This is a genomic window from Stenotrophomonas sp. TWI169 (assembly GCF_039674705.1).
Classification (GTDB): Bacteria; Pseudomonadota; Gammaproteobacteria; order Xanthomonadales; family Xanthomonadaceae; genus Stenotrophomonas; species Stenotrophomonas maltophilia_P.
This window is the reverse complement of record NZ_JBDJOB010000031.1, coordinates 1-40634: the sequence shown is the minus strand read 5'-3', so window position 1 is coordinate 40634 and position 40634 is coordinate 1. Positions and strand designations below refer to the sequence as shown.

General features: G+C 67.7%; 36 protein-coding genes. 11 read left to right on the top strand and 25 right to left on the bottom strand.

Features of this window, described 5'->3' with window-relative positions; all coding sequences use genetic code 11:
- Positions 1-110: 110 nt before the first annotated feature.
- From pcaC to ABE543_RS17465, 15 genes are all read right to left on the bottom strand, one after another.
- Positions 111-497, bottom strand: coding sequence for a 4-carboxymuconolactone decarboxylase (gene pcaC, locus ABE543_RS17535; protein WP_065181323.1), 387 nt, complete (start codon positions 495-497; stop codon positions 111-113).
- Between the two features lie 24 nt (positions 498-521).
- Positions 522-1307 carry a 3-oxoadipate enol-lactonase gene (gene pcaD / locus ABE543_RS17530; RefSeq protein ID WP_262218405.1) on the bottom strand — a complete coding sequence of 262 codons (786 nt, stop codon included), beginning with the start codon at positions 1305-1307 and terminating at the stop codon, positions 522-524.
- 25 nt (positions 1308-1332) lie between these two features.
- The gene (locus tag ABE543_RS17525) at positions 1333-2676 is read right to left on the bottom strand and encodes a 3-carboxy-cis,cis-muconate cycloisomerase (RefSeq protein WP_346475950.1); all 1344 of its coding nucleotides are present in this window, start codon (positions 2674-2676) and stop codon (positions 1333-1335) included.
- 90 nt (positions 2677-2766) lie between these two features.
- Complete coding sequence (gene pcaG / locus ABE543_RS17520) at positions 2767-3330, bottom strand: protocatechuate 3,4-dioxygenase subunit alpha (RefSeq protein WP_053517766.1); 564 nt, start codon at positions 3328-3330, stop codon at positions 2767-2769.
- Positions 3331-3334: 4 nt separating this feature from the next.
- Positions 3335-4045 carry a protocatechuate 3,4-dioxygenase subunit beta gene (gene pcaH / locus ABE543_RS17515; RefSeq protein ID WP_164152933.1) on the bottom strand — a complete coding sequence of 237 codons (711 nt, stop codon included), beginning with the start codon at positions 4043-4045 and terminating at the stop codon, positions 3335-3337.
- Between the two features lie 67 nt (positions 4046-4112).
- Complete coding sequence (gene pcaF, locus ABE543_RS17510) at positions 4113-5321, bottom strand: 3-oxoadipyl-CoA thiolase (protein WP_253118853.1); 1209 nt, start codon at positions 5319-5321, stop codon at positions 4113-4115.
- A gap of 7 nt (positions 5322-5328) precedes the next feature.
- Positions 5329-5976 (bottom strand): 3-oxoacid CoA-transferase subunit B, encoded by a 648-nt coding sequence (locus ABE543_RS17505; protein ID WP_053517768.1) that lies wholly within the window; start codon positions 5974-5976, stop codon positions 5329-5331.
- Positions 5973-6653: a 3-oxoacid CoA-transferase subunit A gene (locus tag ABE543_RS17500; protein WP_053517770.1), complete on the bottom strand. Its 681-nt coding sequence runs from the start codon at positions 6651-6653 to the stop codon at positions 5973-5975. Before ABE543_RS17500 ends, ABE543_RS17505 begins: the two co-directional genes overlap by 4 nt.
- A gap of 169 nt (positions 6654-6822) precedes the next feature.
- Positions 6823-8139 (bottom strand): MFS transporter, encoded by a 1317-nt coding sequence (locus ABE543_RS17495; RefSeq protein ID WP_181452086.1) that lies wholly within the window; start codon positions 8137-8139, stop codon positions 6823-6825.
- 53 nt (positions 8140-8192) lie between these two features.
- Positions 8193-9080, bottom strand: a complete 888-nt coding sequence (gene aroD / locus ABE543_RS17490; protein WP_111185626.1) for a type I 3-dehydroquinate dehydratase — start codon at positions 9078-9080, stop codon at positions 8193-8195.
- Positions 9080-10369 carry a carbohydrate porin gene (locus ABE543_RS17485; protein ID WP_111185624.1) on the bottom strand — a complete coding sequence of 430 codons (1290 nt, stop codon included), beginning with the start codon at positions 10367-10369 and terminating at the stop codon, positions 9080-9082. Before ABE543_RS17485 ends, aroD begins: the two co-directional genes overlap by 1 nt.
- A 22-nt stretch (positions 10370-10391) precedes the next feature.
- Positions 10392-11903 carry a NosD domain-containing protein gene (locus ABE543_RS17480; protein WP_111185622.1) on the bottom strand — a complete coding sequence of 504 codons (1512 nt, stop codon included), beginning with the start codon at positions 11901-11903 and terminating at the stop codon, positions 10392-10394.
- Between the two features lie 273 nt (positions 11904-12176).
- Positions 12177-13742, bottom strand: a complete 1566-nt coding sequence (locus tag ABE543_RS17475; RefSeq protein WP_180876329.1) for a protein adenylyltransferase SelO — start codon at positions 13740-13742, stop codon at positions 12177-12179.
- 31 nt (positions 13743-13773) lie between these two features.
- On the bottom strand, positions 13774-14463 hold the full coding sequence (locus ABE543_RS17470) for a glutathione S-transferase (RefSeq protein WP_065181317.1): 690 nt from the start codon (positions 14461-14463) through the stop codon (positions 13774-13776).
- 147 nt (positions 14464-14610) lie between these two features.
- The gene (locus ABE543_RS17465; RefSeq protein WP_005416210.1) at positions 14611-14820 is read right to left on the bottom strand and encodes a cold-shock protein; all 210 of its coding nucleotides are present in this window, start codon (positions 14818-14820) and stop codon (positions 14611-14613) included.
- A 303-nt stretch (positions 14821-15123) separates the two neighbouring features.
- Between ABE543_RS17465 and ABE543_RS17460 the strand changes: the two genes are divergently transcribed.
- On the top strand, positions 15124-15615 hold the full coding sequence (locus tag ABE543_RS17460; RefSeq protein ID WP_346475949.1) for a YaiI/YqxD family protein: 492 nt from the start codon (positions 15124-15126) through the stop codon (positions 15613-15615).
- A 13-nt stretch (positions 15616-15628) separates the two neighbouring features.
- Here the strand turns inward: ABE543_RS17460 and ABE543_RS17455 are convergent, their stop codons facing one another.
- Positions 15629-16510, bottom strand: a complete 882-nt coding sequence (locus ABE543_RS17455; protein WP_346475948.1) for a pseudouridine synthase — start codon at positions 16508-16510, stop codon at positions 15629-15631.
- 124 nt (positions 16511-16634) lie between these two features.
- On the opposite strand from ABE543_RS17455, the gene ABE543_RS17450 reads away from it, so the two are divergent.
- The 3 genes from ABE543_RS17450 (at position 16635) to ABE543_RS17440 (ending at position 20525) form a co-directional block, all read left to right on the top strand.
- Positions 16635-17183: a YaeQ family protein gene (locus tag ABE543_RS17450; protein WP_053517781.1), complete on the top strand. Its 549-nt coding sequence runs from the start codon at positions 16635-16637 to the stop codon at positions 17181-17183.
- A complete protein-coding gene (locus tag ABE543_RS17445) occupies positions 17180-18364 on the top strand; it encodes an NAD(P)/FAD-dependent oxidoreductase (RefSeq protein ID WP_111185616.1) in 1185 nt (394 codons plus the stop codon). The genes ABE543_RS17450 and ABE543_RS17445 overlap by 4 nt, the downstream gene beginning before the upstream one ends.
- Positions 18365-18455: 91 nt before the next feature.
- Positions 18456-20525 (top strand): EAL domain-containing protein, encoded by a 2070-nt coding sequence (locus ABE543_RS17440; RefSeq protein WP_128988965.1) that lies wholly within the window; start codon positions 18456-18458, stop codon positions 20523-20525.
- 149 nt (positions 20526-20674) lie between these two features.
- Here ABE543_RS17440 and fabV read toward each other — a convergent pair whose 3' ends face one another.
- The 6 genes from fabV to queA form a co-directional block, all read right to left on the bottom strand.
- The gene (fabV, locus tag ABE543_RS17435) at positions 20675-21934 is read right to left on the bottom strand and encodes an enoyl-ACP reductase FabV (RefSeq protein WP_346475947.1); all 1260 of its coding nucleotides are present in this window, start codon (positions 21932-21934) and stop codon (positions 20675-20677) included.
- A 688-nt stretch (positions 21935-22622) separates the two neighbouring features.
- Positions 22623-23603 carry a protein translocase subunit SecF gene (secF, locus tag ABE543_RS17430; protein ID WP_053519778.1) on the bottom strand — a complete coding sequence of 327 codons (981 nt, stop codon included), beginning with the start codon at positions 23601-23603 and terminating at the stop codon, positions 22623-22625.
- A gap of 15 nt (positions 23604-23618) precedes the next feature.
- On the bottom strand, positions 23619-25475 hold the full coding sequence (gene secD, locus ABE543_RS17425) for a protein translocase subunit SecD (RefSeq protein ID WP_053519779.1): 1857 nt from the start codon (positions 25473-25475) through the stop codon (positions 23619-23621).
- Positions 25476-25536: 61 nt separating this feature from the next.
- The gene (gene yajC, locus ABE543_RS17420) at positions 25537-25881 is read right to left on the bottom strand and encodes a preprotein translocase subunit YajC (RefSeq protein WP_053519780.1); all 345 of its coding nucleotides are present in this window, start codon (positions 25879-25881) and stop codon (positions 25537-25539) included.
- A 134-nt stretch (positions 25882-26015) separates the two neighbouring features.
- Complete coding sequence (gene tgt / locus ABE543_RS17415; protein WP_065181313.1) at positions 26016-27146, bottom strand: tRNA guanosine(34) transglycosylase Tgt; 1131 nt, start codon at positions 27144-27146, stop codon at positions 26016-26018.
- A 97-nt stretch (positions 27147-27243) separates the two neighbouring features.
- Positions 27244-28311 (bottom strand): tRNA preQ1(34) S-adenosylmethionine ribosyltransferase-isomerase QueA, encoded by a 1068-nt coding sequence (gene queA, locus ABE543_RS17410; RefSeq protein WP_197572039.1) that lies wholly within the window; start codon positions 28309-28311, stop codon positions 27244-27246.
- 209 nt (positions 28312-28520) lie between these two features.
- Between queA and ABE543_RS17405 the strand changes: the two genes are divergently transcribed.
- Entirely contained in the window at positions 28521-30017 is a 1497-nt protein-coding gene (locus ABE543_RS17405; RefSeq protein ID WP_197600352.1) for an aminotransferase class III-fold pyridoxal phosphate-dependent enzyme, read from the top strand.
- A 264-nt stretch (positions 30018-30281) separates the two neighbouring features.
- Entirely contained in the window at positions 30282-30875 is a 594-nt protein-coding gene (locus tag ABE543_RS17400) for a TIGR00730 family Rossman fold protein (protein WP_346475946.1), read from the top strand.
- Between the two features lie 19 nt (positions 30876-30894).
- On the opposite strand, the gene ABE543_RS17395 is transcribed toward ABE543_RS17400, so the two are convergent.
- Complete coding sequence (locus ABE543_RS17395) at positions 30895-33735, bottom strand: EAL domain-containing protein (protein ID WP_263177930.1); 2841 nt, start codon at positions 33733-33735, stop codon at positions 30895-30897.
- Positions 33736-33982: 247 nt separating this feature from the next.
- Between ABE543_RS17395 and ABE543_RS17390 the strand changes: the two genes are divergently transcribed.
- The 5 genes from ABE543_RS17390 to ABE543_RS17370 all read left to right on the top strand — a co-directional run bounded on the left by ABE543_RS17390 (position 33983) and on the right by ABE543_RS17370 (position 38121).
- Positions 33983-34501, top strand: a complete 519-nt coding sequence (locus ABE543_RS17390) for an RNA polymerase sigma factor (RefSeq protein WP_229765872.1) — start codon at positions 33983-33985, stop codon at positions 34499-34501.
- The gene (locus ABE543_RS17385; protein WP_346475945.1) at positions 34498-35460 is read left to right on the top strand and encodes a hypothetical protein; all 963 of its coding nucleotides are present in this window, start codon (positions 34498-34500) and stop codon (positions 35458-35460) included. Before ABE543_RS17390 ends, ABE543_RS17385 begins: the two co-directional genes overlap by 4 nt.
- Before the next feature lie 34 nt (positions 35461-35494).
- Positions 35495-36091, top strand: coding sequence for a YigZ family protein (locus ABE543_RS17380; RefSeq protein ID WP_053519787.1), 597 nt, complete (start codon positions 35495-35497; stop codon positions 36089-36091).
- A complete protein-coding gene (locus tag ABE543_RS17375) occupies positions 36084-37856 on the top strand; it encodes an ABC transporter transmembrane domain-containing protein (RefSeq protein WP_279942824.1) in 1773 nt (590 codons plus the stop codon). The genes ABE543_RS17380 and ABE543_RS17375 overlap by 8 nt, the downstream gene beginning before the upstream one ends.
- Before the next feature lie 70 nt (positions 37857-37926).
- Complete coding sequence (locus ABE543_RS17370; protein WP_053519789.1) at positions 37927-38121, top strand: hypothetical protein; 195 nt, start codon at positions 37927-37929, stop codon at positions 38119-38121.
- A 176-nt stretch (positions 38122-38297) separates the two neighbouring features.
- Here ABE543_RS17370 and ABE543_RS17365 read toward each other — a convergent pair whose 3' ends face one another.
- Positions 38298-39422, bottom strand: a complete 1125-nt coding sequence (locus ABE543_RS17365) for a prephenate dehydrogenase (RefSeq protein WP_180876314.1) — start codon at positions 39420-39422, stop codon at positions 38298-38300.
- Complete coding sequence (pdxY, locus tag ABE543_RS17360; protein WP_053519791.1) at positions 39419-40327, bottom strand: pyridoxal kinase; 909 nt, start codon at positions 40325-40327, stop codon at positions 39419-39421. The genes ABE543_RS17365 and pdxY overlap by 4 nt, the downstream gene beginning before the upstream one ends.
- Positions 40328-40634 lie beyond the last annotated feature (307 nt).

Genomic DNA, 40634 nt, shown 5'->3' with positions numbered 1-40634 from the left:
GGGGGCGCTGGGTTGGGCCTGGTTGGTCATTGGTGGCCGCCCGGGGGGTCGGGCCGGGCGCTCCCACACCGGGCCCGGGTCGCCGCGGCCCACGCCCGGCGCTACCGGCATCAGCCCTCGGCGGCCTGCTCTTCCAGAATCGGCTTAGCCAGCGCGAAGGCGTGGTTGGCCGCAGGCACGCCACAGTAGATCGCAGCCTGCAGCAGCACTTCCTTGATCTGCTCCGGCGTGACGCCGTTGTTGCGGGCGGCACGGATGTGCAGCTTGAACTCCTCGTCGTGGCCCAGCGCCACCATCATCACGATGGTCAGCAGCGAGCGCGTATGCCGCGGCAGCCCCTCACGCGTCCACACCGTGCCCCACGCTGTGCGGGTGATGAAGTCCTGGAATTCGGTGGTGAAATCGGTGCGCGCCTGCAGCGAGCGTTCCACGTGTGCCTCGCCCAGCACCTGGCGGCGCACCGCAAGGCCAGCTTCGTAGCGTTCCTGTTCGTCCATCGTGGTCTACCTGTTATGCGGGGGTCAGTGCTGCGCGGAAAGATGCGCAGCCAGTGCGGAAGTGAATGCCTGCGGCGACTCCAGGTTGCAGATGTGGCGGCCCGGGACAGCGGCGTAGTGGCCATGGGCCACGCCCTCGGCGATTGCCTGCAGATCGGTCGGCACGCACACCGGATCATCATCACCGGCAATGGCCAGCAGCGGCACGCCGATGCGGCCCAGCACATCGCGGAAGTCGGCCGTTGCCACCGCGTTGCAGCAGCCGACGTAACCGTCGACGCGGGTCGCCAGGAATACCTGCAGGATCTCTTCCACATGGCTGGCATGGGTCTGTGCGAAGGCAGCGGTGAACCAGCGTTCGCGGGTGCCATCCACGAGGGGCAACAAGCCATCGTGCTGGACCTGGGCCATACGCGCCTGCCAGCTCTCCAGCGTGCCGATCTTCGCCGCGGTGGCGGCCACGGTGAGCGTGCGCAGCCGGTTGCCCGCATGCACGCCCAGCCACTGCCCGGTCAGACCACCGATCGAAAGACCGCAGAAATGGCTGCGCTCGACGCCCACGTGATCCCACAGGGCCAGCACGTCGGCGCCCAGTTCGGCCACGGTGTACAAGCCGGGCGGAGCGCTGGACTGGCCGTGGCCCCGACGGTCATAACGCAGGATTCGATACTGCGAGGCCAGCGCATCCACCTGCGGCTGCCACATGCCCAGGTCGGTACCGAGCGAATTGCAGAACGTCAGCCATGGCGCGTCGGCACGGCCCTCGGTCTGGTAATGCAGGCGGTGCTGCGGAAGGTCGAGGAAGGGCATGCGTGCTCCAGCGGTGAACGTGGGATCAGCCGCGCGCGAGCACGCGGTCGATCCAGGTATCGGCCATGCCGCGCCAGCTGTCGGCAGCGAACAGGGCATCCAGTTGTGCAGCGGAAAGCTGCGAGGTGACCTCCGGCGTCTGCGCCAGCACGTCGCGCAGATGCTGCGATTGCGCCAGCGCCTGCTTCGCGGCCAGCTCCACCAGGGCGTGCGCGGCCGACTTGCCGATACGCTCGCCCAGGGTGACCGCCACGGCCTCGGCGTAGAGCAGGCCGCCATGGCTGTCCAGATGCTGGCGCATGCGTGCGCGGTCCAGTTGCAGGCCCTGCACCACCATGTCCACCTGGGCCAGGCTGCCCGCACACAGGCGGACGATCTCCGGCACGGTCTCCCACTCGGCATGCCACTGCCCGGCCGCGCGCTCGTGCGGCTGCGGCATGGCGCTGAACAACGTGGACAGCAGGCCCGGCACGCGCGTGGCGGCGGCGATGGCCGCCACGCAGCCCACCGGATTGCGCTTGTGCGGCATCGCCGAGGAGCCCCCCTTGCCCTCCCCGGCCGGCTCGAAGGCCTCCGCCACCTCGGATTGCATCAGCAGCACGATATCGCTGGCGATCTTGCCGAGGCTGCCGGTCAGCAGCGCGAACACGCTGCCCAGTTCGGCGATACGATCACGTGCGGTGTGCCAGGGCAGCGCCGGCAGCGGCAGCTGCAACTCGGCAGCCAGGGCTTCGGCCACGTCCAACCCGCGCGTCTGCAGCGAGGCCAGCGTGCCCGCGGCGCCACCGAACTGCAGCACCAGGGTGTCTTCGGCCAGTGCATCCAGGCGCCGCTGGCTGCGCTGCAGGGCATCAAGCCAACCGGCGGCCTTCAACCCGAAGGTTACCGGCACGGCCTGCTGCAGCAGCGTGCGTCCCGGCAGACCGGTGCCGCGCTCGGCCTCGGCCAGCCGCGCCAACGCCGTGCACAGCACCTGCAGTCGCGCCTGCACGTGACCGACCGCCGTGCGCAGCTGCAATACGGCGCCGGTGTCGATGATGTCCTGGCTGGTGGCACCCCAGTGCACCCAGCGCGCGGCTTCGGCATCATTCGCCTTGACCTGCGCAGTGAGCGCCTTGACCAATGGAATGGCCGGGTTGCCAGCCATCGCGGTGGCGGCCGACAGCGCCGGCAGCGCATACAGATCGGCGCGGCAGGCCGCTTCGATCGGGGCCAGTGCAGTGGCGGGAATCACCCCGCACCGCACCTGCGCGCGTGCCAGCGCGCGCTCGACGTCCAGCATCGCCTGCAGGCGCGCTTGATCACTGAACACGGCGTCGACGGCAGAATCGCCGAACAGACCGCCCAGCAGCGTTGGGGAGAGGCTCATCGGTGCAGTCCATCCTGGGTGGCCACAGCTTACCCGCGCCCGCTGCGTGCGGGCGTGGAGTGGCCGGAAGGCGCGTCGCGCGCGCCGCGATCAGTAGGCGAAGAAGACCGTCTCATCCGGGCCCTGCATGCGCACGTCCCACCGGTACAGACCCTTGCCCTGCGCCTGCGCAACCAGCGTGTGACGGCGCTCGGGCGGTACCAGCGCGAGGATGCCGTCCTCGCCATTGCTGGCCTCGTCGCTGAAGTAGATGCGGCCCCGCACGGCCTGCAGCAGGCCACGCATGAACACCAGCACGATCAGGTGCGGTGCCTGCGGCTCGCCACGCAGGCCCGGCACGCGGCCCGGCTTGACGGTGCTGAAGGCAAACCGCCCCTGCTCATCGGTCGGCACGCGGCCCCAGCCATCGAAGGCCGGGTCGTGGTCGTCGCGGCGCGGGTCTTCGCCGTGGGCATAGATGCCCTGTGCGTCGGCCTGCCAGATTTCCAGCACGGCATCGGACACCGGCACGCCATTGCCATCGAACACCTGGCCCTGCACGTGCACGCGTTCGCCCTGCGCGGTGGCCGGGGCGATGTCGGTGCGGTACAGCGGTTCCAGGCCCAGGCGGTAGTACGGGCCGACGGTCTGCCACGGAGTGGATTGGAAACTCATGGTCTTACTCCCAGACGGTCATCTTGCGACCGCGCAGCACGATGTCGAAGCGGTAACCCAGCGCGAATTCGTTGGCAGTGGTTTCCCAATCGAACGAGGACACCATGCGCTCGCGCGCGTTGGCATCGTCCACGCAGTTGTAGATGGGATCGAACGCCAGCAGTGGGTCGTTGGGGAAGTACATCTGCGTGACCAGCCGCTGGCCGATGCCATCGCCATGCAGGGAGAAATGGATGTGCGCCGGGCGCCAGGCGTTGTAGTGGTTACGCCACGGGTAGGCGCCGGGCTTGATGGTGGTGAAGCGGTAACGGCCTTCGCTGTCGGTCAGCACCTGGCCCGTACCCTTGAAGTTGGGATCCAGCGGTGCATCGTGCTGGTCACCCTTGTGCAGGTAACGGCCAGCAGCGTTGCACTGCCATACCTCGACCACGGTGTTGCGCACCGGGCGGCCATTCTCGTCCAGCACGCGGCCGCTGACGATGATGCGCTCGCCCTGCGGCTGGCCGGGGAAACCTGCGGTCAGGTCCGCGGCGTGCTCACCCAGGGTGATGCGGTTGATGCTCGGGCCGGTCACTTCCGAGAGCGTCACCGGGATGGCGATCGGATCGGTACCCGGGCCACGCAGCGCGGTGGAGGCATACGGCAGGTGGATGCGCGGCGGCTGGCTGCCGGGATACGGCGTGCGGTAGCCGCGCAGTTGAGTGGGATCGCTCATGGCGTACTCCTGTTGGCGAGCGGCCCGCAGGCCGCGGCTGTCGTGCAGATCATGGGTTCGTTGGGGCTCACACGCGCTCAATGGCCAGGGCTACACCCTGCCCCACGCCGATGCACATCGTGGCCAGGCCACGCCGGCCCCCGGTGGCTTCCAGCTGGCGCAGCAGGGTCAGGGCCAGGCGCGCACCGCTCATGCCCAGCGGGTGCCCCAGTGCGATGGCGCCGCCGTTGGGGTTCACGTGCGCGGCATCATCGGCCAGGCCCAGCTGGCGCATGCAGGCCAGGCTCTGCGAGGCGAACGCTTCGTTCAGCTCAATGGCATCGAAATCGGCGATGGACAAGCCCAGGCGCGTCATCAGCTTCTGGCTGGCCGGCACCGGGCCCATGCCCATGATTGCCGGCTCCACGCCGGCGCTGGCAAAGCCGAGAATGCGTGCGCGCGGGGTGAGGCCCTGCGCCTTGACCTGCGCACCGGACGCCAGCAGCAACGCCGCGGCACCATCATTGATGCCCGAGGCATTGCCTGCGGTCACCGTTCCGGGTTGCCGGAACAGTGGCTTCAGTCCGGCCAGAGCGTCTGCGGTGGTATCGCCGCGCGGGTGTTCATCGCGGTCGACAGTCACGGTCTCGCCGCGCCTGCGGCCCGGCACCTCCACCGCCTCGATTTCGCCATCGAAGAATCCACCCGCCTGCGCGGCGGCGGTGCGTTGCTGGCTGCGCAGCGCGAACGCATCCTGGTCCTCGCGGCTGATGGCGTAGCGCTCGGCCACGTTCTCGGCGGTCTGGCCCATGGTCTCCACGCCATGCAGCTCGCGCAGGCGGGAGTTGATGAAGCGCCAGCCCATGGTGGTGTCTTCAATCTGCTGGTCGCGGGCGAACGGCGAGGTCGCCTTGCCCATCACGAATGGCGCGCGTGACATCGACTCGACACCACCGGCAATGGCCAGACCCAGCTCGCCCGTGGCGATCCCACGGGCCACCGTGCCGATCGCATCCAGGCCCGACCCGCACAGGCGGTTGATCGTGCTGCCCGGCACCGTCACCGGCAGGCCGGCCAGCAGCAGGCTCATGCGCGCAACGTTCCGGTTGTCTTCGCCGGCCTGGTTGGCACAGCCGAGGTAGACGTCCTCGACCAGCGCCGGATCCAGCTGCGGGTGGCGCGCCAGCAGTGCCTTCAGCGGAATCGCGCCGAGGTCGTCGGCGCGCACGCCGGACAGCGCACCACCATAGCGACCGATCGGGGTACGGATGCCATCGACGATGTAGGTCTCGTGCAGGCTCATCTCAGGCTCCCTCGGCCAGTGCCAGCGGCAGGCCGGTCAGTTCACGCAGTTGTCCGATATCCATCCCTTCCACCATCTCCAGCACGGTCGCGCCATCAGCCCCCAGATCGAACACCGCCACATCGGTGTACACGCGCGACACGCAGCGCAGCCCGGTCAACGGGTAGCTGCACTCGGTCACCAGCTTGCTCTCGCCCTTCTTGGTGAACAGGTCCATCATCACGAACACCTGCTTGGCACCGATGGCCAGGTCCATCGCGCCGCCCACGGCCGGAATCGCATCGGGGGCCCCGGTGCTCCAGTTGGCGAGGTCGCCCTGCACCGAGACCTGGAAGGCACCCAGCACGCAGATATCGAGGTGGCCGCCACGCATCATCGCGAACGAATCGGCATGGTGGAAATAGCAGCCCCCGGTCAGCAGGGTGACCGGCTGCTTGCCGGCATTGATCAGATCCGGATCCTCCCGGCCAGGCGCCGGCGCCGGTCCCATGCCCAGCAGGCCATTCTCCGACTGCAGGAAGATCTCCTTGTCGGCCGGCAGGAAATTGGCCACCGTGGTCGGCAGGCCAATGCCCAGGTTGACGTAGGCACCTTCGGGAATGTCACGCGCCACGCGCGCGGCCATCTGTTCGCGGCTGAGCTTGTTCATGCCTGCACCCCCGCTGCGGCCACCGGCACCACGCGCTGCACGAAGATGCCCGGGGTCACCACGGCCTCCGGGTCCAGTTCACCCAGCGGCACCACCTCACGCACCTGCACGATGGCGCAGCGCGCGGCCATCGCCATCAGCGGGCCGAAGTTGCGTGCGGTCTTGCGGTACACCAGGTTGCCCCAACGGTCGCCGCGGTCGGCCTTGATCAGCGCGAAATCAGCGTGCAGCGGGTACTCAAGCACGAAGTGACGCCCGTCGATCTCACGCGTCTCCTTGCCCTGCGCCAGCTCGGTGCCGTAGCCGGTCGGGGTGAAGATCGCGCCCAGGCCGGAACCCGCCGCGTGGATGCGCGCGGCCAGATTGCCCTGCGGCACCAGCTCCAGTTCGATCTCACCGGCGCGGTAGGCGGCGTCGAAATGCTGCGAATCGGCCTGGCGCGGAAACGAGCAGACGATGCGACGCACGCGCTTGTGCCTGATCAGCGCGGCCAGGCCGGTATCGCCGTTGCCGGCGTTGTTGTTGATGATGCACAGCTCGCGCGCACCCTGTGCGATGAGCGCGTCGATCAGCTCGTCGGGCATGCCCGCCGTGCCAAAGCCGCCGATCATCACGGTGGCGCCATCATGGATATCGGCCACCGCTGCTTCCACGCTGGCCACGGTCTTGTCGATCACTGCATTGCTCCTTGCCCTGCGCGCCAGCGGTCATCACCGCCTCGCTTCAGAGCCACTGCGAAGGGAAAACACGGCCTCGACATGGTCGCCATGGCACTCCGTCCGGTCAATGCGATATTCGCACTCATGATTCGATAATCGCACATTGAGTCGACGACTCCCTCGCGGTTCAACGCTGGTTCCGGCCCACGCCCACGCGCAGACCCAGGCACGCCCAGGCCGCCAGCAGCAGCGGCAGCGCGCACAGCACATACAACGCGGAGGGCCGCCAGTGGCCATCCACCAGCACACCCACCGTGAGCGGCGAGAGGATCGCACCAACGCGGCCGATGCCGATGGCCCAGCCCAGACCGGTGGTCCGCACTTGCGCGGCGAACACCACCGGCGCCGCGGCATACAGGCCCGCCATCGCGGCGAACAGTGCTGCACCGATCACGAACGCCAACGGGAAGGCCATGCCCAGCTGCGTGTTGAAGGCGGCAAAGCCCAGCATCGACACCATCGCCAGCAGCAGCGCACCGGCGGTCAGCTTCGACAGCGACCAGCGCGAGGCCAGCCAGCCGAACAGGCTGCCGCCGACGATGCCGCCCAGATTCAACAGCACGCCTCCGGTGATGCCCTGCTGGGCGGAGACACCGGCAGAGACCAGCAGCTTCGGCGTCCAGCTCAGCACGAAGTAGAAGGCGAACATGTGCAGGAAGAAGGCCAACGCGATCAGCAGCGCGACGCGCCGCAGGTCACCCACGAACAGCGCCGCATAGCCCTGCCGCTGGCCATCACGCAGCGGCGCCGGCGGCAGCGCCTTCAGCTGCGGCATGCGCATGCGCGAGAGCAGTGCGTTCAGGCGCGGCAGCGCATCGGCCGGGCGACGCGCAACCAGGAAATCCAGCGATTCGGGCAGGCACCTGAGCACCAGCGGAATGCACACCAGCGACGCCGCGGCGCCGATCAGGAACACGCTGTGCCAGGACCAGTGTTCCAGCATCCACGCCGCCAGCAGACCGCCGGCGGTGGCGCCTATCGGATAGCCGGTGGCCTGCAGCGCGACCGCCGTACTGCGCCACTTGGCATTGGCGTACTCGGCGGTGATCACGCCCACGCCGGCCAGCATGCCGCCGATGCCGATGCCGGTGTACACGCGCAGCGCGCCCAGCTGCCAGGCGTTGGCAGCCAGCGCCGACAGCGCCATGCCGCTGGTCAGGATCAGCAGGCAGCACACGATCATCGGCCGCCGGCCCCAGCGATCGGCCAGCGGCGCCAGCAGGAACGAGCCCAGCGCCATGCCGACCAGGCCGGCGCTGAGCATCATCCCCAGCACCTTGCCCGACAGCTCCCAGTCCGCCGACACATGCGGCGCGGTAAAGGCCATGACCATCACATCGAAGCCATCGAGCATGTTCAACAGCACGCAGATGGCGATGGCGGTCCACTGGAAGGGACTCATCCGTTCCAGGACAAGCGAGGGTGCGTGGGCGGCGTGGCTCATGGGGCGGTTTCCTGCAACAGCGTGATGCGGTGGAACGTCCGGCGGGGAAGGTCTCAGCGACCGGCCTGGCTGGATGCATGGATGACCTGCAGGACGTCCTGCAGGCGATCGACTTCGACCTGGCCCGGTGCCGACGGAGTGCCGATCATGCCGAAGGTGAGCGCCTGGCCGAAGGTTTCACCAGCCAGGCGCGAGACCACACCGGTGCCCCCCATCGACATGGTCAGCAGCGGCCTGTCGCTCTGCTGGCGCACCTGCCAGGTGGCATCGAGCAGGGCCAGCACGTCGCCTGCGTCGCGCGGCATCACCGCGATCTTCAGCACGTCCGCACCCAGCGCCTGCTGCCTGAGCAGGCGCGCGACGATCTCATCGCGGGGCGGCGTTGCGTGGAAGTCATGGTTGGACATCACCACCTTCACGCCGGCCTTGTGCGCCTGCGCCACCAGCGCCTGCACCACCTTCGGATCACGGAACATCTCCACGTCGATCAGCTGGGCCACGCCGCCGCGCAGCAGCGTGGCGTAGAGCGCGCCGTAGTCGGCATCGCTGATCGGCTTGGCGCCGCCCTCGGCCTTGGTGCGGAACGTCACGATGACCGGCTTGCCGCCCAGCGTGGCCTGGATGCGCTTGCCCAGCGTGACCAGCGCCTTGCCATCGGTGGCGATGTCCAGGTAGTCGATGCGCCACTCGGCGATGTCGGTGGCCTTGCTGGCAGCGATGGCCGCCGCCTGCTGCAGGGCCACGTCAGCGGTGGCGCCAGTGATCGGCACGATGGTGCGGGGATGGCCCTCGCCAATACGCAACTGGCCGACCTGCAGTACCGCCGGCGGCGGTGCGGCCAGGGCCAGCGCCGGGACGGCGCACAGTGCACCGGCCAGCACAACCGGAGCGAGCGGGAACTTCATGGCGGTCACCAGAGCATGGAAGGAGCGCATGGCCATCAGAAGGTCACCTTGGCCTGTACGCCCACGGCCCAGGCGTTGTCGGTACCGCTGTAGTTGAACGTGCCCGGGTTGACGATGTACTGCACATCCGGGCGGATCATCAGCCACGGGTTTACCTGGACGCTGTAGGACAGTTCGAACAGCTCCTCGGCCTGGCTGAGGTTGTACAGCGGCGAATCGCCAGGCACGCCACCGGCGGCCAGCGTGGCCCGGCGCGCATCGACCAGCCGGTTGTTGATGTCGGCGCCTACGTAGCCCAGCGCGATGCTGTCCTGGGCGCGCGAGCCAATGCCCTGGTAAACCCCGCCCAGCGCATACCAGCGTTTGATCTGCGCGGTGTCGGTGTCGGACACCATGTACTGCGCGAACGCAGTCAGGCCGCGGCTGGGATCGGCCGATTCCCGGGTCAGACGCTGCTCGGCGAGCACGTAGGCGCCGTGGCGCCCGGTCGTCGGCGAAGCATCCAGACCGCGCTTGTCCACGCGTGAGGTGTCGTAGTAACCGCCGAACTTGTAGACGCCCGCGTAGCGGCTGCCCTTGGACGGGGTCCAGGTCACTTCCACCGGGAACAGCGAACCGGTGGTACCGGAAGCGAGCGGACGGAACGCGTTGCGTTCGATGTTGCCACCCAGGTTCGGATTCACCTGGAACCAGCCGGTGCGAACGTTGACGGCCGGGCTGACCTGCTGGGCGAACTCACCGCCCCAGCGTGCCACGGGGTAGTTGTACCAGCCGCTGTTGCCCGACATCGCCAGCGGGTGCGCGCAGAACGCCGCATTGACGAAGTGGGTCAGCAGGCTGTGCAGGCCGAACTGGTTGCCCATCGCGTAATAGCCCAGCTTGTAGTACGACTGCCCCGCGTTGAAGGTCTGGTCGTAGCTCAGTTCGGTCAGCCGCGTGTACTGGCCGCCGTACGCTTCCTGGATGGGGAAGCGGTTGCCGACGAAGTCCACCGAGGTGCTGCGGCCGCGACGGTCGTTGAGGGTGAAGTGGAAGGCACCGCCGTTCCAGCCGGCCAGCGTGCCCATGTCCAGGTCCACGCCAACGCGCACCTGCTGCGCATAGCGCGCACCGGTTTCGCCGTAGCCTCCATCGACCACGCCCATGGCTTCACCCACGTAGTCGCCGCGGAAGGCGATGCCACGCTCGAACAGATCGGTGCGGGTGCCGCCCCAGTCGCCAGTGAGGGTCCTGCCTTCGTAGCGGTTGCTCGACTGCGCGCTGGCGATGCAGGGCAGCAGCGCGGTGGCCAGGACGGCCAGGGAAACGGGTTTCGCAAGATTCATGATCGCGGTCTCGTGGAGATGATCAGCGCAGCGACAGCGGCGCGCTCAGGGGGGAGGTGGCGCCCTGCGCCGAGGTGACCGTGGCGGTCAGGCTGCCGGCAGCCGCAGCATCTGCCGCGGCGCCGAGCGGGAAGGTGAAACGGCCCTGCCCCTGCGCATCGGTGCGCGCCTGCACGCTGCCCAGCACCCACTCGGCCTCGCTGCTGCTGGCGGCGCGGTTACCGAACACTTCGACCTGGTAACGGCTGTCGGGCGTGCCCTGGAAACGACCGATCAACTGGCGCTGCGTACCCTCGCCCTGCACGCCAGTCAGCTGCGGCGCCGCCTGGCCCAGGTTCGGCAGCGGCTGGCAGTCGGTCTGGCCGGCAGCGGAGCAGATGCGCGCACGCTTGGACGGATCATTGTCGACACCACGACCACGTGAACCGACGAAGCTGGCGTGTTCCAGGCCCGGCACGCCGAACACGATGGCGCCGCGCGGTTGGCCCTTCACGCAGGCGCCGCCCGCCTCGCAGCGCTCGATCGGCAGGCCGTTGCCGAAGATGCGGTTGGCGGTGAAGCGGTTCGGCGCACTGACCGGCTGCGGGCGCACGCCGATGCCGATGCCATTGCCGGTGATGATGTTGCCATCGACCACGTTGCCGCTGCCGGTGATGCTCAGGCCCAGCGAATTGCCGGTGAAGGTGTTGGCGGCGATGTAGTTGCGGTTGCCCCAGTTGATCTGCAGGCCATCGGAGTAATCGACGAAGCGGTTGTGTACCACGCTGTTGTCGTTGCCCCAGAGGATTTCGATGCCCTGCGACGGTTCCGGGTTGGCCTGGGTGGACTGGAACAGGTTGTCGGCCACCAGGTTCCAGGCCGCGCCACGGGTCAGCTCAAGTCCATCGCCGTTGTCGAGGAATTCATTGCGCACGATGCGGTTGTGCACGGTGGTGGTGGCAGTGGACTGCCCTGTGCCGTCGTCCCCGGTGAGCATGATGCCGGCGCCGCCCTTGTTGGCGACGATGCGGTTGTCGTGGATCTCGTTGTGGCTGGAGCGGTTGACCAGCACACCGATGCAGAAATTGCGGATCTCCAGACCGGCCAGTTCAACGCCTTGGGTATCCCGCAGGACCAGCCCCGGCAGCGTGGTGGTGCGCACGTTGGTGCCCGACTGGCCCGGTTCGGCGCCCGGACAGGCGTCGGTGCCGGTGCCGGTGACGTAGGCCGAACCGTCGATGGCGACGAACTGGCCATCGCGGCCCCAGGACGTGCCGATGATCTGCACCGGCCCCTTGATCTCCGGCAGCGGCGAGGTCGGCTTGATCACATGGGGCGCGGTACCCACCGCGTCGATCTCGATGCGATAGCGACCCGGCGCGGTGTTGGCGGTGGTGATCGCCCAGCGCAGGGAGCCGGGACGGGTGTCGTCGGCGTAGCGGTCCACGCGCAGCACCTGCAGGGGCCCGCGCGGCGGTTCGGCCTGGTAGGCCAACGCCAGGGTCGGCAACTGGGCGAGCAGGAACAGAGAAACAATGGACAAGCGACGGCGCATGCGATCACTCCGCACAGGTGAAGGGAAATCCTGCGGTCTTCCCCTGCACCTGGCTTCAGCACCGGGTCGGGTGCTGCCCTCGCCCCGCCAGGGGTGGATCGCTTGGACTGCTTTGAATCTGCGGAAGTGAAATTAGGTTTATCGCACTGCACCATTCAAGTGCGGTAATCGACTACGCGTGCGAATATCGCACTGAATGGGTACGACCATCGTTGTAGGGAAGGCTGCACTGGCACTTGCCAGGCAAAGCGCACGGCTGCGCCGTAGCACCGGTCAGGAACTGCAGGACAGCATCGAGCAGCCGGCGCGGTCGTCGGCCCAGGCCGGGCGCCTGCTGGCGAAATGCTCACGTCCGGCGCGTTGGGTGTACGGATCGCGCAGCACGTCCTGCAAGGCGTGTACGCCGCCCATGTCCCCTTGTTCCGCACGGTCGATCGCTTCCTGCGCCAGCCAGTTGCGCAGCACGTACAGCGGATTGGCCGCGCCCATCTTCGCCAGGCGCTCGGCGGCCGGAAGAGGATCCGCCCGCAATCGCGCGGCGTAGTCCTGCAGCCACTGCCGCAGCGGCACCTGCACGGCCTCCTGCCGCTCCCGGTCGTAATAGACCTCAGCCAGTGCCGCCGGATCGGGCGATGCCGGATCGATCCGCATCAAGGCGCGCCAGGACAGGGTCATGTCCATGCCACCGTCCTGCAGCAGCTGCTGCCAGCGCTGGTAGAGCTGCAGATCGGCATCATCGGCAGCTGCCAGGCCAAGCTTGGCCGCCGCATCGCGACGCGTGCAGGCGGCAAAGGTGGCCTGATAGGCAGCAAGGCCCGCCTGCAACGGCGCGACGTCGGCAAACAAGGGCGACAGCGCCTGCGCAAGCCGCCCCAGATTCCAGTACGCCACCTGCGGCTGCGTTCCGAAGCGGTAGCGACGGCCCTGTGCGTCAGTCGTGTTCGGGGTCCAGTCCGGATCGAAGTCCTCGACCCAGCCATAGGGGCCATAGTCGAGAGTGAGGCCGAGCACGGAAAGGTTGTCGGTGTTCATTACCCCATGCACGAAACCGACACGCATCCAGTGCGCGACCATCTCGGCGGTGCGCACCGCGATCTGCGCGAACCAGTCACCGTACAGCGCCTCACCCTGCCCCGCCAGTTCGGGGAAATCACGGGCGATGCAGGCATCCACCAGTTGCTGCAGCAGTGACGTCTCACCGCGCGAGGCCGGCAGTTCGAACGAACCGAAACGCAGGAACGAGGGCGACACACGGCATACGATCGCGCCGGGCTCGGCTCGCGGACGGCCGTCATAGAACATGTCGCGCACCACGTGCTCGCCGGTACCGACCAGCGACAGCGCACGCGTGGTCGGTACACCGAGGTGGTGCATGGCCTCACTGCACAGGAATTCACGGATCGACGAGCGCAGCACCGCGCGACCGTCGGCGCCACGGGAGTACGGGGTCGGGCCTGCACCCTTCAGCTGCAGTTCCCAGTGCCGGCCATCCGGCGCAACCAGCTCGCCCAGCGAGATCGCCCGCCCATCGCCAAGCTGGCCCGCCCAGTGACCGAACTGGTGCCCGCCGTAATTGGCGGCCCACGGCTGCATGCCCGGATACAACGCGTTGCCAGCGAATACCTGGGCAAACGTGCCGCTCGACACTTCAGCCACATCGATGCCGAGCAGAGCGGCGACCTCCGGCGACCAGGCCAGCAGGGTCGGCGCGGCGACAGGCGTCGGCATCACCGACGACCAGGCCGCCTCTCGGACTTCACGCCGGCGGGGCCCGGCTTCCGGGTCGCCCGGCAGGACGGTCAGCAGACGGTTGTCGAATCGCGGGAAGGGGCTGTCCATGGCCCTGACATGGGGATGGACGCCGCCGACCTCAATCGCCGCGCAGCGCCTGCAGCGATCCGCCGTGCGCTTCAGCGCGCTGGTAGGCCGGGCGTTCACCGATGCGCTGGAGAAACGCGCGCAGCGCCGGCTTGTCGTCCAGTCCGCCTCCGCGCGCCGCTGCGGCCTGGATCGGGAAGCTCATCTGGATATCGGCCGCGGTGAAACGCTCACCCGCGAACCACGGGCTCTCGGCCAGGCGGCGCTCCATCCAGTCCAGGTGCAGGCGGCGCTGCGGGCCGACGAAGCTCTGCTCGGCCTTGTCGGCGATGCTGCGGGCGATCGGGCGCACGAAGAACGGCACCGGCGCGTTGCGGATGCGGCTCATCACCAGCGTCAGCAGCAGCGGCGGCATCGCCGAGCCTTCGGCGTAGTGCAGCCAGTAGCGATAGGCCATGCGCTCGGCACCTTCGGCCGGTATCGGCGACGGCGACACCTGCCGCTGCGTGTCGTAGCGGTCAGCCAGGTAATCAAGAATGGCGCCGGATTCGGCCAGCACCTGCTCACCGTCCTGCAGCACCGGTGATTTCCCCAGCGGATGTACCTGGCGCAGTGCCGGCGGTGCCAGCAGCGTTCTGGGGTCGCGCGGGTAACGGCGCAGTTCGTAGTCCAGCCCCAGCTCCTCCAGCATCCACAGCACGCGCAGCGAACGGGAATTCTCGAGGTGATGGACGATGCGCATGAAAGGACTCCAGAGGGGTGCAAGCATCGTAACGCGCCTGCACGCATGCGCCTGTGGATTCGATCCGTGCCTGCTCCCGCCGACGCAAAAAAAAACGCCGGAAGCTTGCGCTTCCGGCGTTCTGGCTACCCGAGGGCAGCAGACGGATTAGACCGCCTGCACCTGGTCAGCCTGCATACCCTTCTGGCCCTGGACGGCGATGAAGGTGACCTTCTGGCCTTCCTGCAGGGTCTTGAAGCCGGTGCCCTGGATGGCGCGGAAGTGCACGAACAGGTCCGGGCCGCTTTCCGGGGTGATGAAGCCGAAGCCCTTGGCGTCGTTGAACCACTTGACGGTGCCGGTCTGACGTTCAGACATATTTACTAACTCCTGAAACACATGTTGAAAAAAATCGCAGCCACCGGGTATCGGGGCCGAGACTGAGTTGCAGGCGTTGGTAAAGCGGATCGATGAGTGGATCGTGAGATCAACTGCACCAGGCCACGATTCACGGTGACCCTAGCAAACACAGTGGGTCGCACGATACGCGTGTTTTCCCCAAAAAGCGATAGCCCCGGCATTCATCGCCACCCCGCCCCCGCTAGGCGTGGCAAGGGCTGGCAGTCGGTCGGGCCCGGACCCGGGGACCCATTCAGGTTTTTCCTACCCTACACTGGGTAAATGACTGAAGCTGAAACCCCGGCTGAACTGCCCCGTCCCCGCATCTGGGTGGACGCAGACGCCTGCCCCGTTGTCATCCGCGACATCCTGTTCCGGGCCGCCGAGCGGGTCGGCCTGGAGTTGACCCTGGTCGCCAACCAGTGGATCCGCACCCCGCCCTCGCGCTGGATCCGCTCCCTCCAGGTGCCGCAGGGCCTGGACGTGGCTGACAGCGCCATCGTCGAACGGGTCGCCGCCGGCGATCTGGTTGTCACCCAGGACATTCCATTGGCCGCGCTGGTGCTCGAACGAGGCGCGCTGGCCCTGCATCCGCGCGGGGAGCTGTTCACCGCCGACACCATCGCCCAGCGCCTGTCGGTACGCAATTTCATGGAAGAGCTGCGCGGCGCCGGCGTCCAGACCGGGGGCCCGCCTCCCCTGCATGCGCGCGACCGCCAGGCGTTCGGCAGCGCGCTGGACCGCTGGTTGGCCCGCATCCACGTGGCGCGATGAGGCGGGGCCCGGCTCACGCCACCGCTGGGCCCAGCTCCGGGCCCAGCTGACGCTGGCTGCTGAACACCCGCCGTTCCCCATTCAGGGGATCGTCGAAGGACAACGCCCGCGCCAGCAGTTGCAGCGGCGCCTGCGCCCCGCTCGCGGCCGGACGCAGCTGCGGATACAGGTCGTCTCCGATGATGGGCGCGCCCAGCGCCGCCATGTGCACGCGCAGCTGGTGCTTGCGACCGGTTCTCGGCTGCAGGCGGTAGCGCCAGACCGGACCTGTCGCGTCGATCACCTCGATGCGGGTACTCGCATTCGGCTCGCCCTCCATTTCGCCCATGCGGAAGAACGGTTGTGCCGGGCCGATGCGACTGTGGCGCTCGAACGGGAAGTCCAGCGCCGGCAGTGCCGGGGCCAGCGCCTCGTAGGTCTTGTCGATACGGCGCTCGCGGAACAGGCGCTGGTAGGCATCGCGCGACTCCGGTCGCAGCGAGAACAGGACCAGCCCAGCGGTGAGCCGGTCCAGGCGGTGCAGCGGTGCCAGCTGCGTGTTGCCGGTCCGCGCCACCAGCCGCGCCAGCAGGGTTTCGCGGACATGGGCACCCGCCGGGGTCACCGGCAGGAAGTGCGGCTTGTCGACCACCAGCAGATGCTCGTCCTGGTAGAGGATCGTCTCGTTGAACGGAATGCGCGGCTCGTGGCTGACCTCGCGGAAATACAGGATTTCCAGCCCCACCTGCCACGGCTGGTCCGCCGCCAGCGCCCTGCCCTGCGCATCCTGTACCCGTCCGCGCGCGAACCGGTCCTGCCACTGGCTGCGGTCGATGCGCGGAAAGCGTGCGCACAGGCCGTCCAGCAGGGTCGGCCAATGGCCGGGCGGCAGCTGCAGCCGGCTGGGCAGGGTCATCGCGTCCGCTCCGGCGGCAACAGGAACCGCAAGCGTGCCACCGTTGACGCGCGGCAGACACCCCGGCCACGGACACCCCTGCAGCAAACCTCTATCATTGTCCTCTTTAGTCGACGGATCCCCCATGGCCCTCACCGCCACCATCCGCAAGGCCGAGTTGCAGATCAGCGACATGGATCGCGGCTACTACGCGACCCACAACCTGACCCTGGCCCAGCATCCGTCGGAAACCGACGAGCGCCTGATGGTGCGCCTGCTCACCTTCGCCCTCAACGCCGACGACCGCCTGGAATTCGGCCGGGGCCTGAGTACGGATGACGAGCCGGACCTGTGGCAGCACGACTACACCGGCGACATCCTGCAGTGGATCGACCTCGGCCACCCCGATGAATCCCGTATCCGCAAGGCCAGCAATCGCAGCCGCCAGGTGCAGGTGGTCAACTACGGCGGCAATGCGTCCGACATCTGGTGGGGCAAGCAGGGCAAGGGCCTGGCGCGCTTCGACAACCTGTCGGTGATCGACCTCGATGGCACCTTCGTCGAGCAGTGGGGCCAGCAGATCCAGCGTGCCATGCGCTTCAGCGTGCTGATCCAGGACGGCGAGGTGCAGATCCTCAACGACCAGATCCAGCTCGACATCATCCCCACCTGGCGCAAGCGCGCCAAGGCATGAGTACGACGCGCTGCGACGTCGTGGTGATCGGTGCCGGTGCCGCCGGCCTGATGACCGCGATCACCGCCGGCCGGCGCGGCCGCCAGGTGCAGGTGATCGATCACGCCAACAAGATCGGCAAGAAGATCCTGATGTCCGGCGGTGGCCGCTGCAACTTCACCAACACCGGCACCACCCCGGCCAACTTCCTGTCGGCCAATCCGCACTTCTGCAAATCGGCGCTGGCCCGGTATACGCCTTGGCACTTCATCGAGATGGTCGAGCGCCATGCCATCGCCTATCACGAGAAGGAGCTGGGGCAGCTGTTCTGCGACGTTTCGTCCAAGCAGATCGTGAAGATGCTGGTGGACGAGTGCCAGGCAGCGGGTGCGCACATCCGTACCCACTGCAGCGTCGAGCGCATCGAGCACGGGACGGATGGCTTCCGTGTGCACACCACGCAGGGGATGTTCCACTGCGCCTCGCTGGTGGTCGCCACAGGTGGCCTGTCCATCCCCAGCCTGGGCGCAACCGGCTTCGGCTACGAGATTGCACGCCAGTTCGGGCATGCCGTGCTGCCGACCCGCGCCGGACTCGTGCCGCTGACCCTCAGTGGCAGGCACCAGGAGCGCCTGGCCGACCTGAGCGGTGTCGCCCTGCCGATCGAGGCGCGCTGCAACGGCATGCAGTTCCAGAATTCCATGTTGCTCACCCATCGTGGCGTCAGCGGCCCGGCGATCCTGCAGATCTCCTCCTTCTGGCAACCCGGCGATGCACTGGAACTGGATCTGCTGCCCGGCCAGGATGCCGGCCAGTGGCTGCGACGGATGAAACAGGAGCGGCCAGCCGCCGAACTGCGCACGGTGCTGGCCGAGGTCCTGCCCAAGCGCCTGGCCCAGCGCCTGTGCGAACACTGGCTGCCGGACCGCCCGGTACGGCAGCTGGATGAGCCCCAGCTGCGCCAGGCTGCGCAGCTGCTGGGTGCGTTCCCGCTGGTGGCCAGTGGCACCGAAGGTTACCGCACCGCCGAGGTTACGCTGGGCGGCGTGGACACCGCCGACGTTTCGTCCTCCACGATGGAATCCAAGCGCGTGCCGGGCCTGCATTTCGTCGGCGAAGTGCTGGACGTCACCGGCTGGCTTGGCGGCTACAACTTCCAGTGGGCCTGGGCCAGCGGCCACGCCGCCGGCAGCGTGGTGTGAACCGCATCGCCGTTCGGGGTGCGGGATGCCTGCACGCATGGACGGCTCGCCGAGCATCGTGTATCAAGATCCGCAGATTGGGGAGCAGTGCATGCAGAACGCGAACGACATCACCATCCGCCTGCTGATCGTCGACGACAGCGGCGAGAATGCGGAAGCCATCGTCAGCACGCTGCGCAACAGCGGCATCGCCGTGCGCCCCTGGCGCCCGCAGGATTCGGCCGAGCTGTCGCAGGTGCTGGCCAACCAGGCCATCGATCTGGTGCTGGCCTCGCCCTCGCAGGGCATCCCGCTGCCGCTGGTGGCCCAGCACATCGCGGCCAGTGGCAAGGACATTCCGCTGGTGCTGCTGGCCGAGCGCATCGACGAGGATGAGCTGGTCCAGGCCAGCAGCCATGGCATCCGCGCCCTTGCCCTCCGTCAACGGCCGGAGCATCTGCTGGCGGTGGTCCGCGACCAGTGGGTCGACCTGCAGGCGCGCCGCGGGCTGCGTCGCATCGAGGCACAGATGCGCGAGACCGAGCGCCGTTGCGACGCGCTGATTGCCTCCTCCCGCGAACCCATCGCCTATGTGCACGAAGGCATGCACATCCGCGCCAACGATGCCTATCTGGACATGTTCGGCTACGAGCATTTCGACGACATCGAGGGCATCTCGCTGCTGGACATGGTGGCCGCCCAGCATGTTGATGACTTCAAGCAGCTGCTGAAGAGCCTCAGCCGCGGCGAAGCGCCACCACCGCAGTACCAGCTCGATGCACGCCACCAGGATGGCAGTGCGTTTCCGGCAACGATGGAATTCACCGCAGCCACCTATGAGGGCGAATCCTGCCTGCAGGTCGTGTTCCGCCGCCGGATCGAGTTCGACCCGGAACTGGCCCGAGAGGTCGAGGATCTTCGCCAGCGCGACCAGGTGACCGGCCTGCTGAACCGGCCGACCTTCATGCTGCAGGTCGAAAGTGCGGTCGCCCAGGCTGGCCGCAGCGAGGGCCAGTTCGGCCTGCTGCTGGTCGAGCCCGACCACTATGCGCGGCTGATGCCGGACATCGGGCTGGCCTCGGCCGATACCCTCATCGGCGCGCTGGCCTCCCTGCTGGCCGATGTCGTGGGGGAGGACGCGCAGCTGGCGCGCTTCGGCGAACACAGCTTCGCCGTGCTGCAGGCCGGCCCCTATGCGCAGACCGTGGCACTGGCCGAACGCATCCGTGAGGCATATGCCGCCCATGTGTTCAGCATCGGCGCGCGTTCGGCCACGGTCACCGTGAGCATCGGCGGTGTCCAGGTCGGCGAGAAGATCGCCAGTATCGGCCAAGTCCTGGCGCGTGCCAGCGAGTGCACGCAGGCGGCCGCCGAGCTGGGCAACACCTGTCGCATCTTCGATCCGGCCGCGGTCGATCGGGTCGAGGAAGAACGTGTGCAGCGATGGGTCGGCCGCATCCGCGAAGCCCTGGACGGCGACGGCTTCCAGCTGCATTACCAGCCGGTACTGAACCTGCAGGGCGAGCCACTGGAGCTGTACGAAGCCTATCTGCGACTGGAGCACAACGGTGAACTGCTCAGTCCCACCGCTTTCCTTGGCATCGCCGAGGAACACGGGCTGCTGGCCGAGATCAACCGCTGGGTGGTGTCCAAGGCCATCACGGTGCTGGGGCAGCGCGCGCGCGAAGGCAGCGCCACCCAGATGCTGGTGAAGGTCACCCCCGAATCGTTCGACGACCCGCAGATGATTGCCACCCTGCGTGGTGAACTGAAAGCGCACGGGGTTCCGGGCGAGCGCCTGTGGCTGCATGCGCCGGAAGCGAAGGTGTTCACCCACCTGCGCAGCGCCCAGCAGTTCCTGGCCGCCGTGGCCCCGCTGGGCTGCCGCATCGGCCTGGAACAGTTCGGGTCCGGCCTGGATTCGTTCCAGCTGCTGGCCCACTTCCAGCCGCAGTTCCTCAAGCTGGACCGTGGATTCACCAGCGACCTGGCGGCGACCCGCGAGAACATCGACCGCATCAGCCAGATCACGGCGCGCGCGCAGGAGGCCGGTATCCGCACCATCGCCGAGTTCGTCAGCGATGCCAACTCCATGACGCTGCTGTTCAGTGCAGGCGTGGACTACGTGCAGGGCGACTTCGTCGGTCCGGCGCTGCCGACGATGAGTTTCGACTTCGGGTGATCCCGCATCGCCGGGCATGGCCCGGCGCTACCAAGGGGCGCCGGGGTATCGCCGGCCCATGCACGACGAGCCTGGTAGCGCCGGGCCCAGCCCCGCGAGCAAAGCGGCGCGCCCAAAGTTAAAAAGCCGGCTTTAGCCGGCCATTTAGATCAAGTCATATAGAACAGGTTGTTGATGTTAACATCCGGATCGACGTCGGCCTCGTAGTCGACGCCTTCAACGCCGAAACCGAACAGGCGCAGGAAGTCCGCCTTGTAGCCGGCCAGGTCGCTGATCTCATACAGGTTCTCGTTGGTCACCTGCGGCCACAGCGCAACCACCTTGCCCTGCACGTCTGCCGCCATTTCCTTGTAGTCGGCACGCAGGCGGCCTTCTTCATCGACCAGCGCGACGGTATGGCCATCGCCATCGACCAGATCGTGACGCAGGCGGTCGATCGCCACGCCGTCGGCCTTGCCGCCGTAGAGGATGTCGTAGAGCACGTCCAGCTGCTCGATGCAGCCTTCGTGGGTGCCCTTTTCCTTCATCACCTTGAACAGCAGCGACAGGTACAGCGGCATCGTCGGAATGGCCGAGCTCGCCTGGGTGACCACGGCCTTGAGCACCGACACGCGGGCATCACCGCCGATCTTCGCCAGCTTCTCGCGCAGGCCCAGCACCTTGGTGTCGAGATCCTTCTTGGCAGCGCCGATCGAGCCATTCCAGTAGATGGCCTGGGTGATTTCTTCGCCAACGTAGGTGAAGGCGGTGGTGGTGCAGCCGTTGGCCAGCACGCCGGCATCGGCCAGCGCGTCGATCCACATCTGCCAGTCTTCACCGCCCATCACTGCGACGGTCCCTGCGATTTCCTCCGGCGTCGCCGGCTGCAAAGTGGTCTCGGTGATCACTTCCTTGTCGGTATCCAGGCCACGCAGCGTGATCGGCTCACCGATCGGCTTCAGCGTGGAACTGATCACTTCACCGGTCTTTGGGTGCTTGCGGCGCGGCGCAGCCAGGCTGTAGACGACCTGGTCGACCTGGCCGAGATCGGCCTTGATCATCTCGATGGTGCGCGCCTTCACTTCATCCGAGAACGCATCACCATTGATGCTCTTGGCATACAGGCCCGCCTCATCGGCATAGCGGTGGAACGCCGCCGAGTTGTACCAGCCCGCCGTGCCCGGCTTGGTCTCGCTGCCGGGACGCTCGAAGAACACGCCCAGGGTCGCCGCACCGCTGCCGAACGCGGCAGTGATGCGGGCGGCCAGGCCGTAGCCGGTCGAGGCGCCGATCACCAGCACGCGCTTGGGACCGTTCTGGATCGGCGGGCGGGCGCGGATGTAATCGATCTGCTGCTTGACGGCGGCGTCGCAGCCGGTCGGATGGGTGGTGACGCAGATGAAGCCGCGGACGCGCGGTTTGATGACCATGGATACCTCGGGTTGGCAGATGCGGCGCGCAGGGCGCTCAGCAGGAATCGGAGGGCGCGCCTGCGCGCGCGAACCGCAGGATCGTAGTGCGCGAGAGCCGAATGCACAACCGACGCTGCCGTAGGGTGGTGTTTGTTTTGCAGGGTTGCACCCTGCACCTGCCGAATCAACGTCAACGTCAACGTCAACGTCAACGTCAGAAGCGAGCTATCTGCGGGATGGCGGGGCAGGTCCGGTTGCGGGGGACGCCGCAAGTACGTCCATGTAGGCTCGGTCGCGCCATCCATGGCGCTCACGCCCCCGCAACCGGACCCACCCCGCCTTCGACAGTCTTCCGCGTTCTGTCGGAACCGCATTCTGCTCTGGTGGGTGTCGACCTTGGTCGACACGATTGAATTCATTCGAAATCTGACAGATGTGTCGACCAAGATCGACACCTACCGACAGCCGCGTGAACGTGTCGAAGGTGGGGCGGTGTCGGAGTGCGGGGTGTCAGCCGCATGGATGCGGCTGCCAAGCCCCCATGGACGGGTTTACGGCGTCCCCGCACTCCGACACCGCCCCGCCATCCCGCAGAATGCCCGCTGTTGATGTTGCCTTTGCCTCGGCAGGTGCAGGGCTGCACGCCCTGCCAACAAAAAACCCCGCTTGCGCGGGGTTCTCTGTGCGTTGCGTGCAGCGCGAACGCTTACGGACGGCGGGCCAGAGCCTCGATGTCCTTGGCCTTCGGCAGCAGGTCCTGCTTGCTCACGCGCAGGAAGCCGATCGTGAGCATCGGCACCGCGACCAGGATCGACGACATGACCACGATCACCGCACCGATCATGTGCGTTTCGGCCAAGCCTTCCATCGAGCTGCCACCGTACAGGTACAGGGCCAGTGCGGACAGGAAGAACATCACCGCGGTGATCACCGTACGCGACAGCGTCTGGTTGATCGAACGGTTCAGCACTTCCATCGGCTCCACGCGCAGGCTGCGGAAGTTCTCGCGGACGCGGTCGAACACCACGATGATGTCGTTGATCGCAAAGCCCATCACCGACAGCAGGCCGGCCAGCACCGTCAGGTCGAACTCGCGGCCCAGCAGGGACACGTAAGCCACCGTCACGATCAGGTCGAACATGGCCACGATGCTGGCGGTGACCGCGAACTTCCATTCAAAGCGGACGGCGATGTAGATCAGGAAGCCGGCCAGCATGAAGATGGTGGCGTACAGGCCGTTCATCGCCAGATCCTTGCCGATCTGCGGGCCGACGAACTCATTGCGCAGCACCGTCGCCTGGTTGTCGGCCGAGGACAGCGCCTTGACCACGGCCGCCGCGGTGGCCTTGTCCTCGGCGGCGGAATCGCCGGTACCCGGGGCATGCTCACCGTGCGGCGCCAGGCGGATCAGCAGGTCGGTACTGCCACCGACGCTCTGCACCTGGGCGCCGTCGAAGCCGCTCTGCTCGAGCTTGGTGCGGACCTGCTCGACGTCCACCGGGCGCTCGAAGCGGGCTTCGATCAGGGTGCCACCGGTGAAGTCCAGGGCATAGTTGAAGCCCTTGAAGCCGATGATGGCGATCGATGCCAGGAACACGATGATCGTGACGACCATGGCGACATGGCGCCACCGCATGAAATCGATCTTGGTGTCGTTCGGGAGGATGTGCAGCGGAAACAGTTTCATGTGCGTGTCGTCCCGTCAGATGGCCACGTTCTGGAGCTTCTTGCGGCGGCCGTAGATCAGCGTCGCCAGCGCACGCGACACGGTGATCGCGGTGAACATGGAGGCGAAAATACCGATGATCATGGTCAGCGCGAAGCCCTTCAGCGGACCGGTACCGAATGCGAACAGGGCCACGCCGACGATCAGGCCGGTCAGGTTGGCGTCGAGGATGGTGCCGGAAGCGCGCTCGTAACCGGTCACGATCGCGGTCTTGCCCGGAACACCGGCCCGCAGCTCTTCACGGATACGCTCGTTGATCAGCACGTTGGCGTCGACCGACAGGCCGACCGACAGCGCCAGGCCGGCAAAGCCCGGCAGGGTCATGGTCGCGCCGAACAACGACATCACTGCCACCACGATCAGCAGGTTGAACAGCATCGCCACCGACGTGATGATGCCGAACATGCGGTAGTAGATGCTGAAGAACACCAGGGTGAACAGGAAGGCGAAGACCACGGCGCGCATGCCGTTCTTGACGTTCTCGGCACCCAGGCTCGGGCCGACCACGCGCTCTTCGACGAAGTCCATCGGCGCGGCCAGCGAGCCGGACTTCAGCAGCTTGGCCAGATCTTCGGCTTCCTTCTTCTGCAGGCCGGTGGTCTGGAAGTTCTTGCCGAACACGCCATTGATGTTGGCCACCGAGATCACTTCCTCGTTGACCTTGAAGCCGCGCACTTCCTGGCCGTCGACCACGGTCACGGTCGGCACGCGTTCGGTGTACACCACCGCCATCGGCTTGTTCACGTTGGCGCTGGTGAAGTCGAACATGCGCTGGCCACCGACGTTGTTCAGCGTCACGCTGACCGCCGGGGCACCGCTGTTGGCGTCGGTCACCGCCTGCGCAGCCACCATCTGGTCGCCGGTGACGATCACGCGCTTGTTCAGCAGGATCGGGCCGCGGCCGTCACGCTGCTGGTAGACCTTGGCTTCCGGCGGGATGCGGCCGGCGTTGATGGCGTCCTGGGCGTTGCCCTCGACCACCGCACGGTATTCCAGGGTGGCGGTCGCACCGATCATGCGCTTGGCTTCGGCCGTGTCCTGCACGCCGGGCAGCTGCACCACGACGCGGTCGGCGCCCTGGCGCTGGATGATCGGCTCGGCCACGCCCAGCTGGTTCACGCGGTTGCGCAGGGTATTGATGTTCTGCTCGATGGCGCCGTTGGCGATCTGCGAGATCTCGGCCTCCGGCACGGTCACCGTGATGCGGCTGCCGCTGACGTCGTAACCGAGGGTCGGCTGCGCCTTGAGCAGGGCCGTGCGGGCGCGCTGCGCGGCGTCGTCACCGGCGGACGGGCTCAGGTTGGCCACGATGCTGTTGTCGGCGCGACGCTCGACCGACTGGTACGGAATGCGTGCGTCGCGCAGGGTGCTGCGCACGTCTTCGGTATAGGCATCCAGGCGCTTGTCCAGCGCAGCCTTCTGGTCCACCTGCAGCACGAAGTGCACGCCGCCCTGCAGGTCCAGGCCGAGCGTCATCGGGCGACCGCCAAGATTGGCCAGCCAGTCCGGAACGGTGGATGCCAGGTTCAGCGCGACCGTGTAGTTCTCACCCACGCTGTCGCGCAGCAGGTCGCTTGCCGCGGCCTGGGTCTTGAGGTCCGGCAGGCGGACGATCAGGCTCTCGCCTTCCTTCTCCGCGCCGAGGCTGGCGATGCCGGCCTTCTTCAGGTCAGCCACCACGCGGTCGCGGAGGGCGTCGTCGACCTGTCCGCCACGGTTGGCGGTGATCTGGACGGCCGCGTCCTTCTGGTAGATGTTGGGCAGCGCATACAGCGTACTGAGCGCAAGTACGATCAGGATGACGACGTACTTCCAGCGTGGAAATTCGAGCATTGCTTGGGTCCCGCGCGGCGCCATCCCCGGCGCCGCGGTTGTGCATCGGAAAGGGAGTGGCTTACTGGGCCGACTTCAGGGTACCGGCCGGCAGCACGTTGCCGACAGCGCCCTTCTGCACGCGGATGCGCACGTTCTCGGCCACTTCCAGGGTGACGAAGTTGTCGCCGATGTCGGTGACCACGCCGGCGATGCCACCGTTGGTCAGCACTTCGTCGCCACGCTTGATCTTCTCCAGCATGGCCTTGTGCTCCTTCTGCCGCTTCATCTGCGGGCGGATCATCAGGAAGTACATGATGGCGATCAGGATGATCGGGAACAGCAGCGTGGTCAGGCCCATGCCCTGCGGTTGGCCACCGGCGGCCTGGGCGTGGGCGGCGGGAATCAGGAAGGCAAGCAGGTTCATCTTTGGTCCTTTGGTTGGGCGGCGCTCCGGCCCTTTCACGGGCGCGGGGTGTCGACCGCGGATCTGGGTCAGCCTTGAAGTATGCCATGGCCCCGGACGTTCGTCCCCGGGCCGTTCGGCAGGGGGGCGCCGGGTTACAGCGGCGGCGGAACCGCTCCGCGTGCCGCATAGAAGGACTCGCGGAAGGCCTGGAAGGTTCCCGCCTCGATCGCCGCCCGGATGTCGGCCATCAGCTTCTCGTAGTAGAACAGGTTGTGCAGGGTGCCCAGCATCGGCGCCAGCATCTCGTTGCAGCGGTCCAGGTGGCGCAGGTACGAGCGGGTGTAGCCGCCGGTACAGGCCACGCAGCCGCAGCCCGGTTCGATCGGGTCCATGTCCCGCGCATACTGCGAATTGCGGATGCGGACGGTACCGAACGAGGTGAAGTAATGCCCGTTGCGCGCGTTGCGGGTCGGCATCACGCAGTCGAACATATCGACGCCGCGTGCGACACCCTCGACCAGGTCTTCCGGCCGGCCCACGCCCATCAGGTAGCGCGGGCGGTCGCCCGGCAGCTCCGGATCCAGGTGGTCGAGCATGGCGTTGCGCTCGTGCTCCGGCTCGCCCACGGCCAGGCCACCGATGGCATAGCCATCGAAGCCGATCGCCTGCAGGGCCTCGGCCGAGCGGCTGCGCAGGTCGGTATGCACCCCCCCCTGGACGATCCCGAACAGGGCCGCATCGTTGCCGAGCTCGTCATGGGCGTTGCGGCTGCGCTGGGCCCAGCGCAGGCTCAGCTCCATCGACCGGCGGGCGACGTCCTCGGTGGCCGGGTACGGGGTGCACTCGTCGAAGATCATCACCACGTCCGAATCGAGCACCTTCTGGATCTTCATGCTCTCTTCCGGGCCGAGGAACACCCGGGCCCCGTCGGTCGGCGAGGCGAAGGTCACGCCCTGTTCGGTGATCTTGCGGCGGTGGGCCAGCGAGAACACCTGGAAACCGCCGGAATCGGTCAGGATCGGGCCGTCCCAGCGGCAGAAGCCATGCAGTCCGCCGTGGTCGGCGATGATGTCCAGGCCCGGACGCAGGTACAGATGGAAGGTGTTGCCAAGGATGATCTCGGCCCCCAGCGCGCGCACCTGGTCCGGCAGGATGCCCTTGACCGAGCCATAGGTTCCCACGGGCATGAAAGCCGGCGTTTCCACCGTGCCGCGCGGGAAGGTCAGGCGGCCGCGACGGGCACGGCCGTCGCGGGTCTTGAGCTGGAACTGCAGTCGGGACATGGAGCGGTCGTTCAGGCAAATAGTTGCCTATTGTCTCCCAAGAAGGCGTGCGCACCAAGGTGCGCACCCACAAGGGTCCCTGCCCTCCCGGCGCGCCCTACCCTGCCTGCGGGAACAGCAGCATCGCGTCGCCGTAACTGAAGAAGCGATAGCGCTGCTGGATCGCGTGCTGATAGGCCTCGAACACCCGCTCCTTGCCGGCAAAGGCCGAAATCATCATCAACAGGGTGCTTTCCGGCAGATGGAAATTGGTCACCATCGCGTCAACGCTGCGGATCCGATAGCCCGGGGTGATGAAGATCTGCGTCTCGCCGGCGAACGGCAACAGCTCGCCGTCACGCATCGCACTTTCCAGCGCGCGCACCACGGTGGTGCCGACACCGATCACGCGCCCGCCCGCAGCGCGGGTCCGACGCACCTGCTGCACCAGCTCGGCGCCCACGTTCAGCCACTCGCGGTGCATCACGTGGTCCTTCAGGTCATCGGCTCGCACCGGCTGGAAGGTGCCTGCCCCCACGTGCAGGGTGACGTGGCCGAACTCCACGCCCTTGTCCTTCAGCGCGGCCAACAGCGGTTCATCGAAATGCAGGCCGGCGGTCGGTGCCGCCACCGCTCCCACCTCCCGCGCGAACACGGTCTGGTAGCGCTCGCGGTCGTCCACGCCCGGCTCGCGCTGGATGTAGGGGGGCAGCGGCAGGCGTCCGGCGTGCAGCAGCCACTGCTCCAGTGACTCGGGCACATGGAACTGCAGCACATAGAACTCGCCGTCGCGGCCCAGCACTTCGGCTTCGCCACCGGCATCGAGCGCGACGCGGCTGCCGGCCTTGGGCGACTTGCTGGCGCCGACCTGGGCACGCGCCTGCTGGCCGCCGAGCAGGCGCTCGATCAGGATCTCGACCCGCCCACCGCTGGCCTTCTGACCGAACAGGCGCGCCGGGATCACGCGCGTATCGTTGAATACCAGCAGGTCGCCCGGCTGCAGCAGCGAGGGCAGATCACGCACCTGCAGGTCGGTGAAGGCGGCAGGGGCCGGAGGCACCAGCAGCAGGCGGCTGGCGGAACGTTCAGCCAGCGGCGCCTGCGCGATCAGTTCAGCCGGCAGGTCGTAGTGGAAATCGGACTTCTTCAAGGCAGTGGGCGGCAACAGGTCGACAATGGCGCGCATTGTACGGCCAGCGTCTGCGAGCCGGCGTGGTCCGCGGCGAACGTCGCGCAAAATGCTGCTATGCAACAGGTTTCTGCGGGGTTATCGCGCAAAAAAACAAGTGCTAGCATCGAGATGGAAGTCCGCTGCACGAGGCCGCCCAGCGCGCGTGATGACGCGCGTTTTGCTTTTTGATGGCCCGTGCGCCCCATTGTTTCAGGAGATCTGCAATGAGCTTCATCGAACGCCTCGCCCCCCTGCGCAGCCAGCCCGGCACCCGCCTCACCACCGGCCTGGACGACGCCACCCTGACCACCCTGTCCGTCCGCCATCCGCAGCTGGTGGCCGCGGTCGAGGCCGCCGCCGCGGAGTTCGCCCGTGTGCAGGGCGAACTGGGGCCGTTGCTGGCGCAGGACGAACAGGCGCAGATCGATGCCATGCAGGACGGGTTCGTCAATTTCTACGCCGACGACGCCGTTACGCCCTATGTGGCGCTGGCCGCGCGCGGCCCGTGGGTGGTCACCCTGAAGGGGGCGGTGCTGTATGACGCTGGCGGCTACGGCATGCTCGGCTTCGGTCATACCCCCGACACGGTGCTGGAGGCGATGGCCCGACCGCAGGTGATGGCCAACATCATGACCCCCAGCCTGTCACAGCAGCGCTTCATCACCGCCCTTCGCGCCGAGATCGGCCACCGTCGTGGCGGCTGCCCGTTCGCCCGTTTCATGTGCCTGAACTCCGGCTCGGAAGCGGTCGGGCTGGCCGCACGCATCGCCGACGTCAACGCCAAGCTGCAGACCGACCCGGGTGCGCGCCACGCCGGCGCCGCGATCAAGCGCGTGGTGGTCAAGGGCAGCTTCCATGGCCGCACCGACCGGCCGGCGCTGTACTCCGATTCCAGCCGCAAGAGCTACATGCAGCATCTGGCCAGCTACCGTGGCGAGGATTCGGTGATCACCGTGGCGCCGTACGACGAAGCCGGCCTGCGCGCGGTGTTCGAGGACGCCGCCCGCAACAGGTGGTTCATCGAGGCGGTGTTCCTGGAGCCGGTCATGGGCGAAGGCGATCCGGGCCGCTCGGTGCCGCCGTCGTTCTATGCCCTGGCCCGCGAATTGACGCGCGCGCACGGCAGCCTGCTGCTGCTCGATTCGATCCAGGCCGGCCTGCGCGCGCACGGCGTGCTGTCGGTGGTTGACTACCCGGGCTTCGAAGGCCTGGATCCGCCGGACATGGAAACCTACTCGAAGGCCCTGAACGCGGCCCAGTACCCGCTGTCGGTGCTGGCGGTGACCGAGCATGCCGCACAGCTGTACCGCAAGGGCATCTACGGCAACACCATGACCAGCAACCCGCGTGCGCTGGACGTGGCCTGCGCGACGCTGGCACAGCTGACCCCGCAGGTGCGCGCCAACATCGCCGAGCGCGGCGCCGAAGCCGTGCGCAAGCTGGAACAGCTCAAGGGCGAGCTTGGCGAGCTGATCACCAAGGTGCAGGGTACCGGCCTGCTGTTCTCGTGCGAGCTGGCGCCGCAGTTCAAGTGCTACGGCAGTGGTTCCACCGAAGAATGGCTGCGCCGGCATGGCATCAATGTGATTCATGGCGGCGAGAACTCGCTGCGCTTCACGCCCCACTTCGGCATGGACAGCGAAGAGCTGGATCTGCTGGTGGGCATGGTCGGCCGCGCCCTGCGTGAAGGCCCGCGACGCGAGCAGGCTGCGGCGGCGTAAGCCCCCGCTTTTTGTAGAGCCGAAGGCAGCGGCAGGAGCCGCTGCCAACGTCGCTGGCGACGGCCCGAAGGGTGCCGGTCAGGACGACCGGCATAGCCCATGCTCGGCTAGGGCATTGCCGCGATCTGAACGAAGAGCAGCCGAGCATGGCTCGGCTCTACAGAAGGCCTCTCAAGGCCTCATAATCCTTGGACACCCCGTCCCTGACCGCCCTGCGGTCGGCGACGGGGCGTTTTCGTTTCCGGCCAAGAGACAGGAAGATCCATGAAATCGATCTGTGTGTACTGTGGTTCCAACGCTGGCAGCAAGCCGGCCTATACCGAACGCGCCATTGCACTGGGCGACCGCATCGCCCGCGACGGCCTGCGCCTGGTGTATGGCGGCGGCAACGTCGGTCTGATGGGAACCGTGGCCAATGCCGTGCTCGCGGCCGGCGGCGAGGTCACCGGCGTGATTCCCCGCCAGCTGGCCGACTGGGAAGTGGCCCATCGTGGCCTGACCGAGCTGGAGATCGTCGGCTCGATGCACGAACGCAAGTCGCGCATGTTCGACCTGGCCGACGGCTTCGTCGCCCTGCCCGGCGGCTTCGGCACCATGGAGGAGATCTTCGAGATGCTGACCTGGCGCCAGCTGGGCATCGGCAACAAGCCCTGTGGATTCCTGGACGTGGACGGCTTCTATGCACCGCTGATCGGCATGATCGATCGCATGGTGGATGAGCGCTTCCTGCACCCGGACCAGCGCCAGGACCTGTGGTACGGCTCGGACATCGAGCAGATGCTGGAGTGGATGAAGAACTACCAGCCGGCACAGGCCTCCAAGTGGATCGACGAGAAGCGCCGCGCCGCCCTGCGTTGATCGTCCGCCGCGTGGCGTCTCAGGGCGCCACGTCGGCCCAGGGAGCCGGTCGCCCCAGCAGGTAGCCCTGGCCGTAATCGCAGCCCAGTTCGCGCAGTGTCTGCCGCTGGGCTTCGGTTTCGATGCCTTCGCCGATGGTTTCGATGCCCAGCGTGCGCGCCAGCGACAGCACGCCCTGTACCAGCGCGCGGGTGCTCTGCACTTCCGGTCCATGCAGGCCGGCAATGAAGCTCTGGTCGATCTTCAGCGTGCTGATCGGGAAGCGGTGCAGGTACGACAACGCCGAGAAGCCGGTGCCGAAGTCGTCCAGCTGCACCTGGATGCCGCGCTCGCGCAGTCCCTGCAGGATATGCAGCGTGTGCGGGCCGTCATCCAGCAGCGCGACCTCGGTGATCTCCAGGCGCAACCGGCGCGGATCGGCCCCGCAGGCGTCGAGCAGGCCGAACAGGCGCGCACTGAAACCGGCCGAACGGAAATGCCGCGGCGACACGTTCACCGACACATAGCCCTGCCCGCCCGCGGCCAGGCCGGCGATGACCTGTTCGTAGATCAGCCAGTCGACCTGTTCGATCAACCCGCTCTCCTCTCCCAGCTCCAGGAACGCGCCCGGCAACAGCAGGCCACGCCGTTCGTGCTGCCAGCGCAGCAGCGCTTCGTGGCCCACCACTTCCCCGTCGGACAGGCGCACGATCGGCTGGTAGAACGGCACGAAATCCCGGTTGTTGATCGCCCGCCGCAGATCGGCTTCCAGATCGAGGCTGCGCATGGCCTGCTCGCGCATGTCCTCGTCGAAGATCGCACAGCGATCATGGCCCTGCGCCTTGGCCCGGTACATGGCGGCGTCGGCATCGCGCAGCAGCTCTTCTCCGGTCCGGTAACGCGGATTCCACAGTGCGATGCCGAGGCTGCCGGACGGGAACAGCTCGCGCCCGGCGATCCACATCGACTCCTGCAATGCCAACAGCAGGCGCTGACCGAAATCCAGGGCCTGCGCCAAGCCCAGCGGGCACTGCAGCAGCACCGCGAACTCATCACCGCCCAGGCGCGCCACCACGTCGTCGGGGCCTGCCATCGACACGATGCGCTTGGCCACTTCCACCAGCATGTGATCGCCGGCCGCGTGGCCGATGCTGTCGTTGACCAGCTTGAAACGGTCCAGATCCAGGAACAGCACCGCGAACACCGGGCCGTCCTCCTGCCTGGCCAGTACCAGCGCATCCTGCAGCCGGTCCAGCAGGTGCAGGCGGTTGGGCAACCCGGTCAGCGCGTCGTGCATGGCCTGGTGGGTCAGCCGCTGCTCGGCACGCAGGCGCTCGCCGATCTGGCCCAACAGCTTTTCGTTGACCTCAGCCAGTTCGCGCGTGCGTTCGTCCACGCGCTTCTCCAGTTCGGCATGCGCCGAACGCAGGCGCTGCTGGTCGCGCTGGCGGGCCAGTCCGGTGCCGATGTTCTGCGCGACGAAGGTCAGCAAGCGCTGGTCGTGGATGCTGAAGGCACGCTGCTCGCTGTAGCTCTGCACCACGATCGCGCCAACCACTTCGTCATCCCGCAGCAGCGGCACGCCCAGCCAGCACAGCGAGCGCGCGCCGGACTCGCGCACCTCGCCACTGGCGCGCAGCGAGTCGATCTGCGCGCGGGAGGCCAACAGCGGCTGGCGGTTGCGCACCACGTATTCGGTCAGGCCACGACTGAACGCACGAGAGGCGCGGCTGGCGTGGCGTTCATCCACCGAGTAGACGAAATCCAGTCCATCACCCGCCTCGTTGACCAGCGCGATGTAGAAATTGCGCGCGTCGAGCAGTCGGCCGACCACGCCATGCACCTGGCCGTAGAACTGCTCCAGGCTCTCGGCGGACATCGCCATCTCTGCAATGTCGTACAGCGCGATCTGCAGCTGCTCGGCACGACGACGCTCGGCCACTTCGTCCTGCAGGCTGTGGTTTGCGCGCTGCAGCTCCTGCGTGCGCAGTTCCACCTGCTGCTCGAGCCGCACCTGGGCCTGGCGCCGGTCCATCGCGGTCTGTACGTGCTGGGCAACGAAACCCAGCAGTGCACGCTCGGCCTCGCCATAGCGGTCTGCCTGCTCGTAGCTCTGCACCACGATGGCACCGCACACCCGGCCATCGCGCAGCATCGGCACACCCAGCCAGTCCAGGCTTTCGGGGCCGCGAAGCGGGTCATGCTCCTGCCCGACCTCGCGGGCCAACAGTTCCCGCGAAGGTCCGCTCAGGGGCCTGCCATGGTGCAGCAACGCCACCGTCAGGCTGCGCGGCATTCCACTGGCGTCGAAGCTCTGCGCCGGGTCGGCGACGAAATCATCCACCTGGTCGGCGAAGTACAGGAACCTGATCTGGTCGTGCAGGTCATCGTATTCGACGATGTAACAGTTTTCCGCGTACATCAGCGTGCCCAGCACGTCGTGCACGCGGCGCAGCATCTGCCCCATCTCCAGGTCGGCGCCGGCAAGATCGGCAATCTGGAACAGCGCCTGCTGCAGCCGCTCGGCCTCTTCCAGCGCTTTGATCTGTCCCGCCTGGCGGCCCCGCTGCAGGGCCAGTTCCATGGCCTGCCGCGCCAGACCCCACCATGCGGACGAAGGCGCCGCGCCTTCCACCACCAGGTACAGGCGGGCACCATCATGATCCCAACCGTGGCGGCCATCGCCGGCAGCCGGTGCCCCGCTGTCGGCCGCGACCGGGGGTATCGGCCAGATGGCGTCACCGCGCCCCAGCTGGGGATCGTCCCAGCCGACCCGGACCACCGCCGATTCCGGCAGCAGCGCATGCAGCGCGCGCACGAGTTCCGTACTCAGCACGGCCTCGTGTGATGGCGTTTGCGCAGGTTCAGCGTGCGTGGACAAATGACAATCTCTTGGCGCCGTCTGTGCGTCGCCTCCCCTGAGCCGCCGAGCATAGCGCGCCACCGGGGGGGCAATGGAAGCCCGGCAACCCCGAATCGTGCGCCCGTTCGTTATTCCTGGCGTCCGCACCCCGTTCCGAGCCATGAACCTCGCCCTGTCCGCCCCCGCACCCCGCTATGCGCCATCGTCGGCAGGCCTTAACCTGTACCGCGTGGACGCCAGCGCCCTGCCAACCGATGAAGCCTTGATGCTCGCCTGGGCCGGCGGCGACCTGCACGCGTTCGAGAGCCTGTATGCGCGCCATCGCAAGCGCCTGTTCGGCTTCCTGCTGCGCCAGCTGCGCGATACCGCCCTGGCCGAGGAGATCTTTCAGGACGTCTGGCAACGGGTCATCAGCGCACGGTCCGGCTGGCAGCCGGATGCCGCCTTCAGCACCTGGCTGTTCCGCATCGCGCACAACCGGCTCAACGATCACTGGCGCGCCGCACGCCACCGCCCGGCGGCGCCGGCCGATGCCGAGCTGCGTCTGGCCGCGCTGGAAGACGGGCAGACCCCGGAAGCAGAGCTTTCAGAATTCGAGCAACGTCGCCGCATCCAGCGCGCGATGGAAGAACTGCCGCTGGAGCAGCGCGAAGTGCTGCAGCTGCGGCTGGATCAGGAACTGAGCCTGGAGGAGATCGGCCAGATCACCGGCGTAGGCCGGGAAACCGTGAAATCGCGGCTGCGCTATGCGATGGACAAGCTGCGTGCGGGACTGAACGCATGAACCGAGACGAACCCCTGACGCCTGAAGAGCGCGAGCTGGCGCGCCTGCTCGGCCGTCGTGTCGAACAGGCGCCTCCGGCGGCGCTGGATGCCACGATCCTGGCGGCCGCCCGTGCGGCGGTGCAGGCCCCCGAGGCCGACGCGCCCGGTGCGGGCAGCGTGCGTGCACGGCGTCCGCGCCGTCACTGGCCTGCGGTGTTCGGCGTCGCTGCATCGATGGTATTCGCCATCGGCATCGCCTGGCAGCTGCGCCCGGAACCGCCCGCGCTCCCGGCGCACGATGCGCAGGTCACCGCGCCGCGCGTCGCCGGCGAGGTCGCTGCCGAAGTGGCCGCGCAGCCTGCCGAGGGCCCTACCCGGCCTTCCCCTGCCGAGCCGGCCATCGCAAGTGCGCCGCCGGCACCACCGGCACCGGTCGCGGCACCCAGGCCCGCCGCGCCGGCCCGATCCTCCGCACCACAAGCACCGGCACCGACGGTGGCGGCACGAGCGAAAGCGGCGGCTCAGGCCACCGAGCGCGCCGCCGCCGACACCGCAGCTCCGCCGCCGGCTGCGGAACCTCCGGCCGCTGTGGCCTATTCGGCACCGCTGCCTGCTGCGGCGCCTGCGCCGCCGTCGCTGGAAGCGCGCGACGCCGTTGCCCCCCTGTCCGGCGCGATGGAGGCCGCCCCGGCCAGCGCGGGACAGCGCGGTGACACCACGACGCTCAAGCGGGCCGCACCGCTCCGCAGCGCACCGGGCGTGATGCGTCGCGGCAGCGATGCCGCGCTCAGCGCTACGGCCGTGCAGGCCGAAGTGGCCGCCGACGCCCAGCTGCCCCGCCGGCAGTGGCTGCAGAAGATCCGCGAACGTCGCGACGAAGGCCAGCGCGACATCGCCCGTGCCAGCCTCGAGCGCTACGTGCAGCAGTATCCGGAGTCGCGGCTGCCACGCGACCTGCGTCCTCTGCTGGACGACTGAAGCATGGGGGCGGCAACCCCGTAGAATGAAGGGAATGCCCGATACCCTCGCCCAGCCCGTCAGCCACACGCTGGAAGTCAAGCACAGCCGCTTCATCGCCCATGCCGCGCCCATCGATGGCGCGGCGGCGGCGATGTCGTTCCTGCAGCGGGTGATGGTGGCCGACGCCACGCACAACTGCTGGGCCTACCGGCATGGACAGGAGTATCGCTCCAGCGATGATGGCGAGCCGGCGGGGACTGCCGGCCGGCCGATCCTGGCCGCCATCGATGGCCAGGGCTTCGACCGGGTCATGGTGGTGGTGATCCGCTGGTACGGGGGTATCAAGCTCGGCGCCGGCGGTCTGGTCCGCGCCTACGGCGGTACCGCCGCCGAGTGTCTGCGCACGGCACCGCGGCTGCCGCTGGTGGCGATGGCACGGCTGCAGCTGCTGGCCGGCTTCGAGGACCTGGGTACCCTGCATGCGGCCCTGCCCGCGTTCTCCGCCGAGAAGCAGGATGAACAGTTCGACGCTGAAGGCGTGCGCCTTCGGATCGAATTACCCGCCGACCAGGCCGACGCATTGAAAATCCGCCTGCGAGACGCCACCCGTGACCGTATCCGTATCCGAGATGACGACCAGGATGACTGACAAGGACGACGCGGCCGCCGCGACCCCGCCATTGCGCCGCCTCGGCAGCCTGCGAACGCTGTGGCCATTCGTGCGCCGGCACAGTGGCCTGTTCGCCGCCTGGCTGCTGGCGCTGGCCGTCTCCTCGGCCGCCACCCTCAGCCTGCCTCCGGCCGTCAAGCAGATGATCGACCACGGCTTCAGCAGCGGCGGCCAGATCAACCGGGCGTTTGCCCTGCTGATGCTGGTGGCGGTAGTGCTGGCGATCGCCACCTCCGCACGCTTCTACTTCGTGTCGCTGCTCGGCGAGAAGGTAGTGGCCGACCTGCGCAGCCGTCTGTACGGGCACCTGATCCAGTTGGGTGCCGGTTTCCATGACCGCAGCCGCAGCGGCGAACTGGTCTCGCGCCTGACCGCCGACAGCGAGCTGCTGCGCAGCGTGGTGGGTTCGACCATGTCAGTCGCATTGCGCAGCAGCGTGACGGTGGTCGGCAGCCTGGCCATGCTGTTCGTGACCAGTCCGCGCCTGGCGGCGTGGTCGCTGCTCGGCATCCCGCTGGCGGTACTGCCCATCATCATCGGCGCACGCAAGCTGCGCACCGTCGCGCGCAGCAGCCAGGACCGCATCGCCGACGCCAACAGCCTGGCCAGCGAGACCCTCGGTGCCGTCCGCACGGTGCAGGCACATGCGCGCGAGCCTTACGAGCGCGGCCGCTTCGACCTGGCGCTGGGCGATGCGATCCGGGCCGCACGCCGACGCATCGGCGCACAGTCGCTGGTCACCGCCAGTGCCATCCTGCTGATCTTCGGTGCCATTGTCGGCGTGCTGTGGCTGGGCGCTCACGATGTCATCGAGGGTCGCCTCAGTGCCGGTACCCTGGGCCAGTTCGTGCTGTATGCGCTGATCGGCGGTGGCTCGGTGGGCGCTCTGGCCGAAGTCTGGAACGAACTCCAGCGCGCTGCCGGCGGCATGGGCCGGATCGGCGAACTGCTGCAGGAGGATGTCGAGATCCGCGCGCCCGCGCATCCACGCGCGCTGCCGCAGCCGCTGCGAGGCGAGATCCAGTTCGACGACGTGGTGTTCCACTACCCGCAACGACCGGACCAGGCCGCGCTGGATCACTTCAGCCTGCATGTGCGCCCCGGCGAGACCGTGGCCCTGGTCGGTCCCTCGGGTGCCGGCAAGAGCACGGTGCTGTCGATGCTGCTGCGCTTCCATGACCCGGCCAACGGCCGCATCTGCGTGGACGGCATCAATGTGCGCGAGGTCGATCCCGCCGACCTGCGCGCCCAGCTGGCCCTGGTGCCGCAGCAACCGACGCTGTTCGCCGCCAGCGCCCGCGACAACATCCGCTACGGCCGCCTGCAGGCCAGCGATGCCGAAGTCGAGGAAGCGGCTCGTGCCGCTGAGGCCGATGGCTTCCTGCGTGCGTTGCCGCAGGGTTATGACAGTGAGCTGGGCGAGCGCGGCGCGCGCCTGTCCGGCGGGCAGCAGCAGCGCGTGGCGATCGCCCGCGCGCTGCTGAAGGATGCGCCGATCCTGCTGCTGGACGAAGCCACCAGCGCGCTCGACGCGCAGAGCGAGTACGGTGTACAGCAGGCGCTGGAGCGCCTGATGGCGGGCCGCACCACGCTGGTCATCGCACACCGTCTGGCAACCGTGCTCAAGGCCGACCGCATCGTGGTCATGGACCAGGGGCGCATCGTCGCCGAAGGCACGCACGCACAGTTGTTGGCTGAAGGGGGTCTGTACGCGGAGCTGGCGCGACTGCAGTTCATCGATTGATGACGGTCGGCTAACACCTCTGGCGCCAAGCTGGCCGCGCAGAAGCAGCATCCGCTGAAGGAGGTGGACGATGTCGTTCCGTCAGTTTCCCGCAGTCGACAGCAATGGCGAGAGCCATATCATCATCGAGTTCAAGCCCGAGGCCAATGGCAGCGGGCATCATTCCGAAGCCACCCCGCGCTACGAGCTCGACGACGGGCGTCATCTGGTGCGCAATGGCCGCGAGTTCAGCACCAGCGGCGGCGAACTGCGGCTGACCATCTAGCGTCGCGCTAGCGTCGCGCGGGTCAATCGCAGGGCCGCCGGGCGTAGCCCGGCCCCACCGGCAGCACCCTGGTCAGTTTTTCGCCACAGATCTTGACAGCTTGTGCTGGCAAGGCATGAGCAGTGTTATCCACATGTTTGCGCAGAATTCATCCACATCCCCTGTGGATGAATGCACTACGCCAGTACCCGTCCGATTCCGCTGGCATCCACGGCGGCCGCTGCGTCGGCCAGGGCACGGGGATCACTGCCGGCGACGAAGCCGATGCGGAAATGCACTTCCCCGCCCGGCGTGCGCGAGGAATGGATAGAAGCCAGGCTGATGCCGTGCTGCTCGAAGATGTTCAGCAGCTCACGCAGTGAGCCCGGGCGATCTTCCGGCAGGTGGACCGACACGGCGTTGCGCTCGGTCAGATCGGCCAGCAGGTAGCCTACCCGCTCGAAGGTATAGTTTCCCGAGGCCAGTGCAGGCGCGCCGAAGGCGGCCTGGTTCGCCGCCAGCATCTGCTCGCGGAACGCACCGCGCGCCATGTCGTCGCCTTGGTCGACCTGGGCCTGCAGCATGCGCAGCTGGCCGACCAGGCGTTCCAGCATCGGCGCGACATGCGGATTGCCGAACTGGATGTCCTCATAGATCGCCGGATTCAGCGAGAGGATGCGCGAGATGATCGCGGTATCCAGTTCGAACGACGCCGAGCGATAGGGAAGCATCGCTTCCAGTGTCCCCAGTTGCGGCTGATATTCCCGCAGCACGCCGGCCTGGGCCAGATGCGTGGCATGCACCATCGCCTGCACCAACGCCATCATCTGGTCATGGTGCTGTGGCGTGGCGCGCACACACTCGGCCTGCAGCGCCACGCACAGCGCATCCAGCCAGGGCCGACAGTGCTGCAGTCGCGCTTCGCAGACCACCATCACCCTGCCCTTCAACGTGGGGGCTTTCGGCGGCGCGGTCATCGGGTGCAGGCCGACCACTTCGGCCTGTGAGGCAAGCATCGCCTGTACCGGCGCGTCCTTGACCGAGGTGACATCGAGCCACAGGCGCCCGCGTTCACGACCCGCCGAGCGGCGCACGTATTCGGCGATCAGTTCCGGCGTATGCCGGATCGGTGCAGAGAACACCAGTACATCGGCCTCGGCCAGCAACTGCTCCGGTGTATGCGAAGCAGCATCGGCCGGATCGTGGCCGATCACCTGCAGTCGCATCTGCTGCTCGAAGAAGCGGCCCAGCCAGCGCCCGTAGGCGCCGGCACTGCCGACGATGCCGATCGTGCGCGGCGCAAAGTGCTGCACTGCCGTCATGCCACGCGTTCAGCGCGGAAGCGCGTGCCTTCGGCCAGTGCGGCGGGCGCCGCGGCAATCACGTCGAACTCCTCGAAACCATTGGCCAGCGTGGCCTCCAGGGCGGCATGGGTACCCGCGATGGCACGCGAGATCGCCTGCTGCATCGACTCTCCCCGCAGCAGGAACGACACCACCAGCGACATCAGTACGTCGCCGGTCCCGGCCACGTCCACCGGCAGCAGCGGCGAGGTCCAACGCCAGGTCTCGTCGCGTCCCACCGCCAGCGTCACCAGCTCGCCCGGCGTGCCACCCACGCTGTGCGCGATCACCCAGTGCGGACCACGCGCCAGCAGCGTACGCGCGGCGGCGATGGCGTCGGCCTCGGCCAGTGCCGGCATGCCGGTCAGACGGGCCAGCTCGAATGCATTCGGGGTGACCAGCCACGCATGCGGCAGCAGCCGTTCGGCGAAGATCGCCTCCAGACCCGGCTCCACATAGGGGCCGGTATGGGTATCGCCGATCACCGGATCCAGGCAGTAGCGCAGCTGCGGGCACGCGGGCAGGACCTGATCGAGCCAGTCGGCGAACGCCGCACCATTGGCGGTGCTGCCGAAGTAGCCGGAGACCAGCATCCTGGCCCGCTGCGGCAAGCCACGCTCGTGGGTGCCCAGCAGCAGATCGGCGAACCAGTCACTGGGCAGTACGCGGCCGCGGGTGGTCTCGTAGAACGGCGCGTTGCTCAGCAGCGTGGTCGGGATGTCGGCCACGCGCACACCGAGCGCGCGCATCGGCGGCATGGCGGCACTGTTGCCGGCATGGCCGTAGACAAGCTGCGACTGGACCGAAATGACATCGACCGGCGACGGCCCATCCGGCCGCTGGCGGCGACCGTGGACCAGATGGGTATCAAGGGATTCGCTCATATCCGCATTCTACGCCCAAGGGGGTTTTCGGCAGGGCTTGCAGCCCTGCACCTGCTCAATGCAACGGCAACGGCCGAAGCCAAAGCCAAAGCGGCATTCCGTGGGGTGGCGGGGGGGGGGGGGGGGGGGGGGGGGGGGGGGGGGGGGGGGAAGACCTGGGGGGTGGGGGGGGGGGGGGGGGGGGGGGGGTGGGCCCCCCCCCCCTTCCCCCGCCGTGGGGGGGCCGGGGGGCCCCCCCCCGCCCGCCGGCGGCCCCCCCCACCCCCCCCCGCCCCACCTTCGACAGGTTCACGCGGCTGTTGGTAAC

Coding starts and splice junctions, on each gene's coding strand:
- pcaC (WP_065181323.1), bottom strand. CDS start 497: ATGGACGAACAGGAACGCTACGAAGCTGGCCTTGCGGTGCGCCGCCAG.
- pcaD (WP_262218405.1), bottom strand. CDS start 1,307: ATGCCCTTCCTCGACCTTCCGCAGCACCGCCTGCATTACCAGACCGAG.
- ABE543_RS17525 (WP_346475950.1), bottom strand. CDS start 2,676: ATGAGCCTCTCCCCAACGCTGCTGGGCGGTCTGTTCGGCGATTCTGCC.
- pcaG (WP_053517766.1), bottom strand. CDS start 3,330: ATGAGTTTCCAATCCACTCCGTGGCAGACCGTCGGCCCGTACTACCGC.
- pcaH (WP_164152933.1), bottom strand. CDS start 4,045: ATGAGCGATCCCACTCAACTGCGCGGCTACCGCACGCCGTATCCCGGC.
- ABE543_RS17505 (WP_053517768.1), bottom strand. CDS start 5,976: ATGAACAAGCTCAGCCGCGAACAGATGGCCGCGCGCGTGGCGCGTGAC.
- ABE543_RS17495 (WP_181452086.1), bottom strand. CDS start 8,139: ATGAGCCACGCCGCCCACGCACCCTCGCTTGTCCTGGAACGGATGAGT.
- aroD (WP_111185626.1), bottom strand. CDS start 9,080: ATGGCCATGCGCTCCTTCCATGCTCTGGTGACCGCCATGAAGTTCCCG.
- ABE543_RS17485 (WP_111185624.1), bottom strand. CDS start 10,369: ATGAATCTTGCGAAACCCGTTTCCCTGGCCGTCCTGGCCACCGCGCTG.
- ABE543_RS17480 (WP_111185622.1), bottom strand. CDS start 11,903: ATGCGCCGTCGCTTGTCCATTGTTTCTCTGTTCCTGCTCGCCCAGTTG.
- ABE543_RS17475 (WP_180876329.1), bottom strand. CDS start 13,742: ATGGACAGCCCCTTCCCGCGATTCGACAACCGTCTGCTGACCGTCCTG.
- ABE543_RS17470 (WP_065181317.1), bottom strand. CDS start 14,463: ATGCGCATCGTCCATCACCTCGAGAATTCCCGTTCGCTGCGCGTGCTG.
- ABE543_RS17465 (WP_005416210.1), bottom strand. CDS start 14,820: ATGTCTGAACGTCAGACCGGCACCGTCAAGTGGTTCAACGACGCCAAG.
- ABE543_RS17460 (WP_346475949.1), top strand. CDS start 15,124: ATGACTGAAGCTGAAACCCCGGCTGAACTGCCCCGTCCCCGCATCTGG.
- ABE543_RS17455 (WP_346475948.1), bottom strand. CDS start 16,510: ATGACCCTGCCCAGCCGGCTGCAGCTGCCGCCCGGCCATTGGCCGACC.
- ABE543_RS17450 (WP_053517781.1), top strand. CDS start 16,635: ATGGCCCTCACCGCCACCATCCGCAAGGCCGAGTTGCAGATCAGCGAC.
- ABE543_RS17445 (WP_111185616.1), top strand. CDS start 17,180: ATGAGTACGACGCGCTGCGACGTCGTGGTGATCGGTGCCGGTGCCGCC.
- ABE543_RS17440 (WP_128988965.1), top strand. CDS start 18,456: ATGCAGAACGCGAACGACATCACCATCCGCCTGCTGATCGTCGACGAC.
- fabV (WP_346475947.1), bottom strand. CDS start 21,934: ATGGTCATCAAACCGCGCGTCCGCGGCTTCATCTGCGTCACCACCCAT.
- secF (WP_053519778.1), bottom strand. CDS start 23,603: ATGAAACTGTTTCCGCTGCACATCCTCCCGAACGACACCAAGATCGAT.
- secD (WP_053519779.1), bottom strand. CDS start 25,475: ATGCTCGAATTTCCACGCTGGAAGTACGTCGTCATCCTGATCGTACTT.
- yajC (WP_053519780.1), bottom strand. CDS start 25,881: ATGAACCTGCTTGCCTTCCTGATTCCCGCCGCCCACGCCCAGGCCGCC.
- tgt (WP_065181313.1), bottom strand. CDS start 27,146: ATGTCCCGACTGCAGTTCCAGCTCAAGACCCGCGACGGCCGTGCCCGT.
- queA (WP_197572039.1), bottom strand. CDS start 28,311: ATGCGCGCCATTGTCGACCTGTTGCCGCCCACTGCCTTGAAGAAGTCC.
- ABE543_RS17405 (WP_197600352.1), top strand. CDS start 28,521: ATGAGCTTCATCGAACGCCTCGCCCCCCTGCGCAGCCAGCCCGGCACC.
- ABE543_RS17400 (WP_346475946.1), top strand. CDS start 30,282: ATGAAATCGATCTGTGTGTACTGTGGTTCCAACGCTGGCAGCAAGCCG.
- ABE543_RS17390 (WP_229765872.1), top strand. CDS start 33,983: ATGCTCGCCTGGGCCGGCGGCGACCTGCACGCGTTCGAGAGCCTGTAT.
- ABE543_RS17385 (WP_346475945.1), top strand. CDS start 34,498: ATGAACCGAGACGAACCCCTGACGCCTGAAGAGCGCGAGCTGGCGCGC.
- ABE543_RS17380 (WP_053519787.1), top strand. CDS start 35,495: ATGCCCGATACCCTCGCCCAGCCCGTCAGCCACACGCTGGAAGTCAAG.
- ABE543_RS17375 (WP_279942824.1), top strand. CDS start 36,084: ATGACTGACAAGGACGACGCGGCCGCCGCGACCCCGCCATTGCGCCGC.
- ABE543_RS17370 (WP_053519789.1), top strand. CDS start 37,927: ATGTCGTTCCGTCAGTTTCCCGCAGTCGACAGCAATGGCGAGAGCCAT.
- ABE543_RS17365 (WP_180876314.1), bottom strand. CDS start 39,422: ATGACGGCAGTGCAGCACTTTGCGCCGCGCACGATCGGCATCGTCGGC.
- pdxY (WP_053519791.1), bottom strand. CDS start 40,327: ATGAGCGAATCCCTTGATACCCATCTGGTCCACGGTCGCCGCCAGCGG.